50 protein-coding genes (1 of these 50 running past the window's edge) are annotated in these 57671 nt (G+C 39.0%); 18 read left to right on the top strand and 32 right to left on the bottom strand.

Annotation, left to right across the window (positions count from 1 at the left end):
* From RUH60_RS03525 to RUH60_RS03515, 3 genes are all read right to left on the bottom strand, one after another.
* On the bottom strand, positions 1-807 hold the start of the coding sequence (locus RUH60_RS03525; RefSeq protein ID WP_313805489.1) for a glucose/sorbosone family PQQ-dependent dehydrogenase. 855 nt of this gene lie to the left of the window's left edge; only the first 807 of its 1662 coding nucleotides appear in the window; its start codon is at positions 805-807; its stop codon lies beyond the left edge, outside the window.
* 89 nt (positions 808-896) lie between these two features.
* Positions 897-1640 carry a DNA repair protein RecO gene (gene recO, locus RUH60_RS03520; protein ID WP_313805487.1) on the bottom strand — a complete coding sequence of 248 codons (744 nt, stop codon included), beginning with the start codon at positions 1638-1640 and terminating at the stop codon, positions 897-899.
* Positions 1640-3943 (bottom strand): T9SS type A sorting domain-containing protein, encoded by a 2304-nt coding sequence (locus RUH60_RS03515; protein WP_313805485.1) that lies wholly within the window; start codon positions 3941-3943, stop codon positions 1640-1642. The genes recO and RUH60_RS03515 overlap by 1 nt, the downstream gene beginning before the upstream one ends.
* Positions 3944-4134: 191 nt before the next feature.
* On the opposite strand from RUH60_RS03515, the gene RUH60_RS03510 reads away from it, so the two are divergent.
* Complete coding sequence (locus tag RUH60_RS03510) at positions 4135-4917, top strand: THC0290_0291 family protein (RefSeq protein WP_313805483.1); 783 nt, start codon at positions 4135-4137, stop codon at positions 4915-4917.
* A 49-nt stretch (positions 4918-4966) separates the two neighbouring features.
* On the opposite strand, the gene RUH60_RS03505 is transcribed toward RUH60_RS03510, so the two are convergent.
* Genes RUH60_RS03505 through RUH60_RS03495 form a run of 3 tightly spaced genes read right to left on the bottom strand, consistent with a single transcriptional unit; the run spans position 4967 to position 7057 of the window.
* On the bottom strand, positions 4967-6109 hold the full coding sequence (locus RUH60_RS03505; protein ID WP_313805481.1) for a cystathionine gamma-synthase: 1143 nt from the start codon (positions 6107-6109) through the stop codon (positions 4967-4969).
* A gap of 41 nt (positions 6110-6150) precedes the next feature.
* Positions 6151-6606 (bottom strand): DinB family protein, encoded by a 456-nt coding sequence (locus tag RUH60_RS03500; RefSeq protein ID WP_313805479.1) that lies wholly within the window; start codon positions 6604-6606, stop codon positions 6151-6153.
* Between the two features lie 13 nt (positions 6607-6619).
* Positions 6620-7057 (bottom strand): acyl-CoA thioesterase, encoded by a 438-nt coding sequence (locus tag RUH60_RS03495; RefSeq protein ID WP_313805477.1) that lies wholly within the window; start codon positions 7055-7057, stop codon positions 6620-6622.
* 118 nt (positions 7058-7175) lie between these two features.
* Between RUH60_RS03495 and RUH60_RS03490 the strand changes: the two genes are divergently transcribed.
* From RUH60_RS03490 to nadD, 5 genes are all read left to right on the top strand, one after another.
* A complete protein-coding gene (locus RUH60_RS03490) occupies positions 7176-7526 on the top strand; it encodes an arsenate reductase family protein (protein WP_313805475.1) in 351 nt (116 codons plus the stop codon).
* The gene (locus RUH60_RS03485) at positions 7527-8441 is read left to right on the top strand and encodes a DMT family transporter (protein ID WP_313805473.1); all 915 of its coding nucleotides are present in this window, start codon (positions 7527-7529) and stop codon (positions 8439-8441) included.
* Between the two features lie 69 nt (positions 8442-8510).
* Complete coding sequence (locus tag RUH60_RS03480) at positions 8511-9371, top strand: YicC/YloC family endoribonuclease (protein WP_313805471.1); 861 nt, start codon at positions 8511-8513, stop codon at positions 9369-9371.
* Positions 9372-9439: 68 nt separating this feature from the next.
* Positions 9440-10012 (top strand): guanylate kinase, encoded by a 573-nt coding sequence (gmk, locus tag RUH60_RS03475; protein WP_313805469.1) that lies wholly within the window; start codon positions 9440-9442, stop codon positions 10010-10012.
* Positions 10012-10593 carry a nicotinate (nicotinamide) nucleotide adenylyltransferase gene (nadD, locus tag RUH60_RS03470; protein ID WP_313805467.1) on the top strand — a complete coding sequence of 194 codons (582 nt, stop codon included), beginning with the start codon at positions 10012-10014 and terminating at the stop codon, positions 10591-10593. The genes gmk and nadD overlap by 1 nt, the downstream gene beginning before the upstream one ends.
* 10 nt (positions 10594-10603) lie before the next feature.
* Here the strand turns inward: nadD and RUH60_RS03465 are convergent, their stop codons facing one another.
* A complete protein-coding gene (locus tag RUH60_RS03465) occupies positions 10604-11641 on the bottom strand; it encodes a hypothetical protein (RefSeq protein ID WP_313805465.1) in 1038 nt (345 codons plus the stop codon).
* 182 nt (positions 11642-11823) lie between these two features.
* On the opposite strand from RUH60_RS03465, the gene RUH60_RS03460 reads away from it, so the two are divergent.
* A complete protein-coding gene (locus tag RUH60_RS03460; protein WP_313805463.1) occupies positions 11824-12990 on the top strand; it encodes an iron-containing alcohol dehydrogenase in 1167 nt (388 codons plus the stop codon).
* Between the two features lie 27 nt (positions 12991-13017).
* On the opposite strand, the gene RUH60_RS03455 is transcribed toward RUH60_RS03460, so the two are convergent.
* A complete protein-coding gene (locus tag RUH60_RS03455) occupies positions 13018-14571 on the bottom strand; it encodes a T9SS type A sorting domain-containing protein (protein ID WP_313805462.1) in 1554 nt (517 codons plus the stop codon).
* A 315-nt stretch (positions 14572-14886) separates the two neighbouring features.
* On the opposite strand from RUH60_RS03455, the gene RUH60_RS03450 reads away from it, so the two are divergent.
* Together RUH60_RS03450 and RUH60_RS03445 are read left to right on the top strand one after the other, a co-directional pair.
* Positions 14887-15882, top strand: a complete 996-nt coding sequence (locus tag RUH60_RS03450; protein ID WP_313805460.1) for an NAD(P)H-dependent glycerol-3-phosphate dehydrogenase — start codon at positions 14887-14889, stop codon at positions 15880-15882.
* Between the two features lie 195 nt (positions 15883-16077).
* A complete protein-coding gene (locus RUH60_RS03445) occupies positions 16078-17055 on the top strand; it encodes a TerC family protein (protein ID WP_313805458.1) in 978 nt (325 codons plus the stop codon).
* Positions 17056-17089: 34 nt separating this feature from the next.
* Here the strand turns inward: RUH60_RS03445 and RUH60_RS03440 are convergent, their stop codons facing one another.
* Entirely contained in the window at positions 17090-19879 is a 2790-nt protein-coding gene (locus RUH60_RS03440) for a GH92 family glycosyl hydrolase (protein ID WP_313805457.1), read from the bottom strand.
* Positions 19880-19981: 102 nt separating this feature from the next.
* Positions 19982-20389: a hypothetical protein gene (locus tag RUH60_RS03435; RefSeq protein ID WP_313805455.1), complete on the bottom strand. Its 408-nt coding sequence runs from the start codon at positions 20387-20389 to the stop codon at positions 19982-19984.
* A 76-nt stretch (positions 20390-20465) separates the two neighbouring features.
* Between RUH60_RS03435 and RUH60_RS03430 the strand changes: the two genes are divergently transcribed.
* Positions 20466-20900 carry a copper resistance protein NlpE gene (locus RUH60_RS03430; RefSeq protein WP_313805453.1) on the top strand — a complete coding sequence of 145 codons (435 nt, stop codon included), beginning with the start codon at positions 20466-20468 and terminating at the stop codon, positions 20898-20900.
* A 33-nt stretch (positions 20901-20933) separates the two neighbouring features.
* Here the strand turns inward: RUH60_RS03430 and pheS are convergent, their stop codons facing one another.
* Positions 20934-21953 carry a phenylalanine--tRNA ligase subunit alpha gene (gene pheS / locus RUH60_RS03425; RefSeq protein ID WP_313805451.1) on the bottom strand — a complete coding sequence of 340 codons (1020 nt, stop codon included), beginning with the start codon at positions 21951-21953 and terminating at the stop codon, positions 20934-20936.
* A gap of 79 nt (positions 21954-22032) precedes the next feature.
* Positions 22033-22389 (bottom strand): hypothetical protein, encoded by a 357-nt coding sequence (locus RUH60_RS03420; protein WP_313805449.1) that lies wholly within the window; start codon positions 22387-22389, stop codon positions 22033-22035.
* A gap of 173 nt (positions 22390-22562) precedes the next feature.
* Here RUH60_RS03420 and RUH60_RS03415 point away from each other — a divergent pair, with 173 nt between their 5' ends.
* Positions 22563-23108, top strand: coding sequence for a CvpA family protein (locus tag RUH60_RS03415; RefSeq protein WP_313805447.1), 546 nt, complete (start codon positions 22563-22565; stop codon positions 23106-23108).
* Here the strand turns inward: RUH60_RS03415 and RUH60_RS03410 are convergent.
* The 8 genes from RUH60_RS03410 to RUH60_RS03375 all read right to left on the bottom strand — a co-directional run bounded on the left by RUH60_RS03410 (position 23092) and on the right by RUH60_RS03375 (position 32055).
* Complete coding sequence (locus RUH60_RS03410) at positions 23092-23835, bottom strand: SH3 domain-containing protein (protein WP_313805445.1); 744 nt, start codon at positions 23833-23835, stop codon at positions 23092-23094. The two genes, RUH60_RS03415 and RUH60_RS03410, sit on opposite strands and share 17 nt — an antisense overlap.
* A gap of 5 nt (positions 23836-23840) precedes the next feature.
* Complete coding sequence (locus RUH60_RS03405; RefSeq protein WP_409559647.1) at positions 23841-25661, bottom strand: BatD family protein; 1821 nt, start codon at positions 25659-25661, stop codon at positions 23841-23843.
* Between the two features lie 20 nt (positions 25662-25681).
* A complete protein-coding gene (locus RUH60_RS03400; RefSeq protein ID WP_313805443.1) occupies positions 25682-26431 on the bottom strand; it encodes a tetratricopeptide repeat protein in 750 nt (249 codons plus the stop codon).
* 2 nt (positions 26432-26433) lie between these two features.
* A complete protein-coding gene (locus tag RUH60_RS03395; protein WP_313805441.1) occupies positions 26434-27474 on the bottom strand; it encodes a VWA domain-containing protein in 1041 nt (346 codons plus the stop codon).
* 2 nt (positions 27475-27476) lie between these two features.
* Positions 27477-28478: a VWA domain-containing protein gene (locus RUH60_RS03390; protein WP_313805569.1), complete on the bottom strand. Its 1002-nt coding sequence runs from the start codon at positions 28476-28478 to the stop codon at positions 27477-27479.
* The gene (locus RUH60_RS03385) at positions 28478-30097 is read right to left on the bottom strand and encodes a hypothetical protein (protein WP_313805439.1); all 1620 of its coding nucleotides are present in this window, start codon (positions 30095-30097) and stop codon (positions 28478-28480) included. Before RUH60_RS03385 ends, RUH60_RS03390 begins: the two co-directional genes overlap by 1 nt.
* Before the next feature lie 2 nt (positions 30098-30099).
* A complete protein-coding gene (locus RUH60_RS03380) occupies positions 30100-30966 on the bottom strand; it encodes a DUF58 domain-containing protein (protein ID WP_313805437.1) in 867 nt (288 codons plus the stop codon).
* A gap of 84 nt (positions 30967-31050) precedes the next feature.
* Positions 31051-32055: a MoxR family ATPase gene (locus tag RUH60_RS03375; RefSeq protein WP_313805435.1), complete on the bottom strand. Its 1005-nt coding sequence runs from the start codon at positions 32053-32055 to the stop codon at positions 31051-31053.
* A gap of 171 nt (positions 32056-32226) precedes the next feature.
* Here RUH60_RS03375 and RUH60_RS03370 point away from each other — a divergent pair, with 171 nt between their 5' ends.
* The gene (locus tag RUH60_RS03370) at positions 32227-33384 is read left to right on the top strand and encodes an ATP-binding protein (protein WP_313805433.1); all 1158 of its coding nucleotides are present in this window, start codon (positions 32227-32229) and stop codon (positions 33382-33384) included.
* A 92-nt stretch (positions 33385-33476) separates the two neighbouring features.
* Here RUH60_RS03370 and RUH60_RS03365 read toward each other — a convergent pair whose 3' ends face one another.
* The 4 genes from RUH60_RS03365 to RUH60_RS03350 form a co-directional block, all read right to left on the bottom strand.
* The gene (locus RUH60_RS03365; protein WP_313805431.1) at positions 33477-33794 is read right to left on the bottom strand and encodes a hypothetical protein; all 318 of its coding nucleotides are present in this window, start codon (positions 33792-33794) and stop codon (positions 33477-33479) included.
* 84 nt (positions 33795-33878) lie between these two features.
* Positions 33879-34541 (bottom strand): response regulator transcription factor, encoded by a 663-nt coding sequence (locus RUH60_RS03360; protein ID WP_313805429.1) that lies wholly within the window; start codon positions 34539-34541, stop codon positions 33879-33881.
* A 31-nt stretch (positions 34542-34572) separates the two neighbouring features.
* Complete coding sequence (locus RUH60_RS03355) at positions 34573-36189, bottom strand: ATP-binding protein (RefSeq protein WP_313805428.1); 1617 nt, start codon at positions 36187-36189, stop codon at positions 34573-34575.
* A gap of 455 nt (positions 36190-36644) precedes the next feature.
* Positions 36645-36857 carry a hypothetical protein gene (locus RUH60_RS03350; RefSeq protein WP_313805426.1) on the bottom strand — a complete coding sequence of 71 codons (213 nt, stop codon included), beginning with the start codon at positions 36855-36857 and terminating at the stop codon, positions 36645-36647.
* Between the two features lie 152 nt (positions 36858-37009).
* Between RUH60_RS03350 and RUH60_RS03345 the strand changes: the two genes are divergently transcribed.
* From RUH60_RS03345 to RUH60_RS03335, 3 genes are read left to right on the top strand one after another with little or no spacing between them, the layout of a single operon-like run.
* A complete protein-coding gene (locus RUH60_RS03345) occupies positions 37010-37738 on the top strand; it encodes a metallophosphoesterase family protein (protein WP_313805424.1) in 729 nt (242 codons plus the stop codon).
* Positions 37739-37773: 35 nt separating this feature from the next.
* A complete protein-coding gene (locus RUH60_RS03340) occupies positions 37774-38265 on the top strand; it encodes a DUF6646 family protein (protein ID WP_313805423.1) in 492 nt (163 codons plus the stop codon).
* Positions 38266-38268: 3 nt separating this feature from the next.
* Positions 38269-38841 (top strand): PhnA domain-containing protein, encoded by a 573-nt coding sequence (locus RUH60_RS03335; protein ID WP_313805421.1) that lies wholly within the window; start codon positions 38269-38271, stop codon positions 38839-38841.
* Positions 38842-38907: 66 nt separating this feature from the next.
* On the opposite strand, the gene RUH60_RS03330 is transcribed toward RUH60_RS03335, so the two are convergent.
* The 3 genes from RUH60_RS03330 to RUH60_RS03320 form a co-directional block, all read right to left on the bottom strand.
* Positions 38908-40458, bottom strand: coding sequence for an aldehyde dehydrogenase family protein (locus RUH60_RS03330; RefSeq protein ID WP_313805418.1), 1551 nt, complete (start codon positions 40456-40458; stop codon positions 38908-38910).
* Positions 40459-40562: 104 nt separating this feature from the next.
* Complete coding sequence (locus RUH60_RS03325) at positions 40563-41108, bottom strand: 3-hydroxyanthranilate 3,4-dioxygenase (RefSeq protein WP_313805415.1); 546 nt, start codon at positions 41106-41108, stop codon at positions 40563-40565.
* Positions 41109-41172: 64 nt separating this feature from the next.
* Positions 41173-42270 carry an endonuclease/exonuclease/phosphatase family protein gene (locus RUH60_RS03320; RefSeq protein WP_313805412.1) on the bottom strand — a complete coding sequence of 366 codons (1098 nt, stop codon included), beginning with the start codon at positions 42268-42270 and terminating at the stop codon, positions 41173-41175.
* Between the two features lie 408 nt (positions 42271-42678).
* Between RUH60_RS03320 and RUH60_RS03315 the strand changes: the two genes are divergently transcribed.
* The 3 genes from RUH60_RS03315 to RUH60_RS03305 are packed head-to-tail and all read left to right on the top strand — an operon-like array spanning position 42679 to position 47528.
* Entirely contained in the window at positions 42679-45492 is a 2814-nt protein-coding gene (locus RUH60_RS03315) for a TonB-dependent receptor (protein WP_313805410.1), read from the top strand.
* 17 nt (positions 45493-45509) lie between these two features.
* Positions 45510-46127 (top strand): hypothetical protein, encoded by a 618-nt coding sequence (locus RUH60_RS03310; protein ID WP_313805408.1) that lies wholly within the window; start codon positions 45510-45512, stop codon positions 46125-46127.
* Positions 46128-46133: 6 nt separating this feature from the next.
* Positions 46134-47528 carry a DUF5689 domain-containing protein gene (locus RUH60_RS03305; RefSeq protein WP_313805406.1) on the top strand — a complete coding sequence of 465 codons (1395 nt, stop codon included), beginning with the start codon at positions 46134-46136 and terminating at the stop codon, positions 47526-47528.
* Positions 47529-47583: 55 nt separating this feature from the next.
* On the opposite strand, the gene RUH60_RS03300 is transcribed toward RUH60_RS03305, so the two are convergent.
* The 5 genes from RUH60_RS03300 to RUH60_RS03280 form a co-directional block, all read right to left on the bottom strand.
* Complete coding sequence (locus tag RUH60_RS03300; protein WP_313805404.1) at positions 47584-47907, bottom strand: hypothetical protein; 324 nt, start codon at positions 47905-47907, stop codon at positions 47584-47586.
* 11 nt (positions 47908-47918) lie between these two features.
* Positions 47919-48599, bottom strand: a complete 681-nt coding sequence (locus tag RUH60_RS03295; protein WP_313805402.1) for a hypothetical protein — start codon at positions 48597-48599, stop codon at positions 47919-47921.
* 139 nt (positions 48600-48738) lie between these two features.
* Positions 48739-50607, bottom strand: a complete 1869-nt coding sequence (locus RUH60_RS03290) for an OmpA family protein (RefSeq protein WP_313805400.1) — start codon at positions 50605-50607, stop codon at positions 48739-48741.
* Positions 50608-50625: 18 nt separating this feature from the next.
* Entirely contained in the window at positions 50626-51549 is a 924-nt protein-coding gene (locus RUH60_RS03285) for a type IX secretion system membrane protein PorP/SprF (RefSeq protein ID WP_313805397.1), read from the bottom strand.
* A gap of 60 nt (positions 51550-51609) precedes the next feature.
* Positions 51610-57671, bottom strand: a 6062-nt coding sequence (locus RUH60_RS03280) for a choice-of-anchor J domain-containing protein (RefSeq protein WP_313805394.1), incomplete at its 5' end; no start/stop codon positions are given.

Raw genomic sequence — 57671 nt, 5'->3', positions numbered from 1 at the left:
ATAATTTTTTCCACTTTCAATTACATTTAGCTCGTCATCGGATTTCGGACCGTGTTCCGAAGCGTATAATTTTCCGTTACTGCTAAAAACCAAACCTTGTGCATTGCGGTGTCCGTAAGAATACACATGACTGATCACGCCATTTAACGAAGGATTGTCAGCGGGAACCGAACCATCTAAATTAATCCGAAGAATTTTTCCCTGATAATTGGTGTAATCGGAGGCAGAAGTTGGCAAATATTGTGCTTTGATTTCGGCACAGGCGTTGGCAAACTGGTTGTTCCCCTGATCGCCAACAGAATAATACAATTTCAAATCAGGACCAATAATCAACCTGCCGGAATTATGATCGTTGCTCGCCGGAATTCCTTGTAGCAAAGTGGTTTCGCTGCTTAACGTTCCGTTGTTTGCGGTAATAGAATAGTTGAATCTTGAAATTCGAAGTTTTCGGCCACTGCTGTTATACGTATAAGCCACATAGACGAAATCGTTTCCGACGCCTTGCCCCAATTGTGGATGCAGAATCATCCCCATTAGACCATCTTGTCCAGCCGTGGAATAGACTGATGCAATGTCTACCAATAAATCTTGAGCGCCGCTTGTGGGATTAAAACGGGAGATTTCACCGTTGGACCGTTCGGTGATCCAGAGATAATTGTCGGGGCCGTAAAGTATCGTATACGGATTGTTCAGTAAATTGTTCGGACCGACTTGGCTAATCGCCCAATCGTCGCTCGGGTTAGGATCTGTAAGCTGTGCAAAAGCACTCGTGGTAACCAACAACAAATAAAGTACTCTTTTCATCATACGCATTTGGATTTAAGGTTAATCAGAACAATAGCAATACATACAACTTGTATGGCAACAGAAGAACATCCCGATTTTAATCTACTGTTTTAGATGCAGATAAAACCGATTGTAACAAATATAACAAAAATTTCTTTCAGTACTTCGAGGGATTTGGGTCTTTTAAACCCCGGCAAATGAATGGTATAATAATCCAGTAGTGATTTCAGTAAAATGTTGCGTTCTGATTTGTTGAAAATCTTTTGCTCACTATCAAACTTCAACACAAGCAATTTTTTAAACAATTGAGTTTCCACATCAGAAAGACAACTCATCCCGTGAAACTGTGAAAAAACACCCTCGTTCAGTTCAAAAAAAGGCAATTCAACATCAGTAACATCGGGATAAAATCCTAAAAATTTGCTTGTTTCTAGCAGCAAAATTAAATGGAAATTAGCCACTTCTTCATGCGTATCGAGCCAAAGCAAAGCCGTTTCCAAAAAAGTGAACAATTCCTGATTTTTCTCTTCTTCCTTAATACTGTGATGCAAGACTTCGGATAAGAAAATAACAATCGTGCTTTTTACAACATCTTGACTGATGGAATGATACGGAAACGCCAGCCGAATTTCCTTAAAATACTCCAACGTTCCTTTGTTTTTGTTGTTGGCTTCTATTTCTAAAATTGACAAAGGTTGGAAATACGCAATTTTCTGATTGGATTTTCTAGAGGAAAAAGCACTCGGTACAAAATAGGATTTGAGTCCGTCGGATTTGGTAAAACACTTCACTATCAGTGATTTTTCCTGATATTTCAGCGCACTTAAAACAATCGCTTTGGTCTTAACGAGCATTAGCGAACTACCATTACTTTTTTAACGGCAGTTTCGGTTCCGTCTTCCGAAGCGATGAAAATCATGTAAACGCCTGATGCCACTTTATGTTTTCCAAAAGCGCGCGTATCCCATTCGATGGTTCCGCCTTCTGAAGTGGTTTCGTAAACCAAATTTCCTTCGATATCGGTAATCTTGATGTTGGCATCGGAAATCAGTCCACTAATTTTTACGGTTCCATTATAACCCGGACGAACTGGATTTGGATAAACGTAAACATTAGCCAAGTCGTCAGCCGGCTTGGTTGCTACACCTTTAAAGGAAACCATTCCTTTATCAGTCGCAAAGAAAACTTCACCGGTAACTTCGTCAATTTCGATATCATTGATGTTGTTACTTGGTAACGGAGAGTTTTCCATCGTAAAATGGTAAATGGTTTCCTGCCCGTTTGGCGAAAGTAAAAAGGCTCCCGCTTCGGCTATGGCAACCCACTTGCGATTGGAACCATCTACGGCAATATCCCAGATACTTTGCTGATAAAACAACTCCTGCGCCAAGCCATCTTCCATAATGATAATCGAATTGGACTCTAAGCTGTCTTCATTTAAAAATCTATCAACACTTGGAATGATGCGCAAGCCGTCGAAAGTTCCTATCCATAATTGGTTGCGGTTATCGATTGCCAGACAGCGAACATCGTTAACAGGGAGATTTCCATTGCCTTCACCTTCTTTAAACAAAATGAATTTGTTTCCTAAATTTTCGTTGAAAGCAATTAAACCATTTTTAAAAGATGGAATCCATTTCGTATTGTTTTTATCGACAACTAACGATGCATAGCTGTCATCAATAGGCACAGCAGTTATGTTTTCTAAAGAGTAGGATTGCCAATTGCCATCAGACTTCAATACTTTGATAGCTCTATTAACTCTGCTGACTGTCATCCAAAGGTTGTTGTTACGATCAAAAGCAGGACCGTTAACCCTTACATCAATATAATCAGGACCAACAAAAGTTAAAGATTCCAATCCATTTGGCCCTGTATTAGACTGATTAAAAAGAGTAATATTATCATTGTCTTGACCTTCAATTTTTAACAATCCTGAAAAAAAGGAACTGGCATAAATCAAATTCTGATTCGTAGGATGCAATGCTATTCTAGAAAGTGATTTAGCACCATAAAGGTTTGAATAGGATATGTCAGACCAACCTGTCTCTTCGGTATAATGACTTATATCATATTCATCTAAAGGATACGGATCGTATTCTTGTGTATAATCCCCATAAACGGCCCACAACTTGTTTGGATTCTTTTTAACGCTCACAATGTCATTCAAGTACGGTCCGTTGGGCGTTATATTTTCAAATGCTGAAATATTATCGGCACTCACAATATGCAGTCCTTTATTTATAGTTCCAATAAAAATTTGATTGCCAATTACTGTTGCACAAGAAAAATTAGAAGAAATATCAGGTATTTGTGTAATATGAGCCAGTTGCATAAAACTATTGTCATAAACATAGACATGATTATTACTCGTTATACTTAATCTATCATTAAAGGCTTCTAAGTCAACTATTGATTGACCTACATTTATCAATTGATTAAATGATGTTCCATTGTAACGATAAACAATCGCACTCGAATTGGACGCAACCAACTCGTTTTGAAAAGTCTCGATTCCGCTCCAATATCCTGCATCAAAAACTGTCCATTGACTAAAATCCACTAAAAAAGGATTGGACAACTCTGCTCTTCGGATACCATAAATGGATGTCACGGCATAAATATAATTATTAAGAACTGTGGTTTGATACACCACAACCTCTTCTCCAGCGGGTCCAATAAAATAAGTATCTCCAAACTGATTATTGGATAAATCAAAAACACTTATTCCGTAATCACACGACAAATAAACCTTACCATCATGCTCATAAATATCATTAATTCTTTTTTTGTTTTGTGGAATAGTCTGTTTGTTTACGATGTCTACAACATTAATTATGGTTCCGTCTGTTTCGTTGATAACTATTAACAATCCGTTACTATTCCCAACCAAAGTCTTATTGAAAGCTTCGCTGTGATGCATGGCTGTTATCGTTGCAGCTTTGAATCCATCGACAGACGTAGTTGTTTTAATTTCCTCTGAATTTAAGTTTTTTGAAAACAATACATTTTCAGCTGCAGCGTAAACTTTATCTGTTCTTGGTGAAAGATCTTTTATGGCAGTATAAGAAAAATAACTCTTCCATAGCTGTTGTTGCTGTGCATGAATCAATACACTTGAAAAGAGAAACAAACAAAAAAATAAACTCTTTTTCATTCTTAAGAATCGTTTTTACAAATATATAATGAAAACCCTAGAAAACCTTTAAAATCAGATAACTCTTTTATAAGTGATTTATTTTAAACAAGAAATTTAATTTTTTTATAACACGTATTTTTTTTCTTTTTTTTTTAAAGTGAAGTATGTTTTTATATATTTGTCCGATAATGACCTAAATAGAATTGAAGATGCCCAAAAAACTTTTATTGCTTTTATTGACTTTAATTGGCAGCAGCAGTATTACCAGAGCCCAATTTGGTTTTTCTCATGAGGTTGGTGCTATTGCCGGTCCGGTAATGTTTATGTCTGATTACGGTGTTCGTCAAGACACAGAAACCAATATCGGAAATATTGGTTACGGGATAGGGCTTATTCACTATCTAAATTTCTCATACAGAGCGGAATGTAACTGTTACACTCCTGAAACGTATTTTAACGATCACTTTAAGTTAAGAACGGAGTTATCTTATAACAAAACCAATTTACAACATTTCGGTAAATGGGTAGATGATAAAAAACAAGGTCCGACAGCTCAACAATTAAGAGCCATGCGTGGAGAAGCCTCTGTTACCGATTTAGGTATGCAATTGGAATATTACCCATTGAGTATCCGTGAATTTACTGCTACTGAAGGATCTTTCGGCCCTTTTGTAAGTTTGGGTGCGCATTATTCTTTCTTTAGACCAGAAACATATTCTAAATTAGGCAGACTTGACCAACCTGGTGTATTACCAACGAAATATATTGGTGCAACATCCAATGACAGTGGTAGTACTTGGTCGGTAGTTGCATCGGTAGGTACTCGCTACAAATTAACCGAATTGTCTGACTTGATGGTTGACGTTCGTTGGCAGTACTATTTCTCTAACTGGGTTGACGGATTAAATCCTGACGAGCATCTTTTCCCTGAAAACAAAGCTAACGACTGGTTAGTTTGGTTAAACTTCGGTTACATTTATTACTTAGATTAATCTAATACATAGATATAAAAAAACCCGAGCACTGCTCGGGTTTTTCTTTTTATGCTAATGCTTGTTTTAAATCTTCAATCAAATCATCGGCATCTTCCACACCTACACTCAAACGAACCAAATCATCAGTGATTCCAATTTCTTTGCGCTTGTCTTCCGGAATGGAAGCATGAGTCATCAACGCAGGATGGTTTGCCAAAGATTCTACTCCGCCCAAAGATTCTGCCAATGTAAACACTTTCACTTTTTCTAAAAACTGAATAGCATCCGCTTTAGCTCCGGATTTAAAGGTAAAAGTTACCATTCCGCCAAAACCGGCCATTTGCTTTTTAGCAATTTCATGAAACGGATGGCTTTCTAATCCCGGATAATATACTTTATCCACTTTTGGATGGTTATTCAAAAAATCGGCTACTTTCGCACCATTTTCACAATGACGTTGTACACGCAAATGAAGTGTTTTGATTCCTCGTAACACTAAAAAGCTATCCATTGGCCCTAATGTTCCACCGGTCGCGAATTGTTTGAAGTGCAGTTCATCGCCTAATGCTTTATCTTTAATCACCAAAGCGCCGGCAATGACATCACTGTGGCCGCCTAAATATTTAGTTGCGGAATGCATTACGATATCCGCACCCAAATCCAATGGTTTTTGTAAATAAGGTGTCGCAAACGTATTGTCAACCGCAAACAGAATGTTATGTTTTTTGGTGATTTTAGCAATATCGGCAATATCGGCCAATTTCATCAATGGATTCGTCGGGGTTTCAACCCAAACCAGTTTCGTGTTCGCGTTAATCAACTTCTGAAAACCTTCCAAATCGTTCATATCTACAAAATGGAATTTGATGCCGCTGTCTTTGTACAAACGGGTAAACAAACGATAGGTTCCACCGTATAAATCGTCCATCGCGATGATTTCGTCACCTGCTTTGAACATACGCAACAAACAATCGGTTGCCGCTAATCCGGAAGCAAATGCTAAACCGCGCGCGCCGTTTTCGATAGACGCCAACGCATCTTCTAAAGCCTGACGCGTCGGATTCGCTGCTCTACTATATTCGTATTCTCCAACAGGTTGCCCCGGAGAAACCTGAGCAAAAGTCGATGTTTGAAATACCGGAGGCATTACCGCTCCAGTCACCTTTTCATGATGTTGTCCACCATGTATTACTTTGGTATTGAATTTCATAGTTTAAATTTTAAAGGGTAAAATTACGGCTTATTTCACGATTACAAAAACTTACTGATACGCATCATAATTCCAGTATGCACACCTTCGTGATAATTGTTAAACTCCATCGCTTCCTGTGCATTGCGGATATTAAAACCCGTCATGGTCGTAAAAGCGCTATAATTTTTAAAGTTCCCTTCCGAAAAATCTTTTTTGGTTTGTTCCAAAGTCGAAAAAAGCAAACTCTTGATTTGAGCGATTTCTTCTTCTGAAATAGTCGCTTCTGGTTTTGTCCCTTTTTTGTATTTCTCGACCATTTCGGCAGAAACCATCATTGGCAATCCCGATAAATTGTACACTAACATTTGTTGTACAACCACAATATGACCAATGTTCCAAATCAGGTTGTTGCTGTAACCTTCCGGAATTTTGTTTAATTGCTCTGTGGAATAATTGTCTAAAAATTTCAGCAGTATGTTTCTGCTGGATTGGTTGATGTCAAAGGAAACTTGCATATTTTTTATTGTTTTAAAGTAGTGTAAAATCTTCTGTTTTCGGAAAGGCGTTCATCACATCCTGCACAATTTGCGGCGTCGGATTGCACAATTTTCGCAACTGGGTGTCCATCCAAGCACCGTCCACACTAATGATAGCGCACAATTCGTCCTTTTCATTTTTCAGTTCGTGAACAATGGTCCAACGGGAAGCGTCGGCTTTCATCTTTCCGATTTTGGTATGGATGAAAATCTTATTTCCCAAATGAATTTCTTTGCGAAACACACATTCTTCGCGAAACAAAACCGGTCCGAAATGCTGCTCCTGCATCACACGCATGGTTAAACCGTTTTGCGACAATACTTCGATACGGTGTTGTGCGCCAAAATCGTAAAATGCACTGTGTCGCATGTGAAAATTCGGATCTAAGTCGGACCAGCGAATTGATATTTCTTTAGAAAAAGTACTCATATTTTAATAATTTGTATCAAATGTACTTAGAAATTGCATTGAAAAATTTCTGCTCAATTGAAATTAAAACTATTTTAACGAAAAGCGTATTTTTGCATCCAAACAAACCGAAACCACCATGAGGAAAATATATTTTTTAAAAACCTGCAGTACGTGTCAGCGCATTTTGAAATCGTTACCCAATTTGGATTCTTTCGAATTACAGGACATCAAAACCGAGCCGATGACCGTAAAACAAGTAGATGAAATGGCAAAAATGGCCGGTTCGTATGAGGCACTTTTCAGTAAAAGAGCCACATTGTACAAAGAAATGAGACTTAAAGACGAAAAACTAACCGAAGCCGATTTCAAACGCTACATTTTGGAACACTATACTTTTTTATCGCGCCCGGTAATCATCGCTGACGGAAAAATATTTGTTGGCAACAGCGCGAAAACCGTTCAGGCTGCCATCGAATTTTTAAGCTAAATGAAGGCCAGAACTTATGCCCTGATTGCCGCCTGGCTGGTTGCGATCATTTACGGAGTCACGTTTACCATTGCCAAAGACGTAATGCCAAAATACATTGACGCTTTTGGTTTTATTTTTCTACGGGTTGGTGGCTCGATGTTGCTTTTTTGGTTGTGTACTTTGTTTGTTAAAACCGAAAAAATTGAACGTAAAGATTTCCCGCGAATATTAGCTGCTGCTTTTTTTGGCGTGGCTTTCAACATGCTGACATTCTTCAAAGGATTAAGCTATACTTCCCCGATTATGGGAGCCGTTTTAATGGTAACCACGCCAATGATTGTACTGGTTTTATCCGCCATCATCATGAAAGAAAGGATGGAAAACCGAAAAATTCTTGGTATTTTATTAGGCTTGGCCGGAACCATGACTTTGATTTTATACGGAAAATCGATGGTGAACGCGCCCAACGCCAGTTTAGGAAATTTACTGGTTTTCGTCAATGCGGTTTCCTATGGCTTCTACCTGATTTTGGTGAAGAAACTGATGGACAAATACAACGCCTTATCGTTTGTGAAATGGATTTACCTTTTCGGATTTTTGATGGTGATTCCGTTTGGTTGGGGTAAATTTCAGGCTGTCGATTGGGGATTAGTTCCGACATCGGCATATTTAAAAATTGGCTTTGTCGTAGTAGTTTCCACCTTTTTGACCTATTTACTGAATTTATTATCGATGCGCGAGCTCAAACCGACCACCGTAGCCGTTTTCATTTACCTGCAACCGCTTTTCGCCTCTATTTTTGCCATCGGCTTGGGGAAAGATTCCTTGAGTTGGGTAAAAATCGGTTCGGCAATTTTGATTTTCATCGGAGTGTATTTGGTAACCCAAAAGAAAAGCAATAAACCACAAGAATCGGTTTCAGAAGAACAATAAATCTGAAAACTGCGACTGCGACTGCAAACTAATTTCTTTTCCTTATCTTTGAAACCTAGTTAAAAGCGTATGATACAATCGATGACCGGCTTCGGAAAAGCCACATTGCAACTGCCCACCAAAAAAATCACCGTAGAAGTTAAATCCTTAAACAGCAAAGGCTTAGACCTGAACGTTCGCATGCCTTCGGTATATCGTGAAATGGAATTGGGACTGCGTAATCAGATTTCCCAAAGCCTGGAACGCGGTAAAGTAGATTTTTCGTTGTATGTGGAAATCACCGGAGAAGAAACCTCATCGAAAGTAAACGCGCCAATCGTAAAAGGCTACATCGCTCAAATGCGTGCCATTTTACCATCAGCGGACGAAACCGAATTAATGAAAATGGCCGTTCGCATGCCGGATTCGTTAAAAACGGAACGCGACGAAATCGACGAAACGGAGTGGAAACAAATTCAGAAAACCATTGCGGAAGCGCTGCAGAATATCAATCAGTTCCGTAATGATGAAGGTGCTTCGTTGGAAAAAGAATTTCAGCTGCGCATTGCTAACATTCGTTCGTACATGAATCAAGCGTTGGAATTGGATCCGGAACGCATCGCCAACATCAAAAACAAATTGCAAACCGCTATTGACGAACTGAAAGTGAACGTTGACGAAAATCGTTTCGAGCAGGAATTAATCTACTATTTGGAAAAACTAGACATCACCGAAGAAAAAGTGCGTCTAACCAACCATTTGGATTACTTTCTGGAAACTTTAAACGGAAGCGAAGCCAACGGTAGAAAACTTGGGTTCATCACACAGGAAATGGGGCGTGAAATCAACACGATGGGTTCTAAATCGAATCATGCAGGAATGCAGAAATTGGTCGTTCAGATGAAAGACGAATTGGAGAAAATCAAAGAACAGGTTTTGAACGTTTTATAATCGGTTCTAAAAAATACAAACACACAACCTAGCTAAAAGCTAATTGCTGACAGCTAAAAGCTTACACCATGAAAAAAGGAAAATTAATCGTATTCTCGGCGCCATCCGGTTCGGGAAAAACCACTATAGTTCGCCATTTATTAGGAAAAGAAAATTTAAACCTGGAGTTCTCCATTTCAGCTGCTACTCGGGCACCACGCGGGGAAGAAGTAAGTGGAAAAGACTACTATTTCATGTCGATTGAAGACTTCAAAAAACACATCAAAGCGGAAGATTTTGTGGAATGGGAAGAAGTGTACCGCGACAATTTCTACGGCACTTTAAAAAGCGAAGTGGAACGCATTTGGGCCTTAGGCAAAAACGTAATTTTCGATATTGACGTAGCCGGTGGTTTGCGTATCAAATCCAAATTTCCGGAAGAAACTTTAGCCGTTTTTGTTAAACCGCCGAGTGTGGATGAATTGAAACGCCGCTTAAAAGAGCGCTCTACCGAAAGCGAAGACAAAATCAATATGCGTATTGCCAAAGCCCACGTGGAATTGGCTACAGCACCGCAATTTGACACGATTATCAAAAATTACGATTTGGATATTGCCAAAGAAGAAGCCTATCAATTGGTGAAAGATTTTATAAACAACTAATGAAAATCGGACTCTATTTCGGAACCTTCAACCCCATTCACATTGGGCACTTAATTATCGCCAACCACATGGCAGAGCATTCCGATTTGGATCAAATTTGGATGGTCGTTACGCCGCACAATCCGCACAAACAAAAAACTTCGTTATTGGACGATTACCACCGTTTGCACATGGTGCATCTGGCCGCGGAAGATTATCCAAAAATCAAACCGTCCGATATTGAATTCAAACTACCGCAACCGAATTATACGGTTAATACCTTAGCGCATTTGCAGGAAAAATATCCTTCGTATGAATTTGCGCTTATCATGGGCGAAGACAACCTGAATTCACTGCACAAGTGGAAAAACTACGAAGTAATTCTGCAAAATCATAGTGTTTATGTGTATCCGAGAGTGGCTTCTGGGGAAATTGACGCGCAGTTTATCAACCATCCTAAAATTTACAGGGTTGGTGCTCCGATTTTGGAATTATCGTCTACTTTCATCCGCGAAAGCCTCAAAAACCATAAAAACATAAGGCCGATGTTGCCCGCTAAAGTTTGGGACTACATCGACCATAATTTGTTTTATACAAAGTAATTTGGTGAAACTACAGCTTGATATAAAGCTTCATGTAACTGGCTAAAGGATAATTTCCAAATGATGTACCGCCTGCTTCAGCTTTTCTAGTTGAATACCCATAATAGGATTCCACTCCTTCAGTACTGTTAATTGTAATGTTGTCTTCATCTTCTTCGACAAAACCATCATAATAAGCTCCACCATATGGACATGTGGTTGACGGGCTATTCCATGCACAACTTGGATTACTAGGGTTAAAATTATATGTTCGATGTTCTAACTCTATATGATCCCAACTGTTCAACCAATGGGAATCATCGAAAAGAACTGCGTCCAAATAAATTTTTTGAGAGGTTGAAGGCACATAAAGGACAAAACGCTGATAACCAGAAACATTAAATTGAAAAACCAAATGCCCACCGGTTAAGATTCCTGGTGTCGAAGCTGATGTTCCAATAAGGGTACCTTTATTTTGCAAATTAAAACTACCAGCCTGAGTTCCATATACTTCAAAATATTTGGCTGAGGCATATACGTGCTCCAGCAAATGGTCCACACAAGCACTTGGGTCTAATAATTCTGTATTTTGAGAGCCAGAATTCTCCACCATGTTAGTTACGTCTGGATTTGCAGCAAAAGCTGACACTGAGCTTCCAAAGTTTACGGGTGAAACAATATTGTTACTGCAATTGTGCAAAATTTCCGGAATAAAAATACCATTATCAGCATTTCCGTCCTGATCTAAAGTCTGTAAAAAAGTGGCAATATTGATAACCGTACTATTGGTGATATCAGTTGTTCCTGCCATATCAAACGGCGTTACGTATCCGGAAGCCGGTACGGGTGGAAATTCCAAATCACAGATAAAAAAGGTAACGGTTTCTCCTTCTTCAAAAAGATATTTCCCTTGTGCGTCGGTTCTACCGGAATGGGTTGCTGTTCGGTACCCTAAATTTTCAACCGGGCTGTCTACTAAATAACCGCTGCGTTCTTTACTTCCTTCTTCATCGTTTTTACTACAACTAAGCAATACTAACGGAAAAACTAAAAATGCTAATTTTTTCATACAGATATGTTTAAATTAATATTATAAATTACTAGAAATCATAATGTTGCAATATAATGAATAATAAGAATTTATTCACAACTAAATCCGATGAAAGTATTAAAAAAACCTCTAATTAACATTCCTTTAAAACAAACACGAAGAAACAATGAGTAAATTTAGGCTTCAAAAAATAAAAGACAATGTTAAACTTCGAACTATACAACCCGACGAATTATGTTTTCGGGAAAGGGCAAACCGCAAAACTTACCGATTTGGTTCCAAAAAACACTAAAATTTTACTCGCTTTTGGCGGTGGCAGCATTTTTAAAAATGGCGTGTATCACCAAGTAAAAGCAGCACTTCCAAATACTGAAATTGTAGAATTTGGCGGTATTGAGCCGAATCCTCGTTATGAAACACTGATGAAAGCCGTAGAAATCATCCGTACAGAAAACATAGGCTTTATACTGGCTGTTGGCGGCGGAAGCGTGATTGACGGTGTAAAATTCATTTCGGCAGCAGTAAAATTTGATGGTAATCCGATGGAAATTTTGCACAAACGTTTATTGATTAAAGATTTGACGCAGGTTATACCTTTCGGAACGGTTTTAACTTTACCGGCTACGGGAAGCGAAATGAATTCCGGAGCCGTAATTACCATTGATGCAACTCAGGAAAAATTGTCATTTGGAGGCAGCGCATTGTTTCCGAAGTTTTCGGTTTGTGATCCGACCGTGATTGAATCCTTACCAAAACGTCAAATCCAAAACGGAATTGTGGATGCGTACACCCACGTAATGGAACAATATTTAACCTATCCGACCGATGCGCTATTACAAGACCGAATCGCCGAAAGTATTCTCCAAACCTTAGTGGAAATTGGTCCCGACGTAGCCGAAAATCCAACCGATTACAAATTGGCTTCCAATTTCATGTGGTGTGCAACGATGGCGTTGAACGGTTTAATCCAGAAAGGTGTTCCAACTGATTGGGCAACTCACATGATTGGACACGAACTAACGGCTTTATACGAAATTGATCATGCGAGAACTCTGGCCATCATCGGACCGAATTTGTACCGCGTGATGTTTGACACCAAAAAAGAAAAACTAGCACAATATGGCGAACGTGTATTTAACATACAAGGAAGTTCTGTGGAAGAAAAAGCGGAAAAAGCTATTGAAGCAACCGTTGCATTCTTCCATAAAATGGGCATGTTGACGCGTTTATCCGAAAACACCGAAAACTATGACGAAACTGCTGATTTCATTGTAAAACGCTTTGAAGAACGCGGTTGGTTGGCCATGGGTGAAAAACAAAACATCACTCCGGAGAAAGTTCGGGAGATTGTGGAAATGAGTTATTAAAAAAAGCGCTCCTACCGGAGCGCTTTTTTATTGTTTAATGAATTTTATTTGTTTAGAACCTTCATCAGTTTCAATCTGACAGATATAATTTCCGGACTGTAATGAAGAAACATCAACAAGTCTTCCAAACTGAATATTCTTGACGCTCTTTACTTCTTGACCTAAAAGATTAAATATTGTAAGGGCTTTGATTGAATCGTTTCCTTCTGAAGAAATAGTGAAATTTTCCTGAACAGGATTGGGATACATTTTCAAATTATTTGTATCGAATGAAGTCACTCCTAAAGTTCCCTGTACTTCAATAAACAAATTGAATGTATTGCTTCCAAATTGATTTTCAACACTAACTGTATAACTAGTTAGAGGAGATGTTTGGGAAGGAGTTCCTGAAATAACACCTGTCGTCGCATCAATAACCAGACCTAATGGTAAATTTGGCGTGATTGAATATCCGTATTTTTTTATTTTTCGGATTTTGTTGTTACCATAATCAGCAATAAAAAGTGTATTTAGTTGTCCTATTGCAATTCCGGTAGGACTGTTGAACGTTGCAACATCTGCTTTATCATCCGTTGAACCTAAAATCCCTGAACCAGCATAAGTACTTACTTCTCCTGAAGATGTAATTTTGCGAATTTTATGATTTCCCTGATCGGTCACAAATAAATTATTTGCTTTATCACAAACTACAATTGCTGGATGATAGAAAGAAGCTGCAGTACCATAACCATCCACACTACCTGCAATACTGTTACCTGCATAAGTAGTTACATTGCCCGAAAGATCTATTTTTCTGATTTTTTGATTGCCGTAATCTGCAACATAAATATTTCCAAAAGTATCTAGACAAACTCCGGTAGGACCATTGAATTTTGCCGTCGTAACGGTACCGTCAACATTTCCTGCTGAAATACCTGCTATTGTCGTTACTATACCTGTCGGAGTGATTTTACGAATCCTGTTATTACTGAAATCAGCAATATATAGGTTATCATTGTCATCGATGCACATTCCTGCCGGATATTTAAATTTGGCTGTTAACCCGCTGCCATTTGCAAAACCGGCAACCCCAGAACCTGCAAAAGTACTCACCTCTCCGTTTGGAGTAATCTTTCTAATTTTGTGGTTACTTTGATCGGATATAAAGATATTGCCTTGAGAATCAACGACTGCTCCATCAGGATAGTTAAAAGTAGCTGTATTTCCCGGACCATCTTGAGCACCAATTTCACCTGTTCCAGCCAAAGTCGTAACTACACCATTCTGTGTAATTTTACGAATCTTATGATTGCTTCGGTCTACTACAATAATGTTGTTTTGATTATCAACAACAACTACAGTAGGTAAATTAAAGGTTGCGCCTAATGCACCTCCATCAACATAACCTGAAGCACCCGAACCCGCTAATGTGGTTACAAAAGCCTGATTAGGAATATTTCCTCCCGAATTTACCGGAACCAGATTTTGGATTGGTTGATTTACAGTATAAACGTTATGTGTGTTGTACGTTATATTGGGTACTTGCCCGTACATAGCAATAAAAAAGAAAAAACAAAATAAAAATTGTGGTATTTTTTTCATTGAGTTCTAATTTGCTGTGCAAAAGTAAGTTAAATAATCGTTAAAAAAACGAAAAGCGCCCTAAAAATTTTTTCAGAGCGCTTTTCTCACCAAAAACAAAAAATATTAACTAATCCTAACCTACTTTTTAAAAAATTGCATCACATTAATTAAAGATGCTTTTCTCTATTAACGGAAGTCACCACGATTCATTGTTTAAGTAAATCATAATCTAATGTTAAATTTTAATTCTTCAGCTTTAACTGCCTTAAAGCGTAAGGTTTTTCGATATTCATCAATTTTAAGTACTTTTGATATTTCAAATTTGAAAACCAAATGAGTGATACTCCAAAATTTGCAGTGATTGGTGGCGGAAGCTGGGCTACAGCTATAGCAAAAATGCTTTGCGTAAACCTTCCGGAAATTGCTTGGTATATGCGTAATACCTATGCTATCGAACATATTAAAATCAACAAACACAACCCGAATTATTTAAGTTCTGTTGAGTTTGACACTGCCAAACTGCGATTAACCAACGATATCAACGAAGCTGTCGCTTATGCCGATTATGTAATTTTTGCGATTCCTTCTGCTTTCTTAAGTGAAGAATTGGAAAAACTTACGGTTAGTTTGAAAGGAAAAGTAATTTTTTCGGCGATTAAAGGTATCGTTCCCGAAACCAGTTTGATTGTTGGGGAACATTTTCATAAAACGTATGACATTCCTTATGACAATATCGGTGTAATTACTGGCCCGTGTCATGCGGAAGAAGTGGCCTTGGAACGTCTTTCGTATCTAACCATTGCTTGTGGTGATGAAGATAAAGCCAAAACGATGGCCAATCATTTGAACAGCCACTACATCAAAACCAAAATTTCTGACGACATTATCGGAACCGAATATGCGGCAATGCTTAAAAACATCTATTCGATTGCTGCCGGAATTGCGCATGGTTTGGGTTATGGTGACAACTTTCAAGCACTTTTGATGAGTAACGCCATCCGTGAGATGAAAAAATACATTAAGAAAGTACACAAAATGAAGCGCAATATTAACGATTCGGCGTATTTGGGCGATTTGTTGGTGACTGGCTATTCCATCTTCTCCAGAAACCGTATGTTCGGAAACATGATTGGGAAAGGGTACACCGTAAAGTCGGCACAAATGGAAATGAGTATGGTTGCCGAAGGTTATTATGCCACGAAAAGCGCGTATAAACTCAACGAACAAAACAAAGCTAAAACCCCGATTATCAATGCTGTATACGACATTTTGTACGAAGGAAAAGAACCGAAACAGGTATTCAAAAAACTAACCGATAAATTGGATTAAATTTTTAAAAAAGTAGCGTTCCTAAAAATCTAACTTTTATTTTTTTATCAAAACGTTGATTTTTAGTATATTACTTTGCTTTTCGTGTTTTTTACCTATTTTTCGCCCTTTTGTAAACCCTTATAGGCAAAGGCGTTACGCCATTTCCCTTGGAGAAAAAAATAACCTTTATTTTAGCCGAAAATTAAACCGTCCATGGATCATTTAATCAATCACCCCGGTATTATTACCCTTTTTACCATTACTATTCTAATCATGTTGGTTTTAGACCTAGGCGTCTTAAACAAAAAAGGACATGCCATTTCCAATCGTGAAGCGCTGATTTGGTCTGTCGTTTGGATTTCTTTAGCGATGGGTTTCAGTGGTATCATTTACCATTACATGGGTGCGGAAAAATTCATGCAGTTTCAAGGCGCCTATTGGATTGAAAAGGCACTTTCGGTAGATAACCTCTTTGTTTTTATCTTAGTTTTCGGATTTTTTAATGTCGCCAAAGAAGCGCAACACAAAGTTTTATTTTGGGGCATTATCGGAGCCTTGGTTTTTAGAGCCATCTTTATTTTTGCCGGAGTTTGGGTGTTAAACTATACCTATTTACCAGAAATGGAATTGTTTGGTCAAATGGTAAAAATCAACTATTTGCTGACTATTTTCGGAATTATTTTGATTGTGGCCGGATTTAAATCGGCTTTTTCACATCAGGAAGACGACGGAAGTCAGGATTTCAACAACAGCCCAGGTGCCAAATTAGTGCAGCGTTTTTTCAAAGTGAGTAAAAATTTTGATGGCGATAAATTTTTCACCGTTCAAAACGGTATCAAGATGGCCACACCACTTTTGGTTGTAGTTGCGATTATCGAGTTTACCGACTTATTGTTTGCTGTGGATAGTATTCCGGCGATTTTTGCGATTGCTCCGGACGATCCGTTCATCCTCTACACATCAAACATTTTTGCCATTTTAGGATTGCGCTCCTTATACTTTCTTTTGGCCAATTTTATGTACATGTTCAGCAGACTGAACTACGGACTGGCTTTCATCTTAGCCTTTATTGGGGTTAAAATGCTTATAGCGCCGTTTTATCATGTACCGACTTCTGTTTCTTTAACCGTTGTAGGAAGTGTGCTTATACTGTCTGTAATTGCTTCATTATTGTTTCCGAAGAAAGATTAATACTAAAAAGGCTCCATGATGGAGCCTTTTCTTTTTATTTGATTTCTATTTCGTCAGTGAAAATATATGCGTCGCCACCAGCACCTTGGTGCCATTCCGGAAGTTTTCCGAAGTTGTAGGCTTTAATTTTTACATACTTGGCAGTTCCTTTGTACTTTAAAGCAAAAGCTTTAACCTGTTCTTTGTAATTGTCTGCAGCAACTGTGTTGGCAACTGTTCCAACCAATTCAAAGTTTACATTGTCGTTGGAAATATAGCACTCTACTTTTGATGGCATTAAAATCCAAGCTCGAGTATCCTGCAAAAAGCGTCCTGAAATTTCGCTGATTTTAGTTTCTTTTTTCAAATCGATTACGGCTTCAAAATCCTGACCTTGATAGCCTTGCCAGTCGCCTTTGCGCCAGTTTTCGTTACCGAGAATTCCGTCGATTAAACCTTCCGGGCCACCGGCGTGGTATTGTGTGGAATATTTAGATTGGATATCAATGCTCCAATCATTAGCTTTTTTGAAGTAAGAAGCAGAAACTACGTTGCTTTTCTTCCCGGCTTCATCTTCACTATAAGCATAAACTGTAGCTGATTTTTTAATTGCAAACGGCTTTTTGTATTTCTTAAATTTCTTGTTGTCAAAGGAATAAAAAGATTTTGTATTCGGAACTGTCACAATGGAAACCTGTAAATTATCTTTAAATGCTTTACTTCCAGCTTGAATTGCAGGAACAGCAGTTATCACATCGTATAAATCTTCTACGATATTATCTTCAGTTTTTTTATAGCTTAAATTCTCTAATGTTTCAGTGTTTGTCGATTTAGTAATGACAAAATCATCTTTGCCTTCTAACTTAATTCTGGCTTCATTAAAAAACGGAGCCGTGGTACTCCAGCCAATTTGCCCCGGAGTAACCGAATAAATTCCCATCGAACTCAACACATACCAAGCACTCATTTGCCCACAGTCTTCATTTCCGATTAAACCATCCGGAGTGTTTTTATAGAATTCGTTTAAGATGAAATGTACTTTCTCTTTCGTTTTTTCGGGTTTTCCGATGTAATTGTACAAGTACGCCATGTGGTGACTTGGCTCATTCCCGTGCGCGTATTGCCCGATTAAGCCCGTAATATCCACTTGTTCTCGTCCTGTTGTCGCCGATGGCGCTGAAAACATTTCGTCTAATTTTGCTTCGAACTTTTCGGCTCCACCATAAGCTTCAATCATTCCAGGTATGTCTTGCAGTACAAAAAAAGAATACTGCCACGAATTCCCTTCAGTAAAGTTATTGTTCACTTCTCTAGGATCAAAAGGAGTGTCCCAACCGCCGTTTTTCTTTGGTCGCATAAATCCGATTTGCGAGTCAAAGACATTTTTCCAACTTTGGGAACGTTTCATGAAATAATTGTAATCATCCATTTTATTAAGAAGACGTGCCATTTGGGCAATACACCAGTCATCATAAGCATATTCCACCGTTTTGGAAACGCTTTCGTGCTCGTCGTCTATCGAAATGAATCCGTTCTTTTTATACGCTTCCAACCCTAAATGATCAAGCATCGCGGAATGTTTGGCTGCTGCATACGCTTTTTCGTAATCAAAACCCTGAATACCTTTTACCATCGCATCGGCAATTACCGAAACGGAATGGTACCCAATCATGCAATCGGTTTCGTTGGACGCGAGTTCCCAAACAGGCAATCTTCCGCCTTGTTCGTATTGTTTGATGAAGGTATTGATATAATCTGAGGTTCGTTTTTTATCAATTAGCGTGTACAACGGATGTGCGCCTCGGAACGTATCCCACAACGAGAAAACCGTATAATAATCAAACGTATCTGCTACGTGAATTTGATTGTCGCGCCCTCGATATTTGCCGTCTAAATCTTCGGCGATATTCGGTTGCATCATCGTGTGGTACAAAGCTGTGTAAAAAATCGCCAACTTATCTTTATCCTTTTCTTCAATTTGGATTTTGGCTAATTCCAGATTCCAAAGCACTTTCGCGTCTTTGATGGTACGCTCAAAATCCCAGTGTTTGATTTCGGTTATATTTAAAGCTGCTCCTTCATAACTTGTTGGCGACAACGCTACTTTTACCCAGATTTTTTCTCCTTTTTCAACCGGTTTGGAAAAACTCAAAGCGACTTCGGTTCCGGAATAGAAATTGGCTTCGTTTTTACCGTTGGCTTTCACTTTATTGATGGTCATTGGTTGATTGAATTCGATGCGGGCGAACACATATTGGTCGCGAGCCCAGGCTTCGCTTCTGCGTAAAATTTCAATGGTTCGGCTGTTCACAATACGAACATCGCCTTGCAATAGTTTATCGCGATGGTTCAAATCTAAGATGATATTGGCCTGCCCTTTTTCGTTGAAGGTGTATTCGTGGAACCCAACTCTTGGCGAAGTCGTCAACCGAACATCAATATTATGTTTGTCTAACTTTACGCTGTAATAACCGGCTGCTGCTTTTTCGTTTTGATGGGAAAAGGCTGAGGAATATATTTTATTATCAAAAGACGGTTCGCCCATCGTCGGCATCAGCATGATATCGCCATAATCGGAAACGCCGGTTCCGTTCATATGGGTATGGGAGAATCCATAAATAACCGAATCGGAATAATGATAACCGCCGCAACCATCCCAGCTACCGTCAATTCTGGTATCGGGTGATAATTGCACCATTCCGTATGGCACTGTCGCTCCTGGAAAGGAATGTCCGTGCCCGCCTGTTCCGATAAACGGATTGACGTGTTGCGCAAAATCATGTTGCTGAGAAAATGCAGTTACTGAAAATAATGTGGCTAAAAAAAGGAAAACAGGGCGCTTCATAAAAATATCGCTAAAAATTTGCCCTAAAATAGCGAAAAATTGAGAAACAGCCACAAGTTGTTTTGTGATTTACTTCCCGAAATCAGAAGATTTGGTCACGGTTTATTTCACTAAAACACCGCGTTTGTTCATTACGGGAACATCGACCAAAGCCTTGTCATTGATACTGTTGGTTCGGAATACATACGTTTTATCGTAAAGTTTGTCACCGATGAAAAACGTCACCATGAACTCGTTGTTCAACTGCAACACATTGTTTTCCAACAATTCGATTTTTACAGAAGAATTGGGTTCCACTTCTTTAAACGCATGACGGAAAGTTCCGGTTTTTCGGTCTTCGCCATTAATTTGACCGTAGGCTCTAGAAACCACAATCGCCATTTCCAATTTAACATCGCTATCGTTTACCAGATGGGCATACCACGAGTTTTCCATGAAATCGTCATTCCATTCCTGAACAGCGGCCACATATACATTTTCGACTTTTGGTATACTAATATCCTTCTGCATAACGTTGTAGTTTTTGAGTGTGCAAATTTACTACAAATAATTCGTAATTTAGAATTGAAATCCATCGTTTGAAAACATGAAACTACTACTCATCACGGCTTTTACCTTAAACCTGACCATTTTTGGTTGTGAATTCGGCAATAAAGAAGAATCTGAAACTATTGCTGAGGAAACCTCTTTAGTTCCAGACGAACATACTTCAGAAAACGCCTTGGACTGGAACGGCACTTACGAAGGCGTAATCCCTTGTGCCGATTGCCCCGGAATTGCCACCAAAATTACCCTTCACGAAGACAAAACTTATGAACTTTCGGTATTGTATCAGGAGCGGGAAAAACAGCCAACGGTTTCAAAAGGTAGTTTTACATTTGACGAAACGGGAAGTTCCATCACTTTAGATGAAGGAACTCGTTACAAAGTCAAAGAAGGTTGTTTAGCGTTGTTAGACGGCGATGGTAAAGAGATTGAAGGTGCGTTGAAGGCTAATTATGTTTTGAATAAAAATCACTAAAATAAAAAAGCCCCGAAGTTCGGAGCTTTTGTTTTATATACTAGATTTGAATTGTTCCAAGAAACGCACATCATTTTCGTAGAACATTCGGATATCGCCAATTTGGTACAACAACATCGCAATACGCTCGATTCCCATACCGAAAGCGAAACCGTTGTATTTATCAGCATCGATGCCGCAATTTTTCAAAACGTTTGGATCGACCATTCCGCAGCCCATGATTTCTAACCAACCGGTTCCTTTGGTGATACGGTAATCGGTTTCGGTTTTTAAACCCCAATAAATATCAACCTCAGCACTTGGTTCCGTGAACGGGAAATAACTCGGACGCAAACGGATTTTAGATTTTCCGAACATTTCTTTAGTGAAGTACAACAACGTCTGTTTCAAATCAGCGAAGGAAACATTCTGATCGATGTACAATCCTTCTACCTGATGGAAAATACAATGCGAACGCGACGAAACCGCTTCATTACGGAACACACGTCCTGGTGAAATTGTACGAATCGGTGGTTTATTGCCTTCCATATAACGCACCTGAACGGACGAAGTATGCGTACGCAACAACACATCCGGATTCGTTTGAATAAAGAAAGTATCTTGCATATCACGTGCCGGATGGTATTCCGGAAGGTTCAATGCGGTGAAATTATGCCAATCGTCTTCAATTTCCGGACCTTCCGAAACATTAAAACCGATGTTGGAAAAAATATCTACAATTTGATTCTTAACGATCGAAATCGGATGACGCGAACCAATAACCAAAGGCTCGCCCGGACGCGTTAAATCGCCATAAATGCCACCAGCCACTTCTTTGCTTTCCAAAGCTTCCTGAATGGTTTTCACCTTGTCTTCCGCCGTGGTTTTCAGCAAATTGATAACTTGACCGAATTCTTTCTTTTGGTCGTTCGGAACGTTTTTGAATTCTGCGAAAAGGTCTTTCAACAAACCTTTGCTTCCCAAAAATTTAATTCGGAAAGCTTCTAACGTATCTTTATTGTCCGTGGTAAAGGCTTGTGCCTCACCAATGTATTCTTTAATCTTATCAGTCATCGTCATGCGGTAATTGGATGCAAATTTAGTTTTTTTTGAGGGATTAGTAAACAGTAATCAGCAATTAGTTTACATCACTTTACTCAATCACTTCTTTTTCCAGAAAATAATTCACAATCGCTTCTTTCATCAACACCGATTGCTCTCCGGCTTTTAAAGAAGGTAACTGTTCTTTTACCTGATAATGGGGCCAGCCATCGGCATCGAAAAAATCGAATTCATAGTAGCCGTAAGGCTCTAATAAGCGGCAGATGGCAATATGCATCAGGTTTAGCTTTTCATCTTTTTTGAATTTACGATTGAGTTGCCCCAATTCCTGTACGCCGATTAAATAAATAATAGCGTCCAAATCTAAGATTTCTCCATCGGCAAATTGATTGGAAAGTATGTTGACCACTGCATCCCAGCGGGTTTTTAATTGCTCGTCTCTTGACATTTTAAAAAATTATGAATTATGAATTATGAATTATGAGTCCATTAATCATAAAGTTAAACGGCAAAGATAGTGAGTTATGAATAGAGAATGGTGGCTTCGAGAAAGTCTTTTCCCTTTTTACTTTCTACTTTTCCCGCTTCTGTTATCTTTGCTTTTCACCAATTGAAAAAAATATGGGTTTTATTGATATTGTATTAGCCGCTTTGTTGGTTTTCGCCTTGATTAAAGGCTTACGCAACGGATTATTTGTCGAATTAGCCTCGTTATTGTCGTTTATCGTCGGGATTTATGTGGCGATTAAATTTTCGTATGTGGCTAAATCGATGTTAGAAAACGCTGTTTCCTGGTCGCCAAAAACCGTTACAGTTGCAGCGTTTGTCATTACACTTATCATCGTTGTGGTTGGTATTCATTTGCTGGCCAAAGTGTTCACTGGCATCGCAGATTTCGCTTTTTTAGGCTGGCTGAATACTTTAGGTGGCGGTGTTTTCGCTGTTATAAAAACCGTTTTATTACTCGGAATTGTGCTGAGTTTGTTTCAGAAAGTGAATTTTAACGACATGCTGATTTCCAAAGAAAAACAGGAGAATTCTTTATTATTCAATCCGATTATGACCACTTCGGAAGTTTTATTGCCGATGGTAACCACTTGGTTTGAAGAACTGAAACAACTGACAAAAGAAGAAGACCAAACGGCTGAACCTACTTCAGTTTCTTAATCGCATCCGAAGTAATCCAACCTTCGGTTTCGTCGGTTAATTGAATTTTCGACCAGTTGTCCTGTGTTTCCAATACATAAACTTTAGTTCCTTCGTGCAGTTCAAAGGCATTTGGGGCGTTGGATTTCGGTTCGTTTTTCACTTCGGTTACTTCGGCAAAAACGATAGCCGGTTGTTCGCTGTCGTAATTTTTCTTTTCAATTACAGCAAAAAGCACGCTCAGTAAAGTTCCTAAAACCGTCAGAATCATGGCTGTAAAAAAGGTACGCTTCAGGAGCGAAGTTCCACCAAAATAATAACCGATAAAACACAACAAGAACGCCAAAGAAAAACCGGTAGCAATCCCAGCCCAAGTGTTGTAATGAAAGACATCTAACGTTTCGTTCAGTATTTGCGAAAAGCCAACTTTTGGCACAACTTTGATTTCGTCAATCGCCATTTTTTGGGCAAATTTCAGATTGGTTTGAATTTCGGCATCATTCGGATTCAGCAACAAAGCTTTTTCGTAATTGTACACGGCTGGCGCGACTTTGTGCAATTTGTAATACGCATTTCCCAAATTGAAATACAACTCTGAAGATTGCTCTCCGGATTGCAAAATACCTTCGTAAACTGCAACAGCCTGTTCAAATTGCTCTTTTTTGTATAAATCGTTTCCTTTCTGAAAAGCAGTTTGGGCCAACATCGTTTGAGCCACCAATAAAACTATATAAACTATCTTTTTCATCTTCTTTAAATCTGCTTACTCAATTCGGAAATTACGGTTACGGCTTTGTCATAATCCTGCTGCATCGCAACACTTGTCGATGGCGCATAACGGGCGAATTCGCAGTTGTCGATTAATTGCATGAACTCAGAAACGGTTTGATTTTCTGCTTTTTTAGTTACCAGCAATTCCTGAATATTTTCCTTACTCATTTCTGAGGTTTCGATATGGAGTTTCGCTTTCAGGAAGTTGTGTAACGCACGTTCCATCGCATCGTAAAAGGCTTCTTTATTCCCTAATTGCTTATTGGCTTCGGATAAGAATTTCTTTGCCAGTTTGTTCGACTGACGGATTTTATTTCCGGCCACATCACCGTCAATAGCGTCTTTCTTCTTCTTCGCCAAAATGATAATCGGTATGATTAAAAGCGGCGCAAAAAGTAGTGAGTAGAATAAATTTGAACCTAAGAAATCATCCTTTTTAATTGGCGATAAGGAAGTAGCCGATTTCACAAACGCAAACTGTTCGCTTTTCTGTACTGCTTTTTTATCGTTGGACGCAACTGCTTCGGTTTGCTCCGTTGGCATCGGCCCGTCTAAAACTTCAATGCGGATTTCTTCCGAAGTAATGGTTTTATAGCTCTTCGAATTCAAATCAAAATAACTGAACGAAAGCGGTTTAATCGAGTATGTTCCCTTATACTGTGGTACGATGGTATAGGTATCTGAAATGGTTCCCTGAGAACCCGTTAATGGCGTAGTCACGTTTTCCTTATGCTCCGGATCGTACATTTCTAAGGCGCTCGGCACAACAGGCTTCGGTAAGGTGAATAATTTCATATTTCCTTTTCCGGCTGCACTTACCACCAATTGCAAAGATTCTCCCGATTTTAAAGTTGTTTTGGACGGTTTCACCTGAAAATCGAAATGTCCGACAGCTCCAGTGAAATCTTCGGTTTTTCCAGCTTCCGGTAATGCTTTTACAGCAATCGCTTTGGCTCCGGCAGAAACACGTTTGGTTCCGTTGGTGTATTCCATTCTGCCAAAAACATCACGACGACCGGTTGGCGCCTGCATACTGATATCTAACGATAATGGTTCAATCGTTAATTTACCGGATTTCTGCGGATACAAAACAGTTTTACGAAGAATCACATAGCGGTAATCTTCGCCGTTGTATTTGCCCATCTGAACACTCAAGTTCTTTACATCGATATTCTGACTCCAGAAATTGTTGTACTTCGGACTGGCTGTTTCTCTAAAATCACTCACACTCACATACGGACTCACGTACAATTTGTACACGGCTGTAATTGGTTCGTTCAAATAAGGATTTGTATTGGAAATTTCGGCCACCAAGTGAATTCCATCACCTTTCAATTCTGGTGGCGGTGGCGGTGCAACTTGTCTTGGTCGTCGGTTTCCGAAAATAATAGCGAAAGGATCTTCCTCTTCTTGTGGTTCGGGTTGGGTTACCGCATTGCCAACAGTAACTTTTACCGAATTGGTTTTATAAATTCTTCCCGCAATTTCAATAGAAGCGGGTTTGATGATAAACGTCCCTTTTTTAGTCGGCATCAGAAAGAAGGAATACGACTTGCTGAAGGATTTCTTTCCGTTCACCCAAGAATAATTCACGGATTGATTCGGCCCTCCAAACACTTTGAACCCTTCAAAATCGGGCGCTTCAAAATTGTCGCCGTCGTCGTTCATGGTAAAATCGATGCGCAAGCGTTCGTTGATTCCAATGGGGTTTTTGCTCACGGTCGCTTTGAATTCGACCTGAGCCACCACGGATTGCAGCGCAACCAAGCATAAAAGCAGGATTCCTTTAATTTTCATTGTCATTTGCTACTGTCCTGTATTCTTTACCAGTCTTTTTCGGTTCGTGTTGGTCTTCCTTTGACTTCACGTCCTTTTACCCGGTCTTGTATTTTCTTTTCTTCGTTGTTTAAAGCGTCCAACAGGTTTTCCATTTGCTGTTTGGAAGAACCGCCTTGCTGTGGTTTTTGCGGCTGTTTGTCTTGATCGCCTTTATTTTCTTTATTGTCAGGTTTGTTTTGTTCTTTATTGTCTTTTTGATTTTTGTCCTGATCTTTATTTTGATCCTTGTTCTGGTCTTTGTTGTCTTTTGGCTGTTGCTCTTTATTCTGATCTTTGTTTTTATCCTTGTTGTCTTTGTTGTCTTTCGGCGGATTTTCTTTTAATTTCTGTTTCGCCAACGCATAATTGTATCGCGTTTCTTCATCGTACGGATTGTTACGCAACGCATTTTTATAGGCTTCAACCGCACCTTGATAATTTTTTTCCGTCATGAAAGCATTCCCTAAATTGTGGAAAGCTTTGTGCTTCTCCGTCTTGGTTTGGGCTTCTGTTATCGCTCGGGAAAACGAATATTTGGCTTCCGAAGGTTGATTCTGACGGTAAATCGAATTCCCTAAATTGTACGATGCCATCGCCGATTTCGGATTTTTGAATTGCGATTTTCGATACTCGACTTCAGCATCGGCATAGTCCTTATCCTCGAACTTGCTGTTGCCTTTCGGTAGGTTTTTGTCTTTCTCCTGAGCAAACAAGGTCAGGGAAAAAAGCAAAAATATATAATGCAGATACTTCATCTTCAGGCTTTTTCCTTTTCATTAAACAAATTCAGTGGCTTCACCCAAGCGGTTTTGCGCTCCAAAAAGAACACATCGAGCAATAACAAGAAGAATGCCAGTCCTAAAAACCATTGGAACTGCGATTCAAAATCAGCAATTTGCTGGCTTTCGAAATCGGTTTTTTCTAAATTGTCCAATCCGTTTTTAACGAATTCTAAAACTTCTTTTGTACTTCCACCGAAAACATAGCCACCATTCGCGTTTTTAGCAATGGTTTTTAAGGTTTCCGGATATAGTTTTGTGATTACGGTTTCGCCGTTTTGGTCTTTTTTAAACCCTTCAATCACGCCATTATGACGCAACGGAATCGGTCCTCCTTTTTCGGTACCGATACCAATGGTGATGACTTTGATCTTTTTGTCTTTGATTTCTTCTAAGGCGTCTTCAAAACCTTCGCCGTGGTCTTCTCCATCCGACAACATGATGATTAATTTGCTCGTTTGCGGATCGTCAAAATACGAAGAAGCCAATTTCAAAGCTTCGCCCAAAGCCGTTCCCTGCGAAGAAACCATATCCGTATTCATGCTTTGCAGGTACATTTTCGCCACGCTGTAATCGGTGGTGATTGGCAGTACAGGATAAGCACTTCCAGCATAACCTACGATTCCAATGCGGTCACTTCCCAACTGGTTGATAATCTGCGAAACGACCTGCTTGCTTTTCTCCAATCGGTTGGGCGCCAAATCTTCGGCTAACATACTTTTGGAAATATCCACTGCGAAAACAATGTCTACTCCTTGTCGTTTTACCGTTTCCATTTTGGTTCCGATTTTCGGATTCACCAAAGCAACAACTAAAGCCGTTACGCCTAATAAAACGACAGCGATTTTCAATATCGGTTTGAAAAGTGATTTTTCAGGACTTAAGTGCTGTAATAATGGTGCATCGGCAAACTCGCGCTGTTTCTTTTTCTGCCAAAACAAATTGATCAGAAACAACAGCAGCAGTACCGGCACAATGCCCAGCAGATAAAAATATTTTGGTTCGTCAAATTCCCACATAACTAGATAAAACTTCTGAAAATCGTTTTACGTAATAAAAGTTCTAAAGCTAAAAAGCCTAAAGCCAAAAACGCGAAGAATCTGTATTTTTCGTCGTAGTTGTAAAAGCGCTGTTCGGTCACTTCAGTAGTTTCCAATTTATTGATTTCGTTATAAATCGTTGTTAAACTCTGATTGCTGGTCGCTCGAAAGTATTTTCCTCCGGTAGTCTGCGCGATTTCCTTCATCAGTTTTTCGTCAATTTCCACTTTCATTTTTTTGAACAAAAACTGCCCGTTTGGTGCAATCGCGTACGGAAAATCAGCCATGCCGTTAGTTCCGATTCCGACTGTATAAACTTTCACGCCAAATTCTCTCGCGATTTCAGAAGCCATTCGCGGATCGATAAATCCGGAATTGTTTACTCCATCGGTCAATAAAATAATGACTTTGCTTTTCGCTTTGCTGTCTTTCAAACGGTTCACGGCTGTAGCCAAACCTACTCCGATTCCGGTTCCGTCTTGTAAAACATTGTCGTATTTCACCGCATCCAATGCTTCTAAAACCACGGCTTTATCACTGGTTACCGGTGTTTTGGTATAACTTTCGGCAGCATATAAAACTAACCCGATGCGATCGTTTGGACGTTGTTCCACGAATTCGGCGGCGACACGTTTTAACGCTTCCATACGATTCGGTTTCAAATCTTTGGCCAACATACTTCCGGAAACGTCAATTGCCATGACGATATCGATGCCTCGAGTCGTTCTGGATTTATTCGTCACATCCGTAGACTGCGGTCGCGCTAAAGCCACAATTAAAGCAGCCAAAGCCAACATACGAAATACAAACAACAGTGGTTTCAATTTCGACAATAGGGATTGAGTCGTTTTAAAACCCTGAACCGAACTCATTTTTAAAGTTGGCGCAAATTGTTTACGCTTCCAAAAATACCAAGCAATGGCTATTGGCAACACCAAAAAAAGCCAGAAAAACTCCGGGTTTGCAAAAGTGATATTCTTCATCATGGCGTTGCGGCTTTACGTAATTCAATCGATTCTAAGATGCGCTGGGTAATTTTATTCCCGAACTCATCGCCTTCTTTATGGGCCAATATGATTTGCTGCAATCCGCCTTCCTGAGCGAAAACAATAATCTCGTAATACAATTTTTCGGATTGGCGTTTGATGGGATCCAGCATGTTTAAGGTTCCGTAAGCTTTTCTGCCCGACAATCCTTCGTTGGTACTGAAATCTTCTGTTTTTACGATAATATCCTGAGCACCGCGTGACTCGATAAATTTCAGACAGCCTTCCAACGATTTGTCTAACACATTAGCAGATTGATCCTGCGGAATCTCAGTCTTGAATTTCGTAGTACTCACCGCGATGAAATACTCATCAAAATAACCTCCGAATTGGAAAAACTGCATTTCCTTAATCAACGCCATGGCATCTTTTGGAACTTGTTTGGCAGCATCTTCGCGTTTCAAAACTTCCGGTGTGGAAATAAAAACGCCCGGATTTCCGTATTCGCTGCTAATCCAGTCTTTCTCGTACATTTCCTGAGTCGATTCTCCGAAAATATTGTACTTATCTAGAAAATAAGTTGTCAAACCTCCAAGCAAAGCAATTCCTACTGCCAATCCGATGAGTTGGTTGCGTTTTTTGATTTTCTTCAGACGCAATTCTTCCTGCAAACGGGCGTATTCCAAACTTTCTTCGTCGTCTTCTTGTTTTGGAAGGGCTTTATCGATGGTTTTGATGATGCTTTCGATGTTTTTTCGGTCTTCGGAAATTTCAAAATCGAGCGGTTTGGACTTGGCGAATTTGACCAAATCGGCATTTTTTAAAATCTTCTCGAAGGTTTGCATGGTTTCCTGACGGATGCCCATTTTCTTTTTCATTGAAGCACGTCTCATGGCTTCCAATAATTCGTCCGTAGTGCTTTCCATGGCTGGAATGTGGACGGTTTCTTCGATGTAGGTTCTGGTAATATCAGTCATTTCGGAATAGTACGATTTGACGTCGCCTTGTTCCAAAAGGGATTTTTTTTCTAAATTTTGCAGTAAACTGGTCGCTTTTTCGATGGGTGAAGCGTATACAATTTCTTCTTCTTTCGGTTTGTTTTTGTAGCGTTTGTACAACCAATACCCTAAAATTCCTAAAGCTGCAATGATCACCAAAGCCAACAAATACCACCAAAAACTAGAAGAATTGTCTTCCGGCGCCATTACGTTTTTAATGTCGTACATTTTTTGTTTCAACGTATCGACTACTACCGGATTCACCTCAACTACTGCAGAATCGGATAAAAATTGTTTGTTGCCAATCAACACCGGAATTCTCGGAATCACATAACGTCCGGAATCGAATTGCGTTAATCCGTATTTTTTGATGAATTCGTAATTCGCATCTTTCTTAATCGTGTCAATCGGAAAGGATTCTAAAACCTCAAGCTGCCCAATATTTTTCACGTCTGGAAAAGCTACCCGAGTTTCTTTGGTTCCCATCACTTTTAACGTTAAGTGAAATTGCGAACCGATTTTAATTTTAGCAGAATCGACAGACGTTTGCACAGGTTGTTGCGCAAAGCCAACTGCAGTTACTACTATAAAAAGATATGTATATAATTTTCTAAACATGTTTAGCTTCTCGATTTAAAATAGCCGAGTAATTTCTTCACGTAACTTTCGTCCACACGGGTACTTACGGTTCCGGAGCCACAACGGGAAAAGATTTCTTTGAAATATTTTACGTTGTCCTGATAGTTTTTCTCGTAGTCTGAACGAACGGTTTTAGAATTGGTATTCACCACCATAATTTCTCCGGTTTCGGCATCTTCCATGGTTACCATTCCTACGTTGGGAATCGTTTCTTCGCGCTGATCGTAAACTCGTATTCCGGTAACATCGTGGCGCTTTCCGGCAATTTTTAAGGTGTGTTCGTAATCCGAAGTCATAAAATCGGAAATCAAAAACACAATGGCTTTCTTTTTCTGAACACCGGATAAAAATTTCAAGGCTTGCGACAAATCGGTTTTTTTGCTTTTCGGCTGAAATTCAATCAATTCACGAATAATGCGCAACACGTGCGATTTCCCTTTTTTAGGCGGAATGAACAATTCAATCTGATCGGAAAAAAGAATCAATCCGATTTTGTCGTTGTTCTGTGTTGCCGAAAAAGCCATAGTCGCGGCAATTTCCGTAATAATTTCGCTTTTCAGCTGATTTTGGGTACCGAAACTCTGTGAACCGCTGCAATCTACCATCAGCATCATGGTCAGTTCGCGTTCTTCTTCGAAAACTTTCACGTACGGTTCGTTGTAGCGCGCCGTTACGTTCCAGTCGATGGCACGAACATCATCGCCAAACTGATACTGACGCACTTCCGAAAACGTCATCCCGCGTCCTTTAAAAGACGTATGGTATTCGCCCGAAAAGATATGATCGCTCAACCTTCGGGTTTTGATTTCTATTTTGCGTACCTTTTTGAGTAATTCTTTGGTATCCATCTTTATTAGTTCTCAGTCGCAGTTTTCAGTCGCAGATACCTCAGCAAAAACTGTATACTGGGACCGGAAACTGTAAACTAAATTCTAAGGCACTTCTACCTCGTTCACGATTTTATTGATGATGTCTACCGAAGTTACATTTTCAGCTTCGGCCTCGTAAGTGATTCCAATTCTGTGGCGTAACACATCGTGTACTACAGCACGAACATCTTCCGGAATAACATAACCGCGACGTTTGATGAACGCGTAACATTTTGCCGCCATCGCCAAGTTGATACTTCCACGCGGGGACGCTCCGAAACTGATTAGCGGTTTCAAATCCGCCAATTTGTATTTCTCCGGATAACGGGTCGCGAAGATGATATCTAAGATGTATTTTTCGATTTTTTCGTCCATGTAAACTTCACGAACGGCTTGCTGCGCACGAAGAATCTGCTCCAAAGAAACCACTTGGTTTACTTTTTCAAAACCGCCGTTTAAGTTTTGACGGATAACTACACGCTCGTCGTCCATTTTCGGATAATCAATTACGACTTTCAGCATGAAACGGTCCACCTGTGCTTCTGGTAACGGGTAAGTTCCTTCCTGCTCCACCGGGTTTTGTGTTGCCATAACCAAGAACGGTTTGTCTAACTTGAAGGTTTCGTCGCCAATGGTTACCTGTTTTTCCTGCATCGCTTCTAACAAAGCGGATTGTACTTTAGCAGGCGCACGGTTAATCTCATCAGCTAATACGAAATTTGCGAAAATCGGTCCTTTTTTGATGGTAAAATCGTTCTGCTTGATGTTGTATATCATGGTTCCCACCACATCGGCAGGTAATAAATCCGGGGTAAACTGGATACGGCTGAAACTTCCGTGAACCGCTTGAGACAACGTATTGATGGCTAAGGTTTTTGCCAAGCCGGGAACTCCTTCTAACAAGATATGACCTTGTGCTAAAAGCCCGATTAGTAAGCGCTCAATCATGTTCTTCTGACCGACAATTACCTTGTTCATTTCCAGGGTAAGCAAGTCGATAAAGGCGCTTTCTCTCTCGATTTTTTCGTTGATCGCTCTTATGTCCAGCGTAGTTGTATTTTCATCCATTGGTGTCAATTTTTTGAGCCGTGAAATTAAGTAAGATATTTTAACACTGCAAATTGAAAATTAATTTAGTGGTTTGTTGTTAAGAATTGGTTAAAATAACTCGGAATAACTTGATATTAAGCACAATTTATGATTTTGTTTTTATATTTTTAAGAATCGAATTTTTCTGTCATGCTGAACAAGCGCCTTCTTATTAAAAACTTGCTGGCTCACAACGATGAAAACAGTTTCTATGATAAGAAGCGGCAGCTGAATTTGCACACCAAAGAAGGTAAAGGAAAATTTCTGAAACACATTTGCGCCTTGTCGAATTCCAATCCGATGAACAATTCGTATATCGTGGTAGGTGTAGAAGATCAGGACAATGCGATTGTAGGTGATGATTTCTTTGACGACAGTCGCATACAAAATCTGGTGAATGCCTTTTTGGAAAATCCGCCTAAAATTCAGTATGAAAATGTGCCGTTTCCGGATTTACCGAAAGACAAAGTGGTGGGCTTAGTAACGATTAAACCCAATAATAAGGTTTCCTTCTTCAAAAAAGGAATTCATACGATACTTGCCAAAACGATTTTCATAAGACGCGGAAGTAATACGATGCCGGTGGAAGATGTAACCGAGATTCCATCGTCGATTAAAACCAAAAGTTTAAATACCGAAACGGTCATCAGTATTGAAAACAATTCCCGAAACAGCATTGCTCATACGTTGGAAGGCGTTATCGACTTCATGAACAACCGTCACAAAGACATGAGCCCGCGATACAAGGTTTTTAAAGAATTGTTTGTGGTGTGCTGGGCCGGAAATAAAAAGAAAATACGGGAAAAGACATTCTTCTCCCGTGTCGACATTGAACTGATCAACGAGCAGGTTAAACTTTTCTATTCGGCTTTGGACGAAGTGACCATCGAGTATGATGAGCATACGTTTTCCATCACCGAATACGTTCCGTTGGGACTGAACGACAAAACGAGCTATTATCCGCTGGAAAAAGTGACTCTGCATTTCTACGACAATGGTTATTATAAAATGGATACCGTCATGCTTTTCGAACCGCCGGAATACAACCGGAAAATGTTGCATCATATTTACAATTCGAATTTGGCTTTACTGCAAAAACTACAAAAAGGAACTTCTTTATCAGGGAGAGAAAGCAAAGATTTGGAAAATTTGCCTTCAACTCTGATGATCTGCTACCTCAACGGTTTCGAAGAGGCTAAAACGAAACTAATTGACGCAAAACCATTTTTAAAAGCGCTTGAAAACCAAACCGCTTACATTTATTTTAAAGAAACCATGCGGGTGTTGCGCAAAGTGAAATACAATTGATTTACAGACAATTCATCAGTAAGACAACTATCTTTTTAAATACAAAAAGGACAACTTGTATCATAATCCAAGTTAAATGATATTAATTTTATTTAAGATTCGGCTGAGAAAACGCGATAGGTAGATTTGCTGGACAATTCAAGAATCACAACTACAATATTTTCCAGAAAGCAAAGTGGATACTTCCCTTTTTTCAACCAAGAATAGCGAGTATCAATGCCTAAAGTGAGTAACAAATCGGGTTCAAAAAAGAAATCTTCCTCCTGAATGAATTCTATTTTATCTTCTTTTGAGATTTCTGAATACTTTTTACCGAAAAAACTTCGTTGCTCCTGCTCAGAAAGTTTATCCATTTGTAATTGAATAGCCAGACTGTTGCTGGACAGCTTTAAAATACCATAGTTTTCCATAACACTATTTATTTCAGTTGATGTAAACAAAAATAAGTGTGTCTTAAAAATTCTATGTGCGGATTTTCCTCAAAATGTGTTAACTTATATCAATCCCTGGTTTCGGGCTTCGCGGATAATATCTTCGTCATTGCCCTTGTTGATGCAGAAAATGTCTCTGATTTTGGATTTCCGTTTTTCGACGGCGCTTTCCGTAAGATTGACTTCAGAGGCGATACTTTTGGTTTTAAAGCCTTTGGAAAGTAACGTAATAATTTGACGATTAATGTTATCTAGGTAATCCTGTCTTGTTAAAAGTTGTTTTACGGATTCATCGACGGTTTTAGAAAAATACGTACCACCTTCCATGACAACTTCAAAGGCTTTTAGCAATTCTTCCCCGTCGAAATCGCTTTTGATTAAAAGTCCTTCGGGATTTACTTTTTTAACAATATCGTAGATGATAAACGATTCGACATGAGATGTCAGGATGATGATTTTGGTATTCGGATAAGCATGTTTAATCAATACCCCCAAATCTTCACCCGAATGAATGCCTTTTTCTTCATAAGCTGGCATGCTTCGGTCTAAAAAAACCAAATCGAAAAAACTGGGTTCGGCATATTCTGTGATAAGTTGGTAGGCCTCTTTACAGTTGTGGCATTCGGTTGCGGCAATCTCAATTCCCTGATCGTTAAAGGAGAGAATGGTTTTGTACCCCATAATTTGTGACGGATGGTCGTCTACAAACAAAACATTCAATGGCATAGCTTCGTATCTTTCCTACGAAGTTACCAAACTATGTGGGAATTATCAAACTTATCTGAGTTCCTTTTCCTGGTTCTGATTTCACTTTTAAAATTCCGCCTATTTCCAAAGCACGTTCTTTCATATTTTTAAGTCCGATACCGCCTTTAGTTTTTCCACTAAAACCAATGCCGTCATCTGTTACTTTTATAGCCAGACTATTATCTTCCTTCAGCATACTGATACTCACTTTTTGGGCTTGAGCATATTTTTCAATATTCTGAAGCGATTCTTGCAAGATTCTATAAACCTGCATCTTAACATTATTATTCACACTTAACCAATCGATACTTTCGTCTGTGAAGATTTGAAAATCGATAGTGGAATGTTCTTTGATGTTTTCGACTAAATTATCAACCATGACCGTAAAATCAGACTGATTGCTAAACATATTGTTGTTCAAATCATGAGCAATTTTTCGGATTTCTTTCTCGATTTCCTGTATTTCATTCACATGCGTCACACATTTGGCTATCGTTTCAGGATCGTCGCGTTTTTGCAGCACAAACAAATTCAAACGAATGGCCGTCAGTTTGCCCATAATTCCGTCGTGCAATTCACGGGAAATACGCTTCTTTTCAAACTGTTTGCCTTCTTCGAGTTTTTGCTGTTGGCCTAGCATCAGTTTGTAAATTTCCTCGTTGGCTTGCTGCTGCTCTTGCAAATATTGCAGCTCTTTGTTTTTCGTACGTTGTGCTTTTACGATGTAGAGTAGAATCAAGGCAATTACCGAAAATAATCCGGTACCCAAAAACAACCAGCGCTGTGCGGATATGCGCTCTTTTTCTGCCTCGACCAGTTTTTTCTCCGTAGTGATTTCATCGGTCTCGAATTCGATGCGGGCAAATTTGTTTCGCGTGGCACGCTCGACATTTTGAAGACTGTCGGAAAGAGCAATGTATTTTTCTCTGTAATAAGTGCTTTTTGTTGTGTCGATATCGGCTAGTAGTTCTAATGCTTTTAATTCGTCTTCGCAAATTTTATTCGTATGTGAAGCTTCATATGCTTCAATTGCATATTTTTTAGCCAAACTATTATTTTTATAATGAAAATAATATTCGGACAGATAAAGCTTAGACGTTAAAGTCATATGGAAATTTTCAAGACTATCACCAATTTTCAGACTGCTCTTAAAAATGTCTAGACAACTTTTGTCGTTATTTTTGAATTTAGAATATGCTAATGCATTTGTGAAATAAACATAACTAACTGGATCATTTGTTTTGAAGTCATCTTGTGAAAGTGCTTTTTCAGAATACACAATTGCATCTCTGTATTTATGTTGCTTTTGTAATACTAAAGCAATATAGTTAAGAGGTTGAGCCTTAAGAAGTTTATACTGAGGGTAGTTCTTTAATTTTTCTGCCTGAAAATAGGCTTTGTTATAATAATCAATTGCTGTCTCATAATTTTGCATTCCTCTTGAAGCCATTCCTAAAATAAGATAACAATCATAAACCAACCTCAAATCATTCTTTTTAATTGCTTCTTTAACAATTCCTACCTCATTTACTTCGCATTGGGAAAAATTTTTCTCATAAAACAATATACAAGCTTTATTGTGTGCAACTCTGAGGTTGATTTCATTCTTATTAAATTTCTTATTCAACTTTTCTAATTTTGAATAATAATAATAAGCACTATCATTTTTTTGAACATAAAAATAATAGTCAGCAATGTTGTTTAGTGATTTAATTATTTTTACTGTGTCGTTATTTTTAGATGACAATCTATAAACTTTATCTGATAAAAATTTGAAGTCATCGTATTCCTCTATGTTAAAATATTTATCAGCGATTGACAACATATAGCTGGTAGACAAAGAATCATCTCTTTTACTTAACAATTGTAGTGCCTTATTTGTATTTGCTAATCTGACCTCCTTCTTCAAACTAAAATTATTTGCAATTAGCAAAAGACTATCTATTTCATAGACATCATTATTTGACAAAGAAGTAGTATTCTTTTCACAACCAACCAAAAAAAAGATAAGTATTACAGTAATAATTCTCAAGACATTTATTTTAAATAGCTAAAATACTACAACTATTTTTCTTCACAAAACTATTGTCTTACCGGAGGCTTAATTGGCGGTTCTGATTCATCATATGGCCAACCATTGATTGTGTCCTTTTGGGAATAGACGGCTTCAATGTTAAATGTATCTTCATACTCCTGTGTCTTTTGAATTTCTTCAGGAAGTACATCATCTGTAGTACATGAATAAAGGGCTAAAAGGGTTAAAACACCTGCGAAGAATTTAAATGTAGTTTTCATAGTACTTTGCTTTTGGTTATACAACAAAACTATTTTAACATAAAGACGTGTGTTTGTGGAATTCTGTCAAAAAATGTTAATAATTGAATTCGTTTTTTACAATTTTGATAATCCGAAATGTTTTAAGAAATTTGACTAAAATTAAAACTATTATGAGTAGAACCCTTGTTATAGGTGACATACACGGTGGACTAAAAGCCTTAGAACAAGTACTTGAAAGAGCGAAAGTTACTCAAAATGATACACTTATTTTCTTAGGTGATTTTGTCGACGGCTGGAACGACACACCAAAAGTGGTGGATTTCCTTATCGAATTAGACAAAACCCACAATTGTATTTTCATTCGGGGCAATCATGAAGAAATGGTATTGCGTTGGTTATCAGAAGGAGAAGACAATGAAGAATGGCGCTTACACGGCGGACAATCCACAGTAGATGTTTACGAATCGGTTCATGATGAAATCAAAAAGCACCATATCGAATTCTTGTCCCGTTTGAACGATTATCATTTAGATTCCAAAAATCGGCTTTTTGTGCACGCCGGATTCACCAATTTGAAAGGGGTGGAATACGAATATTTCAAAGGCATGTACTGCTGGGACCGAACGCTTTGGGAAGCTGCATTGGCCATGGATAAAACCCTTTCCAAAAAAGATTTGTTTTATCCGAAACGCTTTGCGCTGTACGAAGAGATTTTTATCGGACACACGCCGGTCACCAGAATAGGTTACTCCGTTCCGGTAAATCGGGCGAATGTGTGGAATGTGGATACTGGTGCTGCTTTCAAAGGTCGATTGACCATTATGGATGTGGATACTAAAGAATTCTGGCAAAGCAAACCACTTCCTGAACTCTATCCGAACGAAAACGGCAGAAACTAAATTCAAAAAGGTTATTTTTGTAAAAATTTTTTACCATGAAAAAGTATGTATGGATAATATTGCTGATGTCTGGTGCGATGCAAGCACAGGTATTCAGCGGTAAAGGCGATTTAAAATTTCAGATGGGCGGTAACTTTCAGGAACACGGTTCTGGTATTATATCGTCGTTAGATTATGGTTTAGGTTCTAATATGTCTATTGGATTTTCGGCTTCCTATATTTTGGGAGTGACTAAAATTGCAGGTGAAAAACCAGATTTTGACGACCGAATGGATGCGAAAATTCGTTTCAACGCTAATATTGCTGATGTTTTCAACATTGAAGAAAAAATGGACATTTACCCAGGTTTAAACATCGGAACAAGAAATTTCGGTGGCCATTTGGGTGCGCGTTATTTCTTCACTAAAGGTTTTGGAATTTATTCTGAAATGCAGTTCCCAATCGCGAAATACGAAACCGATCCCATTGGTTTTGAAAATTATAACAATCAGTTCAACTTCTCTATCGGAGCAAGTTTTAATTTATAAGCCATGAGCGTAATCGAGAAAAAACTAAAAGACCGCAGTGATTCCAAATGTGAATTGTGTGGTAATCCACATGATTTGTTGGTATACAATCTTCCTCCGGAAAACAAGGAGAGTTTGGAAACCAGCATTTTAACCTGTAAAACTTGTGTGTGTCAAATCGAAAATCCGGACACTACGGACGCGAATCATTGGCATTGCCTTTCTGACAGCATGTGGAACGAACATTTACCGGTTCAAATTGTTTCCTGGCGTATGCTAACCCGTTTGAAGAAAACCGATTTACTCGAGATGATGTATCTGGACGAAGAAGCCTTGGAATGGGCAAAAGCAACTGGAGAAGGCGATGACGACGAAGGTAAAATCATCCACAAAGATTCCAACGGGAATATTTTATTCGACGGTGATTCTGTGGTGTTGATTAAAGATTTAGACGTAAAAGGAGCAAATTTCACTGCTAAACGTGGAGCAGCAGTGCACAACATAAAACTGGTTTGGGACAACGCCGAACAGATTGAAGGCAGAGTGGAAGGGCAGCATATTGTTATCCTTACCCAATATGTGAAGAAAACGAAGTAATTGCAACTTCTGATAAACAAAAAACCCGATTCGTGATGAATCGGGTTTTTTTATGGTTTGTTTTGATTAAAAATCAAATTTGATTCCCTGTGCTAACGGAAGCGCCGTTCCGTAGTTAATCGTATTCGTTTGTCTTCTCATGTACGCTTTCCAAGCATCCGATCCAGACTCACGGCCACCACCAGTTTCTTTTTCTCCACCGAAAGCACCACCAATTTCAGCACCAGATGTTCCGATGTTTACGTTAGCGATACCACAATCGGAACCAGCAGCTGAAAGGAACAATTCCATTTCTCTCATGTTGTTGGTAAAGATGGATGATGATAAACCTTGAGGCACACCATTTTGAATAGCGATTGCTTCCTCAATTGTGCTGTATTTCATTACGTACAATACCGGTGCAAAAGTTTCGTGCTGAACGATTTCGAATTCGTTTTTCGCTTCGATGATACATGGTTTTACGTAACAGCCGCTTTCGTAGCCTTCGCCTTCTAAAACGCCGCCTTCAACGATTACGCGTCCGCCTTCAGCTTTCGCTTTTTCGATTGCGTTCAAATAATCCTGAACCGCACCTTTATCGATAAGTGGTCCTACGTGGTTGGTTTCATCTAAAGGATTTCCGATTTTTAACTGACCGTAAGCACCTTTTAACACCTCTAATGTTTTATCGTAAACGCTATCGTGAACGATTAAACGACGGGTTGAAGTACAACGTTGTCCAGCCGTTCCTACCGCTCCGAACACTGCTCCTACCAATACCATTGATAAATCTGAGTTTTCAGAAACGATGATTGCGTTGTTTCCTCCTAATTCCAAAATAGTATTTCCGAAACGAGAAGCCACTACTTGTGATACGTGACGACCGATTCTTGTAGAACCTGTGAATGATACTAAAGGAATGCGTTTGTCGTTGTTGATTAAATCTCCAGATTCGTTACCAACTACTAAACAGCTTAATCCTTCGGGTAAATTATTTCTTTCTAATACCGTTTGGATGATGTTCTGACACGCTACCGCACACAAAGGTGTTTTTGAACTTGGTTTCCAGATACAAACGTCTCCACAAATCCAAGCGATCATGGAGTTCCAAGACCAAACGGCTACTGGGAAGTTGAACGCAGAAATGATTCCTACGATTCCGAACGGATGCCATTGCTCGTACATTCTGTGCATTGGACGCTCTGAATGCATCGTAAGTCCGTGTAACTGACGGGAAAGACCTACCGCGAAATCACAGATGTCGATCATTTCCTGAACTTCTCCTAAACCTTCTTGGTACGATTTCCCCATTTCGTAAGAAACCAATTTCCCAAGCGCTTCTTTATTTTTTCTTAATTCCTCTCCCATTTGGCGAACAATTTCACCACGTTTTGGAGCCGGAACTACACGCCATGTTTTGAACGCTTCTTCTGCAGCGCTCATTGCTTTTTCATAATCTTCTTTTGTAGCAGATTTTACTTTTCCGATCAATTCGCCGGTTGCCGGAGAATACGATTCGATAATTTTTCCGTTAGAGAACCAGTTTTTACCTGTGGATGCTCCTTCGTTGATTTCTTTTAAGCCTAATTGTTGCAAGGCTTCCTGAATACCAAATTGGTCTACTGCAGTTGTTGCCATTATTTTAGTTTAATTCGTTTTTTTATAAATTTCTGCAAAGTTACTCATTTTTGTTAAATCAGTAACAGTATAAAGCGTTAAAACCGATTGTTGCAATCCAAGCATTAGCTTTCGTATTTTGGCGTAAATCGAGGGTCGGCTTCCATCACTGTGCCGCATTCGGTGCAAGTTCGCAATTCTTCAGACGTGTAAAAATGTTGGAAATGCGGCAAAAAGTCTTTCTCAATATTATGCAATTCAAAATAGACTTCGTACAACTTGTGGTTACAGTTTTCGCAATGCCATAATAATCCGTCGGTGTAACCTCTTCCGGCTCTTTTGCGTTCAATTACCAAACCGATGGAGCCTTCACTGCGCACCGGAGAATGAGGAATTCGCGCCGGATTCAGATATATATCTCCTGCTTTCAGCTCCATTTCTTTACGTTCGCCGCCTTCCTGAACGACTACTTTGATGGTGCCTTCCAACTGATAAAACAATTCTTCGGTTTCGTTGTAATGATAGTCTTTACGGGCATTCGGTCCGGCTACAATCATCACAATATAATCGTCGGATTCCACATAAAGGTTTTTGTTGCCTACCGGTGGTTTTAGCAAATGTCGATTGTCTTCAATCCATTGCGTCAGGTTGAACGGTTTTAAAATTGCCATGCTTATAATTTTAGTCTCGCTAATTTACAAAATAAAAAAAGGCCGACTCGCGTCGACCTTAATATTATTTAGCTTCTTTTATCAGATAGATGTACACCGGAAAGTGGTCGCTGAAACCAACTTCTCCATTCGAGTTACGAAGCGGATACCCTTTGTACTGTCCTGTTTTCTGTACCAAGAAAGGTTTGTTGTAAATTCCGGCTTTCCAGTAACGCCAAGACGAATAATCGTTGCGGATAAACGGCTCGGAAACCATGATGATGTCGAATAAATCCCACGCATCGCGATAAGCTAAGGTTCCCATACCTTCTTCAGCCATTTTTTGCATTGGGTTGTAAATGCCTAAAGGTTTTACTTCTTCTTTTTTACCCTTTGCACCAACTTCGATTTTTACACTTTTATTGAAACTTCCATCGTTCAAATCGCCCATCGAAATGATTTTCGCATTCGGATTGATGGCATACAATGAATCGATGATTTTGCGGTTCAAACGACCAGCTGCTTCACGGTTCGGGCTACTTTTCTTTTCACCTCCCGAACGTGATGGCCAGTGGTTTACGATTACATTTACCTCTTCACCATCCAATAAACCGGTTACTAATAACTGATCACGAGTGTAGATTCGTTTGGTAGTTTTATCCAGGTTTACGTTTTCTTCCTTGTCATCATCAGCATCTTTGTCTTTCTTTCCTGATTCTTTTTCGTAAATCATTAGTGGAAGATTTTTATAGCTGATTGGCTGGAAATGTTTTTTCTTGTACAACAAAGCCACATCAATTCCACGTTTGTCCGGAGAATCGAAATGCACAATTCCGTAATCTTTATTAATCATGGATGGATGTTTTACCAAATCTTCCAACACATTACGGTTTTCGATTTCGCAACCACCAATTAAAACCGGTGATTCTTTTTGCGATTCACCAGTTCCCAACTCCGTTAAAACACGACTTAGGTTGTCTAATTTTTGTTTGTACTTGGTTCCGGTCCAGTTTTGTTTTCCGTCTGGAAGCCATTCTTCATCAAAATTCGGTCCGTTGATGGTGTCGAAAAGATTTTCAAAATTGTAAAACGCCACGGTATGCACCATGAATTTTTTTTGTTGTGCCATGGCAGTTACGCTCAAAAGTGCAGCTACAAAAAGAAAAGTCAGTCTTTTTTTCATAAGAAAATAAAGGTTTAAATTTTTGTTTGTTTTTTAATCAAACTTCCTGAAAATCAAATTACAATTATCAGGCCAAAACTAAAAAAGACGCCTCTAATTTTTCATTTTGGGGCAACAAATGTAAAATAATATTCTAATATGTTCATGCTTATTGCGTTAATAAATTTTTAATCCGAAGAAATTCAAACAAAAAGCAGCATGAAAACATTTCAACCTTTTGATTTATAGTTATTTAAAACCTTATTTTAACACCTCAAACATTAGGTAATCTGATTATTTATATTAACTTAGAATTAAGTTTTACAAAAAAATTAAAGTATTCATTGTTAGTTGCCTGAAAACGTGTAAATTTGCCGCCCTTTGTTATCTTATTTGGTAAAAGACAAGGGGTTAACTTTAATCTTATTTATGAAAAAATTTGTAATTTGTACTTTGTTTGTAATGCAGGCTGTGTTTGCATTTGCACAACAAAATCCTTTGCTTAAGGGTAAAGTAGTAGATTCCAAAACGCAACGACCGCTTCAGAATGTCGTGGCAACAATTCAAAACACTAATCAGTCTGCCTTGACAAATTTTGACGGGGTTTTTGCATTCTCGGCTGTAGCTGAGGGGAATCAAATGCTTCAAATCAGCAGTACTGGGTATTCTACGCAAACTTTTGCTGTGGAAATCAAAAAAGGAGAAACTTTAGATTTAGGAGTTGTCGTTCTTGAAGAAGACATTACTTCTGAACAACAGTTAGCCTTGGTTACCATTACAGAAAACGACTTAGGAGATGACAACAGTGGTTCGGAAAGTACTTCCGGTTTATTACAAGCTTCTCGCGATGCATATCAGCAGGCGGCGGCTTTCAACTGGGGTCAGGCGCGTTTCAGAATCCGTGGTTTGGATAACGAATACGGAACTACCATGATTAACGGTATTGTGATGAACAAATTGTACGACGGTCGTCCGCAATGGAGCAACTGGGGTGGTTTGAACGACGCTACCCGCAACCAGGAGTTTACCATGGGAACTGCACCTTCAGATTACACATTCGGAAATATATTAGGTACTCAGGAAATCAACACCAGAGCATCTCACTACAGACCAGGGAATCGTGTTTCTTTCTCTGGAACCAACACTAATTATTCTTGGAGAGTTATGGGAACTCATGCTTCAGGAATGAACGCTAAAGGATGGGCTTTCGTGGTTTCAGCTTCAAGAAGATGGGCTGAAGAAGGCTATTTCGAAGGAACTGATTACGGTGCCAATTCAATTTTTGCAAGTGTTGAAAAGAAATTCAACGATAAACACAGCTTAAACTTTACTTCTATTTATGCACAGAACAGTAGAGGTAAATCATCTCCAAACACTAAAGAAGTTACCGATTTAAAAGGTATTGAGTACAACTCGTATTGGGGATGGCAAGATGGCAAAAAGAGAAACTCCAGAGATAAAGACATCGAAGAGCCTATCATGATGTTAGGGCATTATTGGAAATTAACTCCAAAAAGTACTTTAAACACTAACGTGGCGTTCCAAACAGGTTCTATCGGAAACTCGCGTTTAGACTTCCAACAAGGAAACAATCCAGATCCTACTTACTATAGAAACTTACCTAGTTACTATTTGAATTATCATGACACAAGCTCTGGTACACCAGTTTGGACGCCTAATTATTTTCAGGCACAGTTAGCAGAAGATAATTTCAAAAACAACGGTCAAATTGATTGGGAAGCTATGTATGCTGCTAATCAAGCTACAGTTAACGGAAATAGTGCTTATGTTTTATACGAAGACCGTACCGATGACACACAAATCTCAGCGAACTCAATCTTAACTGCTGAATTATCAGACAACATCAGCATGAATGCTGGAGTTAACTTTAGAAAATTAAAATCACACAACTACCAAAACTTATTGGATTTACTAGGTGGTGATTATTTTATTGATAAAGATTTCTTCGCTAACACGGCTATTGGACAATCTCAGGATTCTGATTTAAACAACCCTAACCGTGTGGTTGGAGAAGGCGATACTTACGGATACAACTACAACTTGTTTGCCACTGTTTTTGACGGGTTTGCACAATTCAAATTCAACTACAAGAAATTCGATTTCTACTTAGGACAATCGTTCTCTAGATCTGAATACAAAAGAGAAGGTTTATATCGTAATGGTCTTTACGCTAAAAACTCATACGGAGATAGCGGAAATATTGTATTTGAAAACTTTGGTTTCAAAGGAGGTTTAACCTATAAAATTACCGGAAACCATTTATTGAACTTCAACGGAGCATATTTAACAAAGGCGCCAACTTTACGTAACACTTTTGCAAATGCTCGTATGAATAACAACATCACGCCAGATTTAGACAGTGAAAGAATTTTCAGCGCAGATGCTAGTTATGTTGTGAGAACACCTAAATTCAAAGGTCGTTTAACTGGTTTCATTTCGAAAATTCAGAACAGTACTGAATTGTCTTTCTATTATGGAGAAGGCTTATTCGATGCTGAAGATGGTGGTGATACAGATTCTTTCATCAGTGAGATTGTTACCGGTATGGACAAAAGAAATATTGGAGCGGAGTTAGGTATGGAGTACCAAATTACTTCAACAATTAAAGCGACTGCTGCTGCTTCTTATGGTCAGTACATCTACACCAACAACCCTAACCTGAAAGTTAACAATGACGGAGCTGCAACGCCAACAAACGATTCTCCAATTGAAGATTTTGGGAAAACGTATTTAAAAGGATACAGACAACCGGGAATGCCACAACAAGCATACTCATTTGGTTTAGAATACCGCGATCCGCACTTCTGGTGGGTTGGAGCTAACGTAAACTACCTTGCTGATAGCTATTTGGATGTATCTAATATTTTAAGAACAGACAACTTCGCAATTGACGGAACAACAGGAATATCATATCCTGGAGCTACTGAAGAATCGGTACGTGAACTTTTGAAACAAGAAAAATTCGCTGACTTTACCTTAGTTAACTTAACCGGAGGAAAATCTTGGATGATTAATACGAAAACCAGAAGTACTGTTGGTTTCTTTGCTTCAGTAAACAACGTATTTGACATTACCTACAAAACAGGTGGGTTTGAGCAATCAAGAAAAGCAAATTACCTTGAAATGCAACAAGACTTAGTAAGTGGAACAAGAGGTTTTGGCCCTAAATACTTCTATGGATACGGCAGAACGTTTTTTGTAAACTTCTACATTAACTTCTAATCTAACAGAAAAAGACTATGAAAAATATTTTTAAATCCGTTTTTATTCTTGCTGCAACTGCAGGACTATTAACAAGTTGTGTAAACGAGGATGATTTTGACATTCCTGCAGTACGAGAAGCTTTCTTTTCAGAAACATTCGAGACTGCAACAAACAATACCAATTTAGACTTTGTTGGATGGACAAATTATGCTGAACAAGGTACTTGGTTATGGAGAGAAAAAACATTCGACGGTAATGGATATGCTGAGTTCAGTGCTTTTAACTCTGGTTCAGCTTCTAATGTGGTTTGGATGATTACACCAGCAATCGACGCATCAATGTATGCTACTCCTCGATTAACTTTTAAGTGTGCTCAACACCACTTGGATGTGGATGCTCCTGAAAATTCGTTAGAAGTATTGTATTCGACAGATTATGATGGAACGAACGTTTCAGCAGCGACTTGGACTTCATTTGACGGATTGAATTTACCGACTATGGATGAGGAATGGTATGCTTTTTTAAATTCTGATGTTGCTGTACCTGCTCACGAGAATTTGTACATCGCTTTCAAATTTAGAGGTTCGGGTACAAATCTTACCCATGATGGTGCCTTCCAAATTGACGATGTATTTGTTTATAATCAAAACTAATTTGCTATGAAAAATATTAAATTTTTAGCGATTCCGGCTTTACTGACCATGTTGGTAAGCTGTGTAAACGGAGACGATTACGGAACTCCGGATTTATCTGGAGAATGTAAAGAAGTTGCTGTAACTAAGCAAGTTTCGGAAATCACCGGAATGGCGACTATCGACAACCCGACGCAATACACTGATCCAAGAGATGCGGAAGGGAACCAAACACATATTGGGGTAATTGAAGCATATGTAACCTCAAGTGATGAAGGTGGAAACTTTTATAAATCCATTTCATTGGTTTCGGTTGACAAACAAATTGGTTTCAGTATTCCTGTTGACAGCTATAACTTGTACAATAAATACGAGCCAGGAAGAAAAGTTTATGTTAAGCTTGATAGTTTACATTATTCTTATACGGACCTAACAGATTCGTATGAAATAGGGAATTTATATTATGATGCTCAATACGATGAATACAGCATTGGCAGACTTACCGGTGCTGAGTTTGAAAGTAAAATTGTAAGAAGCTGCGAAAAAGTTGATGAAGAAACTTTGGTTGAACACATTAGCATAAATGAGGCTTTAGACGATTCATATATTAACAAATTAGTTGAATTTGACAATGTACAGTTTAATGAGGGTTCTGCGGGAGGAAAATATTTTGATATCAACTATCCTCCTTACAACTTTAGTAATCCTGTTTATCCAAGTAATATAGGTGGCGCAACCAATCACAAAATTTCTGATATGGAAGGTAACACAATTGTTGTGAGACTTAGCCAATATGCGACTTTCACTGCAAATACAATCCCTACAGGTAATGGTAAAATTAGAGGTGTTTTAACCAAGTACAATGGGACTTATCAATTTATGATTAGAACATTGAATGATGTTAAACTAACTAATGATAGATATTATCCGCAAACATTCTTTGAAGAAACTTTCGATGCCAATTTTACAACGTGGACTAAATATAATGTTTTAGGGGCTCAGGTTTGGGGTTCAACTACTTTTGGTAATCCTGCACCAAGTGCACTTATGAATGGTTTTAGTGGTGGTAATCAAAATAACGAAGATTGGTTAATTTCACCTGCAATCAACTTAAGCACCAATAGTTTTGCAATTTTAAATTTTGAGACAAGTACACGTTTCAATGGAGCTCCCCTACAAGTTTATATTTCTACAAACTATGATGGCTCAAGTGCTCCAAACACAGCAACTTGGACGCAACTTACAGGTTTCACCTTACCGGTTTGGACAAGTGGAAGTTATACCGCTTGGACTGGATCAGGGGGTATAAATATATCTTCATATACTGGTAATTCAAATGTACGCATTGCATTCAAATACACTTCGAACACTTCTGCAGCTGCAGGTTGGGAAGTTGACAATGTAAAAGTATTTGGCCAATAATTAAACCTATTCGCTTTAAAATAAAAAACGCTCTCAAATTGAGAGCGTTTTTTATTTATCTAAAATTCCGATGTTGCGTAGCTGTAAAAAAGTCACGGAAAATCTGATTTATTTCTTCATCAACACGTGAGGCTTTAATTCCGCATAAGCGATATAGTTTTGTGATGTAAAGCATTAGTTCATCTACTGTTTCAACTCCAAACTCGTGAATAATTGTAGTAAATTGAGAATCGATATGTTGGCTATTGGTTAGTCGGATTTCTATTTCCTTGGCATATTCTTCCACTTTTATAGTTACCGTTCTTAAAAACTCTTCCAATTTGTTTTGCAATGTATCCGTTAGCATCTTTTGGCTGGCTTCAAAGAAGTGTTCCGCCATACCAAGATAATTCACCAACAAGGTAAAACGGCAAAAACCTCAAATGGAATTTGATCCAAAACAGCATCGGTATAAAAATGATTGTAAACAAAAGAATATTCTTCTGACACCAACTGACGGGAAACCTTAAAGCTGTGCGAAGCGGTTGCCACCATTCCCATAGCTTTCCAACAAGGTTCTAAAACCACTTGATTGGCATTCAATACAAACGATTTTATAATCGGCTCGTCATTCTCATCCAAAAGCTGTTTCCCATTTGAAGTAAGGTGCGCGTTTAAAGTGAAATGGGTCAAATACGGCGCGCCTGTAGCATAAGGCCAAAAACCATTGATGATATAACCATTCTCACTGATTTCCGCAGTTCCTCCAACTGTGCCGCTTCCGCCAAAACAAACAGCTTTCCCTTTAAAAATAGCCGAGGCAGTTTCCGGTTGCAAATTTCTCGAAAAATAATTCGCACCGCTGCACAAGGTTACCAACCAGCCTAAACTACCATTAATTTTGGCGACATTTTTAAGAATACTCAAACCGGCATCGAAGGACAAGCCAAGGCCTCCGTACTGAATAGGAACCCAAATGTTCAACCATTGTTCCTGGTGAATTGTATCCAATACGGATTGACTAATCTTATTCGTGCTGAGCAACTCCTTGCGCAAATTGACAATTGAGCTGTCAAATGATAATTCTTTCATTATTTAAGAGGAAGTATTAAAAGAAAACCTATTTAAGCGGTCTTTTAGAGCGCTACAAAAGTTTAAAATACAAAAACAAAGCGAAATGGGTAAAATAAAAAAAGCCCGTTTAAACGGGCTTTAATTTACTATTCAAAAATTATTTCTTTACGATTAAGAATTCAGAACGACGGTTTTTAGCGTGTTCTTCTTCTGAACATGAGTCACAAGCTACTTTTGGCTCGCTTTCTCCATATCCTTTTCCAGTGATGCGTTCTTTAGCAATACCTTTTGAGATAACATACTGAACCGTTGCTTTAGCACGACGATCCGATAAGTTCATGTTGAAAGTATCTGAACCGCGGTTATCCGTATGCGATTTAACCATAATTTCCATGTTCGGGCTGTTTTTCAACACCTGAACTAACTTATCCAATTCAAACGCACCTTGCTTAGTAATGTTGCTTCTGTTAAATTCAAAGAAAATATCGTTTAAGATAACTTCTGTTTCCGTGATGATCACATCAATTGGATCCAATTCTGCAATAACTGGCAATTCACCACCTTCTTTCTGAGAAACTGCAATCGTTTTACTCACGAAGCCGTCTTTCGAAACCTGAAGTGTGTACGGTTTATCACAATCAACTGCATAACCAACAAAGCCGTCAGCTGTAGTGTATTTCGTTTCAATTAAGTTGTTCTTATCATCCAAAATAGCTACAGTAGCACCAGACAATAATTCGCCTGTTTTAGCATTCTTCGCTGTTGCGTTGATTTGTAAACCACAAACCGGAGTTGCCATATAGATATCATCCTGACCGCCACGGTTACTAGAGAAAAATCCAACTTTATTTTCTGCATTGTAAGAGAACGCAAAATCATCTTTTTCAGAGTTTACCGGAATACCAACGTTTTTAGCTGCAGACCCAGAATTCATGTCTACCACATAAACATCCAAACCTCCGAAACCTTGTCTTCCTTCTGAAGAGAAATACAATTTGTTTTCATCAGTAATGAAAGGGAAATTCTCGCGACCTTCCGTATTGATAGCACTTCCTAAATTCTCAGGTGTACCGAAATCGTTATCACCGTTTACAGCCACTTTCCAAATATCAGATCCCCCGATTCCTCCTGGCATGTCCGAAGAGAAATATAAAGTTTTCCCATCTTTCGATAAACTTGGATTACCTACGTTGTATTCTTTATTGTTGAATGGTAACGCTTTTACATTTGCCCATTTTCCGTCAACTTTCGTCGCTTTGAACAAACCAACTTTTCCAAATTTCAACTTCTTTGATTTGTCTTTATCGAACTGACCGTCCTTGAAAGTTTCGCTTGAAAAATACATAGTATTTCCGTCAGCACTTAATGTTGCCGGACCATCATGAAATTTGGTATTGATTCCATCAACAGTTACGGGCTTACTGTAAGTTCCATCAGCATTACGAGTAGCATAATACATGTCTAAATAAGGCTCGTCATTGTATCCGTATGTCTTTTTAGCGGTATTACGAGCCGATGCAAAATACAACGTATTGTCATTGGTTAAAACAGCTCCAAAATCCGATTTATCACTGTTCACATCCATCGTTTGAGAATCAAACAATTTCATCTGCGATTTTAATCTTGGGATGTAATTCGGTTCGTTTTTGAAAGCAATAGCTCTTTGATCGCTTGGTGCCATAGCAGCAAATTTTTCCATCTGCACATTGGCTTCACTGTATTTACCGTCAGCTTTCAACATTTGAGCATAACGATAGTAAATCTCAGCTTCCTGTTGTTCTTCCGTTGCTTTAGCGTACCATTTGGCGGCTTCAGCAGTATTGAACACATTGTAGTAACTGTCCGCCAATTGACGGTATACATAGTTATCCGCTTTGTTGTCGCTAACCAGTTTTAAATATTCTTCAGCAGCATCGATATATTCATAACGATTGTACAATTTATCTGCAGCTTGTGTGTCTTTGTTTTGTGCTGTTGCTAATAAACCAGCGAAGACAAAACTTAAAGTGATATAGGTCTTTTTCATAATATAATCGCGGTTAAATTAGAAGAAACGAGGTGAAGTAGATACTTTCTTGTAGAAGTTCACATCCCACAACAACATAAACTCATGAGAAGATTGCGTTTTAGCATTCAAATCAGAGATGATGTGATCGTATGCGTAACCAATTCTCAAGTTAGGTGTAATTCCGAAATTCACCATAGCTCCAAAGGAATCCTCCAAACGATAGGTTGCCCCTAATTCCAATTTATCATACAACAAAGTATTTAAAGAAACGTCTAATGAAGTAGGTGCATTGAAAGCCGATTTCAACATTGCAAAAGGCTTCAATTTCACGTTCTCGTTAATATCGAAAACATAACCTCCTGTTAAGAAATAGTGTGACACTTCAGAACCGAATTTTCTTCCGTTAAAATCCAAGTGTTTTGATTTCAACATGTTCGGAACCGAAAACCCTAAATAATACTTGTTGGTATAATAGAACATACCAGCCCCAATATTCAGGAAAGTATTACTGGTATTTTCAGCAAATGCAGGATCATTAGGATCTGGAACGTGACCATTTCCAATATCGTCATACAAACCTACTTTATGGAACGTTGCTCCTCCTTTCATACCGAAGGCCAACTTGTGCTCACCACCCAATTGTAGTGTATAAGAGAAATCCGCGTAAACATTGTTCTCTTCTACCGGCCCAATTTTGTCCGAGATAAACGATAACCCTAAACCAACATTTTTACCCACAGGAGCGTGTCCAAAAAAGGTTCCGGTTGTTGGAGCATCTTCAATCTCAACCCATTGCTTGCGATACAAAAGTCCCATCGACAAACTTTCCTTTGATCCAGCATAAGCCGGATTCATCACACTCATATTATACATGTACTGTGTATAATGTGGATCTTGCTGCGCCTGAACATCTAGCAAGCCTGTTAAGGCAATTAGCGCGGACAAATAAATTTTCTTCATGTGTTGTTTTTTTGTAAAAGCACTGCTCTCATTGCTTCGAGCAGTGCCCATTATCTGCTATTATAATTCTCTGTTAATATAAACCCAACCAGTTCTAGTTACACCATCGCCTGATTCAATAATGTAGTAATAAGTTCCATCTGGCAATTCATTACCACTCTTCGATTGACCATGCCATTGCTTCGTATAACCTGTTCCATGCTCGTAAACAGTAGCTCCGTAACGGTTAACAATGGTTAAATGACGTACATTCATCCCCTCTAAATCGAAAGCATCATTAGCACCGTCATTATTTGGTGAAATTCCTTTAGGAATCAAACATGATTCTGGTGTTATACTCTCTGTTAAAGTACTTGTACAACCATCAGCTGTAGTTACAATCACAGTATAACTTCCCATAGTCACGGCTGTTACTGACTGGGATGTAGCTGTAAATCCGTTAGGCCCTGTCCAAGCGTACGTTACTGTTGAAGGGTTGAACGAACCATCTACCGGAACAACTGTCAACATATAGTTAACACCCTCACAACCTTGCTCTAAAGCTAATTCAGCACCTTCATTGATCGTTATAGAAGTTGTGAAATCTCCTTCTGCCTGACACATAGCAACATCCTCATCAATATGATAAGACACTTGGTAAGTACCCGGCGTACTAGTGGCGAAATTAATTTCACCGGTCGAAGGATCAACCGATAAACCTGCTGTTGAACTGAATGTTCCTCCAGTTGCAAAACCAGTAGCTAAAGTAGGTAACTGATTTGCTGCCCCAGAACATACTGAAACATAACTGAATGTTACTTCAGGCGCAATTGTATCTTCAATTTCAATATCAAATGTACTTACGCTTCCTGGGTTACATGAATTCGAAACTACAGTATAAGTAATCTGATACATTCCAGGTGTACTTGCGGCAACGTCAATTGCTCCAGTTGATGCATTAATTGACAAACCAGTTGGTGCAGTAAACTGACCTGTTGTATCAAAACCTGCATCTAATGTTGGCATTAAAGTGGTTGCACTTAAACTACAAACTGGTGTTGTATAAGTAAATCCAGTTACCGGTGTTGCATTAGAATTAATAACGATATCAAATGTAGCCGGTGTACAGTTTATTGAACCTGTAATTGTATAAGTAACCGTATAGGAACCAAATGCACTTGTATTCAAGTCAATTGCACCAGTTACAGAATCAATAACTAATCCTGTCGTTGATGAATAAACGCCATTGGCTTCTCCCGTTTGAGACGTAGGTGTTACTGTTCCTGATCCTTGACAGAAAGGTGATGCATATGCAATAGCTGGTTGCTGTGCAGCTCCAACAGTTACCGTAGTTCCTGGTGAAATACATCCTGCAGTTACGTTCAATACGGTTACTACGTGGTTACCAGCACTTACTCCTGTAAAGTCTGGACTCGCTTGCGGCGTACCATTATCTAAAATATAGTTGTAATCCGTATTAGCTGGAACAAACAATCCTAAATCGGTATAATCTTCAGGGTCGATCGCTGTCCAATCAGCTGCATTCCATGTACCATTAGGAATAACCGCAGAATTAACTCTTCTGTATGCATATCCTGGTTGTCCAGCCGGTGTAAATGTTGAACCATCTGGAGTTCCCCACACATCAATGATTGATTGTGTTCCTGTGCTTGTTGTTAAATGAATTCGATCATCAATATTAACCCCAGAACAAGAAGTAATAATTTGATTTGGAGTTACTCCCGGTATATTGGCATCATTACTTACCTTCACAATGTGTGTTGCTCCATTTGCAAGCAATCCAACCAATGTAAAGTCACAAGAAGGTGCGCCCATAGTCGTATAGAACTTCAATTTATAACCTGAAAGGTTAACAGCGGCACCTGTTCCGTTGTAAATCTCAACATAACTTAATGATCCCGCATTCGAATCGGTAACTTCAGAAATGAATAAGTTGCCGTAGGTTACTGGTCCATTAAGCGGAGCGGTCACATGAATTTCTCCATTAGCACTACATGTTTGATCAACTACCGTTAACGTTGGTGCTACTGGAGCTCCTAAGAACGGATTAATGATTCCATCATAAGCCTGAGACACACATCCTGAAGTTGTATCACGAACTACTACTGAATACGTTCCCGGTGCAGCAGTATAAGTGTTGTCTGTTTGGAAAGTAGTTCCACCATCAAAACTATATTCGTAAGATGTTCCTCCGATAGCTGTAACAGTCAACGTTGCTATAGATGGATTACATGATGCCGTAACTGCAGGAACCGTTGCTGTAATTTCAACAACACTCACGTTGAAAGTTTGTGTAGTTTTACATCCCGTATCCACAATTACCTGATATGTACCTGGCGTCGATCCTGCTGGTAGTGTCAATGAAGCTGACGTTTCAGCCAATACGACTCCATTTGGATCTGTCCATTCGTAAAATGCTGTGGCGCCATTAAAGTTGATTGGAGTAACAGTAATAGTTGCTGAATCGGTATTACATATTGTAACGCTATTACCCGTTGTTCCAGCTAATGTAAAATCAGGAACTACCGTGCTAAACGACAACTCAAACGATTTGATTACCGTACAATCTGCATTACTTGTAATATTCATCCAAATAATTTCCCCATTGATACCTGTGTAGGTTGTAGGGTTTGGAATTTCAGTTCCTGGAACAGCTGCAATTGCAAGTGCTTCAGAAGTATAATACGTAATTGTATAATTCCCTGATGTTGATTGAGATAACACATAATCCCCATTCTGAGTTAAATCAAAAGTTGGACTTGGCAAGTTAGAACAAGCAAACATATCGTGTGGATCTAATGTAGGTAACTCTTCAGTCACTACAATTTGAATATCACTAGTTTTAACAACAGTAGAACCATCACATTGAGTGTACGTTGCTTGAGCTGTTACAACGGTATCATCAGAAACACTTACAGTAACGTTATCATTTGTACCAATGATATTGCCATTTTGCAACCATGCTAAATCAACTGTAGCTGGTGCATTCGGTGTAAATCTCCATGCTTCGTTAGTTGCAGTCCATGACCCAGTGTTTCTTCCTGGTGGAACATAAGCAACCGTTCCGGCAGCATTCTGAATTCCCATTACACCTGCACCACTTTGCCAGCTTGTACAAGGTACACGTCTTTGAACATAAATCTCAATAATATTTGAAATTTCATACAATACAATTTGTGACGTTGTTCTAAAAGAAGCAGCAGTACACGAACTTCCAAACAATGGTACTTCATTAAAGTTTACTACCAACGCACGACATGGGTAATTTCCTAAAACCTGATAGTTTACAGAAGTTGTAGTTCCCGGGTTATTTGTCGTCAAGTTATCTTGGTAAACCCCGTAAATTGCGTTTTTGATAGGGAATCCTGTATTTGGTATTGTTTGATTAAAACTCCAAGGACAAAACTCTCCATATGTATTTGTAAAAGGTAATCCGAAAGTAATAACTCCATTATCACCCACTCTACAGAAGTTGTACGATTGACCAAAGAAACAGAAGTTAAATGGCAACGTGAAACTTGCAGTATAATCGTCATCCGATGTAATTGGCATTTGAATACCCCCTACAAAAGCAAACGGCGGATTGTAGTCGATTGACGATACTTCGTAAGATGTCGTTTCTCCAATTCCAAAATAAGATGCCGATAATTCTACGTTCTGTGCAGCTTGACCCGGACACAACAATACCTGATTGTTAACGATATCTACTCCAACTCCTACCACATCCACACTAGCACAGCCTGGTGGTGCATAAATTGAGAAGATATACGGTCCTGCCCACTGACTAACATCTGTACCTCCACAAACGGCTCTTACATAATACTCGTAGAAAACACCGTTACTTCCTGTAAAGTTATAAAGTGGTGCTCCAAAAACCGGAATAATAGTACTTGCTCCAGTTGGAACTCCCGTCCCTTGATTCTGAATTACAACTTCCCATTGAGTCTCAGAGCCTCCCGGTGTCCAAGAAAGTGTAACAATTGGTGATCCACTTTCACCAGCACTTGTTAAATCATATGGCTCCGGACATGGTGGAATAGTTAAATTAATATTATCAATTGCCGCTGGCGGGTTACTACCTGCACTTGTATCGTTTCTCCATTCGAAAACCAAACGCATGATATTTCCTGCGTAGGCTCCTGCTGTTAACTCATACGTTTGTGTTGTCCAAGCAGCTTGCTGATTCATATTTGCAGCATTCAGCTGTTGTCCTCCACTAGCCCCTGCAGTAATTTGTGTACCAGCAGTTGGAACAAATGTAGATGGAACTGTCCAAACACGTAAATAGTCACAACACGATTCCCCAAGAGCTTTCCAATCGAATGATAAGTTCATTAAGTTAGTTCCCGCAGGAATTGCAATATCTCTATAAGCTTGAACCACTGAAGCCGAGTTATTGGTATACTGGTTCGCAGCATTATTGTTACTAATATACAACGATTGTGCACCTCCATTACTTGTTGCTGTACCTACGATCCACTTGTTGGTTTGTGTACCGTTGATAAGTGTCCATGATGAAGGGGAACTCTCAAAATCTTCAATAAAATCAGTTATTGCCGGAATTTGAGTCGTATAAAATATCATTGGCCCAATCCAGTTACTCTGATCTGTGGCATTACAATATGCTCTTACCCAATATTCATAACTTGTTGAAGGTGCTAAACCTGTATCTACTAAAAAGTTAACATTGGTATTGGCATTTAAAATAGTACTTGCTCCAGTAGGTACACCTGCACCAGGTGCTTGTACCACAACTTGCCATGCTGTTTCAGTAAAACCTGGAGTCCATGACAATGTCGCTGTATTTTGCGTAGTAGCATTAACAACAAGATTGCTCGGATCTGGACACGCTGGCATATCTTCGATGATAACATTGTCAATATACAAACGCCATCCGTCTAATCCACCTGAAGGAACGTGGAAAGCGATATTCACGTTTCCAGTGTAAGGTACGTTTCCTGGTCCTACTAAATTTACAATTCTCTCAATATACGTTATATTACTGTATGATGCCAACGGAATCAAAGTCTCAGTAAAGTTCGCAATTGCAGGACCTGTTGTAGACAACATAACTCTAAAATCGTTTGGTTCTCCAACCGATTGTACTCTGTAATGGAATTTTAAACGTTTAGCTCCTGGTGTAGCACTTAAATTCAATACTGGAGAAATCAACCAGTCATCATTAGCTCCTGCATTAAAATCTGTGGTTAATGTAGCTGACTGATTCCCTTCAAACGGGTTAGCTGCATAATCCATATTCCAAGCATCAGCATCACCATTCTGATTAACTACTGTCCAACATTGTTGCGTTGGAGAAGTCGAGTTAAAACCTTCCTGATATGGAACGTCTATGATAGAACATGCTGTTGTGAAAGTCATTGGCCCAACCCATGTACTTTGTTCTGAAGCATTACAATACGCTCTTACCCAATACTCATAATTAGTTGCTGGAGTTAAAGGCGGTGTATTTACTACAAAGTTTGTATTGGTATTTGCCGGAATAATAGTACTGGCTCCTGTTGGAACTCCTGCTCCCGGCGCCTGTACCACAACTTCCCAAGCAGTTTCTGTGAAACCAGGTGTCCATGATAAAGTAGCTGAGTTTTGAGTAGTCGAGTTCACAATAAGGTTACTCGGTTGCGGACAAGCCGGCATATCTTCGATAATTACATTGTCGATATACAAACGCCATCCGTCTAATCCTCCTGATGGTACATGCCATGCAATGTTTACGTTCCCTGTATAAGGTACGTTCCCAGGACCTACTAAATTGACAATTCTTTCCACATACGTAATGTTGTTGTACGATGCTAAAGGAATTAACGTCTCGGTAAAGTTCGCTGTATTAGGACCTGTAGTTGATAACACTACTCTGAAATCATTTGGCTCACCAGCCGATTGCACTCGGTAGTGGAATTTCAAACGCTTAGGTCCCGGTGTAGCACTTAAGTTCAATACTGGCGAAATCAACCAATCATCGTTGGCGCCCGCATTGAAGTCTGTAAGCATCATCGCAGATTGATTCCCTTCAAATGGGTTGGTCGCATAATCCATGTTCCAAGCATCTGCATCACCGTTCGCGTTCACCACCGTCCAACATTGTTGTGTTGGTGAAGTCGAGT

This window comes from Flavobacterium sp. (assembly GCF_032153895.1).
In the GTDB taxonomy this organism is placed as follows: Bacteria; Bacteroidota; Bacteroidia; order Flavobacteriales; family Flavobacteriaceae; genus Flavobacterium.
This window is presented reverse-complemented; position numbering and strand designations above follow the sequence as displayed.

Bases quoted from the DNA above. Each gene is read 5' to 3' on its own strand.
- pheS (WP_313805451.1), bottom strand. From the start codon at position 21,953: ATGACTGATAAGATTAAAGAATACATTGGTGAGGCACAAGCCTTTACC.
- RUH60_RS03440 (WP_313805457.1), bottom strand. From the start codon at position 19,879: ATGAAGCGCCCTGTTTTCCTTTTTTTAGCCACATTATTTTCAGTAACT.
- RUH60_RS03460 (WP_313805463.1), top strand. From the start codon at position 11,824: ATGTTAAACTTCGAACTATACAACCCGACGAATTATGTTTTCGGGAAA.
- gmk (WP_313805469.1), top strand. From the start codon at position 9,440: ATGAAAAAAGGAAAATTAATCGTATTCTCGGCGCCATCCGGTTCGGGA.
- RUH60_RS03450 (WP_313805460.1), top strand. From the start codon at position 14,887: ATGAGTGATACTCCAAAATTTGCAGTGATTGGTGGCGGAAGCTGGGCT.
- RUH60_RS03510 (WP_313805483.1), top strand. From the start codon at position 4,135: ATGCCCAAAAAACTTTTATTGCTTTTATTGACTTTAATTGGCAGCAGC.
- RUH60_RS03390 (WP_313805569.1), bottom strand. From the start codon at position 28,478: ATGAAGAATATCACTTTTGCAAACCCGGAGTTTTTCTGGCTTTTTTTG.
- RUH60_RS03330 (WP_313805418.1), bottom strand. From the start codon at position 40,458: ATGGCAACAACTGCAGTAGACCAATTTGGTATTCAGGAAGCCTTGCAA.
- RUH60_RS03445 (WP_313805458.1), top strand. From the start codon at position 16,078: ATGGATCATTTAATCAATCACCCCGGTATTATTACCCTTTTTACCATT.
- RUH60_RS03360 (WP_313805429.1), bottom strand. From the start codon at position 34,541: ATGCCATTGAATGTTTTGTTTGTAGACGACCATCCGTCACAAATTATG.
- RUH60_RS03350 (WP_313805426.1), bottom strand. From the start codon at position 36,857: ATGAAAACTACATTTAAATTCTTCGCAGGTGTTTTAACCCTTTTAGCC.
- RUH60_RS03400 (WP_313805443.1), bottom strand. From the start codon at position 26,431: ATGAAGTATCTGCATTATATATTTTTGCTTTTTTCCCTGACCTTGTTT.
- RUH60_RS03370 (WP_313805433.1), top strand. From the start codon at position 32,227: ATGCTGAACAAGCGCCTTCTTATTAAAAACTTGCTGGCTCACAACGAT.
- RUH60_RS03380 (WP_313805437.1), bottom strand. From the start codon at position 30,966: ATGGATACCAAAGAATTACTCAAAAAGGTACGCAAAATAGAAATCAAA.
- RUH60_RS03365 (WP_313805431.1), bottom strand. From the start codon at position 33,794: ATGGAAAACTATGGTATTTTAAAGCTGTCCAGCAACAGTCTGGCTATT.
- RUH60_RS03435 (WP_313805455.1), bottom strand. From the start codon at position 20,389: ATGCAGAAGGATATTAGTATACCAAAAGTCGAAAATGTATATGTGGCC.
- RUH60_RS03305 (WP_313805406.1), top strand. From the start codon at position 46,134: ATGAAAAATATTAAATTTTTAGCGATTCCGGCTTTACTGACCATGTTG.
- RUH60_RS03485 (WP_313805473.1), top strand. From the start codon at position 7,527: ATGAAGGCCAGAACTTATGCCCTGATTGCCGCCTGGCTGGTTGCGATC.
- RUH60_RS03335 (WP_313805421.1), top strand. From the start codon at position 38,269: ATGAGCGTAATCGAGAAAAAACTAAAAGACCGCAGTGATTCCAAATGT.
- RUH60_RS03310 (WP_313805408.1), top strand. From the start codon at position 45,510: ATGAAAAATATTTTTAAATCCGTTTTTATTCTTGCTGCAACTGCAGGA.
- RUH60_RS03515 (WP_313805485.1), bottom strand. From the start codon at position 3,943: ATGAAAAAGAGTTTATTTTTTTGTTTGTTTCTCTTTTCAAGTGTATTG.
- RUH60_RS03495 (WP_313805477.1), bottom strand. From the start codon at position 7,057: ATGAGTACTTTTTCTAAAGAAATATCAATTCGCTGGTCCGACTTAGAT.
- RUH60_RS03375 (WP_313805435.1), bottom strand. From the start codon at position 32,055: ATGGATGAAAATACAACTACGCTGGACATAAGAGCGATCAACGAAAAA.
- RUH60_RS03455 (WP_313805462.1), bottom strand. From the start codon at position 14,571: ATGAAAAAAATACCACAATTTTTATTTTGTTTTTTCTTTTTTATTGCT.
- RUH60_RS03385 (WP_313805439.1), bottom strand. From the start codon at position 30,097: ATGTTTAGAAAATTATATACATATCTTTTTATAGTAGTAACTGCAGTT.
- RUH60_RS03480 (WP_313805471.1), top strand. From the start codon at position 8,511: ATGATACAATCGATGACCGGCTTCGGAAAAGCCACATTGCAACTGCCC.
- RUH60_RS03500 (WP_313805479.1), bottom strand. From the start codon at position 6,606: ATGCAAGTTTCCTTTGACATCAACCAATCCAGCAGAAACATACTGCTG.
- RUH60_RS03430 (WP_313805453.1), top strand. From the start codon at position 20,466: ATGAAACTACTACTCATCACGGCTTTTACCTTAAACCTGACCATTTTT.
- RUH60_RS03490 (WP_313805475.1), top strand. From the start codon at position 7,176: ATGAGGAAAATATATTTTTTAAAAACCTGCAGTACGTGTCAGCGCATT.
- RUH60_RS03285 (WP_313805397.1), bottom strand. From the start codon at position 51,549: ATGAAGAAAATTTATTTGTCCGCGCTAATTGCCTTAACAGGCTTGCTA.
- RUH60_RS03345 (WP_313805424.1), top strand. From the start codon at position 37,010: ATGAGTAGAACCCTTGTTATAGGTGACATACACGGTGGACTAAAAGCC.
- RUH60_RS03340 (WP_313805423.1), top strand. From the start codon at position 37,774: ATGAAAAAGTATGTATGGATAATATTGCTGATGTCTGGTGCGATGCAA.
- RUH60_RS03395 (WP_313805441.1), bottom strand. From the start codon at position 27,474: ATGTGGGAATTTGACGAACCAAAATATTTTTATCTGCTGGGCATTGTG.
- RUH60_RS03295 (WP_313805402.1), bottom strand. From the start codon at position 48,599: ATGAAAGAATTATCATTTGACAGCTCAATTGTCAATTTGCGCAAGGAG.
- nadD (WP_313805467.1), top strand. From the start codon at position 10,012: ATGAAAATCGGACTCTATTTCGGAACCTTCAACCCCATTCACATTGGG.
- RUH60_RS03415 (WP_313805447.1), top strand. From the start codon at position 22,563: ATGGGTTTTATTGATATTGTATTAGCCGCTTTGTTGGTTTTCGCCTTG.
- RUH60_RS03300 (WP_313805404.1), bottom strand. From the start codon at position 47,907: ATGGCGGAACACTTCTTTGAAGCCAGCCAAAAGATGCTAACGGATACA.
- RUH60_RS03320 (WP_313805412.1), bottom strand. From the start codon at position 42,270: ATGAAAAAAAGACTGACTTTTCTTTTTGTAGCTGCACTTTTGAGCGTA.
- RUH60_RS03410 (WP_313805445.1), bottom strand. From the start codon at position 23,835: ATGAAAAAGATAGTTTATATAGTTTTATTGGTGGCTCAAACGATGTTG.
- RUH60_RS03405 (WP_409559647.1), bottom strand. From the start codon at position 25,661: ATGACAATGAAAATTAAAGGAATCCTGCTTTTATGCTTGGTTGCGCTG.
- RUH60_RS03465 (WP_313805465.1), bottom strand. From the start codon at position 11,641: ATGAAAAAATTAGCATTTTTAGTTTTTCCGTTAGTATTGCTTAGTTGT.
- RUH60_RS03315 (WP_313805410.1), top strand. From the start codon at position 42,679: ATGAAAAAATTTGTAATTTGTACTTTGTTTGTAATGCAGGCTGTGTTT.
- RUH60_RS03325 (WP_313805415.1), bottom strand. From the start codon at position 41,108: ATGGCAATTTTAAAACCGTTCAACCTGACGCAATGGATTGAAGACAAT.
- RUH60_RS03290 (WP_313805400.1), bottom strand. From the start codon at position 50,607: ATGAAAAAGACCTATATCACTTTAAGTTTTGTCTTCGCTGGTTTATTA.
- recO (WP_313805487.1), bottom strand. From the start codon at position 1,640: ATGCTCGTTAAGACCAAAGCGATTGTTTTAAGTGCGCTGAAATATCAG.
- RUH60_RS03420 (WP_313805449.1), bottom strand. From the start codon at position 22,389: ATGTCAAGAGACGAGCAATTAAAAACCCGCTGGGATGCAGTGGTCAAC.
- RUH60_RS03505 (WP_313805481.1), bottom strand. From the start codon at position 6,109: ATGAAATTCAATACCAAAGTAATACATGGTGGACAACATCATGAAAAG.